This is a genomic window from Ruegeria sp. G2, assembly GCF_056533505.1.
This window is the reverse complement of the sequence record NZ_JBQFON010000014.1, coordinates 54,892-110,772: the sequence shown is the minus strand read 5'-3', so window position 1 is coordinate 110,772 and position 55,881 is coordinate 54,892. Positions and strand designations below refer to the sequence as shown.

The 55,881-nt window shown below is 56.0% G+C and carries 62 protein-coding genes (2 of these 62 cut by a window edge); 37 read left to right on the top strand and 25 right to left on the bottom strand.

What is annotated here, in order from left to right:
• Positions 1-249, bottom strand: partial view of a DUF5928 domain-containing protein gene (locus ACR0DU_RS20310; protein ID WP_480715869.1) — the beginning only. It extends 1,329 nt beyond the left edge of the window; the window shows 249 of its 1,578 coding nt (coding positions 1-249); the start codon lies at positions 247-249; its stop codon lies off the left edge, out of view.
• 139 nt (positions 250-388) lie between these two features.
• Here ACR0DU_RS20310 and ACR0DU_RS20305 point away from each other — a divergent pair, with 139 nt between their 5' ends.
• On the top strand, positions 389-1,207 hold the full coding sequence (locus tag ACR0DU_RS20305; protein WP_010438722.1) for a sulfotransferase family protein: 819 nt from the start codon (positions 389-391) through the stop codon (positions 1,205-1,207).
• Between the two features lie 164 nt (positions 1,208-1,371).
• Here ACR0DU_RS20305 and ilvD read toward each other — a convergent pair whose 3' ends face one another.
• Positions 1,372-3,204, bottom strand: a complete 1,833-nt coding sequence (gene ilvD / locus ACR0DU_RS20300) for a dihydroxy-acid dehydratase (protein ID WP_480877104.1) — start codon at positions 3,202-3,204, stop codon at positions 1,372-1,374.
• Positions 3,205-3,308: 104 nt separating this feature from the next.
• Here ilvD and ACR0DU_RS20295 point away from each other — a divergent pair, with 104 nt between their 5' ends.
• From ACR0DU_RS20295 to ACR0DU_RS20280, 4 genes are all read left to right on the top strand, one after another.
• The gene (locus ACR0DU_RS20295) at positions 3,309-3,866 is read left to right on the top strand and encodes a helix-turn-helix domain-containing protein (protein ID WP_010438727.1); all 558 of its coding nucleotides are present in this window, start codon (positions 3,309-3,311) and stop codon (positions 3,864-3,866) included.
• A gap of 12 nt (positions 3,867-3,878) precedes the next feature.
• Positions 3,879-4,148, top strand: coding sequence for a CBU_0592 family membrane protein (locus ACR0DU_RS20290; RefSeq protein ID WP_010438730.1), 270 nt, complete (start codon positions 3,879-3,881; stop codon positions 4,146-4,148).
• 93 nt (positions 4,149-4,241) lie between these two features.
• Entirely contained in the window at positions 4,242-5,096 is an 855-nt protein-coding gene (gene sseA / locus ACR0DU_RS20285; RefSeq protein WP_480877101.1) for a 3-mercaptopyruvate sulfurtransferase, read from the top strand.
• Positions 5,096-6,280 (top strand): amino acid aminotransferase, encoded by a 1,185-nt coding sequence (locus tag ACR0DU_RS20280; RefSeq protein ID WP_010438736.1) that lies wholly within the window; start codon positions 5,096-5,098, stop codon positions 6,278-6,280. Before sseA ends, ACR0DU_RS20280 begins: the two co-directional genes overlap by 1 nt.
• A gap of 68 nt (positions 6,281-6,348) precedes the next feature.
• Here ACR0DU_RS20280 and ACR0DU_RS20275 read toward each other — a convergent pair whose 3' ends face one another.
• Positions 6,349-7,671, bottom strand: coding sequence for an ammonium transporter (locus tag ACR0DU_RS20275; protein WP_010438738.1), 1,323 nt, complete (start codon positions 7,669-7,671; stop codon positions 6,349-6,351).
• Positions 7,672-7,704: 33 nt separating this feature from the next.
• Positions 7,705-8,043 carry a P-II family nitrogen regulator gene (locus ACR0DU_RS20270; protein WP_010438740.1) on the bottom strand — a complete coding sequence of 113 codons (339 nt, stop codon included), beginning with the start codon at positions 8,041-8,043 and terminating at the stop codon, positions 7,705-7,707.
• Between the two features lie 257 nt (positions 8,044-8,300).
• Here ACR0DU_RS20270 and ACR0DU_RS20265 point away from each other — a divergent pair, with 257 nt between their 5' ends.
• On the top strand, positions 8,301-10,487 hold the full coding sequence (locus ACR0DU_RS20265) for a transglycosylase domain-containing protein (RefSeq protein ID WP_480877097.1): 2,187 nt from the start codon (positions 8,301-8,303) through the stop codon (positions 10,485-10,487).
• A gap of 57 nt (positions 10,488-10,544) precedes the next feature.
• Here ACR0DU_RS20265 and leuB read toward each other — a convergent pair whose 3' ends face one another.
• Positions 10,545-11,648, bottom strand: a complete 1,104-nt coding sequence (gene leuB, locus ACR0DU_RS20260) for a 3-isopropylmalate dehydrogenase (RefSeq protein WP_480877094.1) — start codon at positions 11,646-11,648, stop codon at positions 10,545-10,547.
• A gap of 91 nt (positions 11,649-11,739) precedes the next feature.
• On the opposite strand from leuB, the gene ACR0DU_RS20255 reads away from it, so the two are divergent.
• Positions 11,740-12,267: a redoxin domain-containing protein gene (locus tag ACR0DU_RS20255; RefSeq protein ID WP_480877091.1), complete on the top strand. Its 528-nt coding sequence runs from the start codon at positions 11,740-11,742 to the stop codon at positions 12,265-12,267.
• A 6-nt stretch (positions 12,268-12,273) separates the two neighbouring features.
• On the opposite strand, the gene ACR0DU_RS20250 is transcribed toward ACR0DU_RS20255, so the two are convergent.
• A complete protein-coding gene (locus tag ACR0DU_RS20250; RefSeq protein WP_480877088.1) occupies positions 12,274-13,167 on the bottom strand; it encodes a LysR family transcriptional regulator in 894 nt (297 codons plus the stop codon).
• Positions 13,168-13,250: 83 nt separating this feature from the next.
• Here ACR0DU_RS20250 and ACR0DU_RS20245 point away from each other — a divergent pair, with 83 nt between their 5' ends.
• A complete protein-coding gene (locus ACR0DU_RS20245; RefSeq protein WP_480877086.1) occupies positions 13,251-14,156 on the top strand; it encodes a Rossmann-fold NAD(P)-binding domain-containing protein in 906 nt (301 codons plus the stop codon).
• 10 nt (positions 14,157-14,166) lie between these two features.
• Here the strand turns inward: ACR0DU_RS20245 and ACR0DU_RS20240 are convergent, their stop codons facing one another.
• From ACR0DU_RS20240 to ACR0DU_RS20215, 6 genes are all read right to left on the bottom strand, one after another.
• A complete protein-coding gene (locus ACR0DU_RS20240; RefSeq protein WP_480877083.1) occupies positions 14,167-15,189 on the bottom strand; it encodes an endonuclease/exonuclease/phosphatase family protein in 1,023 nt (340 codons plus the stop codon).
• Positions 15,186-16,016, bottom strand: a complete 831-nt coding sequence (locus ACR0DU_RS20235; protein WP_480877081.1) for a hypothetical protein — start codon at positions 16,014-16,016, stop codon at positions 15,186-15,188. The genes ACR0DU_RS20240 and ACR0DU_RS20235 overlap by 4 nt, the downstream gene beginning before the upstream one ends.
• A 330-nt stretch (positions 16,017-16,346) precedes the next feature.
• On the bottom strand, positions 16,347-16,952 hold the full coding sequence (leuD, locus tag ACR0DU_RS20230) for a 3-isopropylmalate dehydratase small subunit (protein WP_480877078.1): 606 nt from the start codon (positions 16,950-16,952) through the stop codon (positions 16,347-16,349).
• 42 nt (positions 16,953-16,994) lie between these two features.
• Entirely contained in the window at positions 16,995-17,549 is a 555-nt protein-coding gene (locus ACR0DU_RS20225; RefSeq protein ID WP_010438761.1) for an HdeD family acid-resistance protein, read from the bottom strand.
• Positions 17,550-17,587: 38 nt separating this feature from the next.
• On the bottom strand, positions 17,588-18,991 hold the full coding sequence (gene leuC, locus ACR0DU_RS20220) for a 3-isopropylmalate dehydratase large subunit (RefSeq protein ID WP_480877074.1): 1,404 nt from the start codon (positions 18,989-18,991) through the stop codon (positions 17,588-17,590).
• Between the two features lie 43 nt (positions 18,992-19,034).
• The gene (locus ACR0DU_RS20215; RefSeq protein WP_010438763.1) at positions 19,035-19,142 is read right to left on the bottom strand and encodes a hypothetical protein; all 108 of its coding nucleotides are present in this window, start codon (positions 19,140-19,142) and stop codon (positions 19,035-19,037) included.
• 73 nt (positions 19,143-19,215) lie between these two features.
• Between ACR0DU_RS20215 and ACR0DU_RS20210 the strand changes: the two genes are divergently transcribed.
• From ACR0DU_RS20210 to ACR0DU_RS20195, 4 genes are all read left to right on the top strand, one after another.
• Complete coding sequence (locus tag ACR0DU_RS20210; RefSeq protein ID WP_480655903.1) at positions 19,216-20,586, top strand: mechanosensitive ion channel family protein; 1,371 nt, start codon at positions 19,216-19,218, stop codon at positions 20,584-20,586.
• A 165-nt stretch (positions 20,587-20,751) separates the two neighbouring features.
• Positions 20,752-21,111 (top strand): ribosome silencing factor, encoded by a 360-nt coding sequence (gene rsfS, locus ACR0DU_RS20205; protein WP_039541351.1) that lies wholly within the window; start codon positions 20,752-20,754, stop codon positions 21,109-21,111.
• A gap of 44 nt (positions 21,112-21,155) precedes the next feature.
• Complete coding sequence (gene rlmH, locus ACR0DU_RS20200; protein ID WP_480877071.1) at positions 21,156-21,626, top strand: 23S rRNA (pseudouridine(1915)-N(3))-methyltransferase RlmH; 471 nt, start codon at positions 21,156-21,158, stop codon at positions 21,624-21,626.
• 1 nt (position 21,627) lies between these two features.
• On the top strand, positions 21,628-22,113 hold the full coding sequence (locus ACR0DU_RS20195; protein ID WP_480877069.1) for a flavodoxin family protein: 486 nt from the start codon (positions 21,628-21,630) through the stop codon (positions 22,111-22,113).
• Between the two features lie 3 nt (positions 22,114-22,116).
• Here the strand turns inward: ACR0DU_RS20195 and ACR0DU_RS20190 are convergent, their stop codons facing one another.
• Both ACR0DU_RS20190 and ACR0DU_RS20185 read right to left on the bottom strand, forming a co-directional pair.
• Positions 22,117-22,464 (bottom strand): hypothetical protein, encoded by a 348-nt coding sequence (locus tag ACR0DU_RS20190; RefSeq protein WP_480877066.1) that lies wholly within the window; start codon positions 22,462-22,464, stop codon positions 22,117-22,119.
• 35 nt (positions 22,465-22,499) lie between these two features.
• Positions 22,500-23,210 carry a DUF599 domain-containing protein gene (locus ACR0DU_RS20185; RefSeq protein ID WP_170546798.1) on the bottom strand — a complete coding sequence of 237 codons (711 nt, stop codon included), beginning with the start codon at positions 23,208-23,210 and terminating at the stop codon, positions 22,500-22,502.
• An 80-nt stretch (positions 23,211-23,290) separates the two neighbouring features.
• Here ACR0DU_RS20185 and ACR0DU_RS20180 point away from each other — a divergent pair, with 80 nt between their 5' ends.
• The 16 genes from ACR0DU_RS20180 to ACR0DU_RS20105 all read left to right on the top strand — a co-directional run bounded on the left by ACR0DU_RS20180 (position 23,291) and on the right by ACR0DU_RS20105 (position 39,283).
• Positions 23,291-24,730 (top strand): FAD-linked oxidase C-terminal domain-containing protein, encoded by a 1,440-nt coding sequence (locus ACR0DU_RS20180; protein ID WP_480877064.1) that lies wholly within the window; start codon positions 23,291-23,293, stop codon positions 24,728-24,730.
• A 45-nt stretch (positions 24,731-24,775) separates the two neighbouring features.
• Entirely contained in the window at positions 24,776-25,870 is a 1,095-nt protein-coding gene (locus ACR0DU_RS20175) for an FAD-binding protein (RefSeq protein WP_480457646.1), read from the top strand.
• Between the two features lie 3 nt (positions 25,871-25,873).
• A complete protein-coding gene (glcF, locus tag ACR0DU_RS20170) occupies positions 25,874-27,187 on the top strand; it encodes a glycolate oxidase subunit GlcF (RefSeq protein ID WP_480877060.1) in 1,314 nt (437 codons plus the stop codon).
• Positions 27,188-27,304: 117 nt separating this feature from the next.
• Positions 27,305-28,090, top strand: coding sequence for a trypsin-like serine peptidase (locus ACR0DU_RS20165; RefSeq protein ID WP_480457643.1), 786 nt, complete (start codon positions 27,305-27,307; stop codon positions 28,088-28,090).
• A complete protein-coding gene (locus tag ACR0DU_RS20160; protein WP_480877057.1) occupies positions 28,087-28,905 on the top strand; it encodes a trypsin-like serine peptidase in 819 nt (272 codons plus the stop codon). The genes ACR0DU_RS20165 and ACR0DU_RS20160 overlap by 4 nt, the downstream gene beginning before the upstream one ends.
• Positions 28,906-29,026: 121 nt before the next feature.
• Positions 29,027-29,494: an Hsp20 family protein gene (locus ACR0DU_RS20155; protein ID WP_010438794.1), complete on the top strand. Its 468-nt coding sequence runs from the start codon at positions 29,027-29,029 to the stop codon at positions 29,492-29,494.
• Positions 29,495-29,875: 381 nt separating this feature from the next.
• Complete coding sequence (locus ACR0DU_RS20150; RefSeq protein WP_480877054.1) at positions 29,876-31,597, top strand: hypothetical protein; 1,722 nt, start codon at positions 29,876-29,878, stop codon at positions 31,595-31,597.
• Positions 31,598-31,772: 175 nt separating this feature from the next.
• Positions 31,773-32,852, top strand: a complete 1,080-nt coding sequence (locus tag ACR0DU_RS20145; protein ID WP_480877051.1) for a hypothetical protein — start codon at positions 31,773-31,775, stop codon at positions 32,850-32,852.
• Positions 32,853-32,854: 2 nt separating this feature from the next.
• Positions 32,855-33,277, top strand: a complete 423-nt coding sequence (locus ACR0DU_RS20140) for a hypothetical protein (RefSeq protein ID WP_480877048.1) — start codon at positions 32,855-32,857, stop codon at positions 33,275-33,277.
• Entirely contained in the window at positions 33,267-34,388 is a 1,122-nt protein-coding gene (locus tag ACR0DU_RS20135) for a hypothetical protein (protein WP_480877045.1), read from the top strand. The genes ACR0DU_RS20140 and ACR0DU_RS20135 overlap by 11 nt, the downstream gene beginning before the upstream one ends.
• Positions 34,389-34,709, top strand: coding sequence for a hypothetical protein (locus tag ACR0DU_RS20130; protein WP_480877042.1), 321 nt, complete (start codon positions 34,389-34,391; stop codon positions 34,707-34,709). It begins immediately after the preceding gene.
• A gap of 4 nt (positions 34,710-34,713) precedes the next feature.
• A complete protein-coding gene (locus ACR0DU_RS20125; RefSeq protein WP_480877039.1) occupies positions 34,714-36,672 on the top strand; it encodes an AAA family ATPase in 1,959 nt (652 codons plus the stop codon).
• A 6-nt stretch (positions 36,673-36,678) separates the two neighbouring features.
• Positions 36,679-37,026 (top strand): hypothetical protein, encoded by a 348-nt coding sequence (locus ACR0DU_RS20120; RefSeq protein WP_480877036.1) that lies wholly within the window; start codon positions 36,679-36,681, stop codon positions 37,024-37,026.
• Complete coding sequence (locus tag ACR0DU_RS20115; protein ID WP_480877033.1) at positions 37,023-38,360, top strand: DUF6638 family protein; 1,338 nt, start codon at positions 37,023-37,025, stop codon at positions 38,358-38,360. Before ACR0DU_RS20120 ends, ACR0DU_RS20115 begins: the two co-directional genes overlap by 4 nt.
• A 1-nt stretch (position 38,361) precedes the next feature.
• Positions 38,362-38,628 (top strand): hypothetical protein, encoded by a 267-nt coding sequence (locus ACR0DU_RS20110; RefSeq protein ID WP_170473543.1) that lies wholly within the window; start codon positions 38,362-38,364, stop codon positions 38,626-38,628.
• Between the two features lie 10 nt (positions 38,629-38,638).
• Positions 38,639-39,283, top strand: a complete 645-nt coding sequence (locus ACR0DU_RS20105; RefSeq protein ID WP_170775858.1) for a DUF1523 family protein — start codon at positions 38,639-38,641, stop codon at positions 39,281-39,283.
• A gap of 45 nt (positions 39,284-39,328) precedes the next feature.
• Here ACR0DU_RS20105 and ACR0DU_RS20100 read toward each other — a convergent pair whose 3' ends face one another.
• The 6 genes from ACR0DU_RS20100 to ACR0DU_RS20075 form a co-directional block, all read right to left on the bottom strand.
• Positions 39,329-40,423, bottom strand: coding sequence for a flagellar basal body P-ring protein FlgI (locus ACR0DU_RS20100; RefSeq protein WP_480877030.1), 1,095 nt, complete (start codon positions 40,421-40,423; stop codon positions 39,329-39,331).
• On the bottom strand, positions 40,420-41,427 hold the full coding sequence (locus ACR0DU_RS20095; RefSeq protein ID WP_480877027.1) for a flagellin: 1,008 nt from the start codon (positions 41,425-41,427) through the stop codon (positions 40,420-40,422). The genes ACR0DU_RS20100 and ACR0DU_RS20095 overlap by 4 nt, the downstream gene beginning before the upstream one ends.
• A 2-nt stretch (positions 41,428-41,429) precedes the next feature.
• Positions 41,430-42,881: a flagellar hook-associated protein FlgK gene (flgK, locus tag ACR0DU_RS20090; RefSeq protein WP_480715895.1), complete on the bottom strand. Its 1,452-nt coding sequence runs from the start codon at positions 42,879-42,881 to the stop codon at positions 41,430-41,432.
• Positions 42,882-42,914: 33 nt separating this feature from the next.
• Entirely contained in the window at positions 42,915-44,210 is a 1,296-nt protein-coding gene (locus ACR0DU_RS20085) for a flagellar hook protein FlgE (protein WP_480715896.1), read from the bottom strand.
• 98 nt (positions 44,211-44,308) lie between these two features.
• Positions 44,309-45,148: a flagellar motor protein MotB gene (locus tag ACR0DU_RS20080; protein WP_480715897.1), complete on the bottom strand. Its 840-nt coding sequence runs from the start codon at positions 45,146-45,148 to the stop codon at positions 44,309-44,311.
• Positions 45,149-45,231: 83 nt separating this feature from the next.
• Positions 45,232-46,575, bottom strand: coding sequence for a FliI/YscN family ATPase (locus ACR0DU_RS20075; RefSeq protein ID WP_480877023.1), 1,344 nt, complete (start codon positions 46,573-46,575; stop codon positions 45,232-45,234).
• Positions 46,576-46,662: 87 nt separating this feature from the next.
• On the opposite strand from ACR0DU_RS20075, the gene ACR0DU_RS20070 reads away from it, so the two are divergent.
• The 9 genes from ACR0DU_RS20070 (at position 46,663) to ACR0DU_RS20030 (ending at position 51,193) form a co-directional block, all read left to right on the top strand.
• On the top strand, positions 46,663-47,049 hold the full coding sequence (locus tag ACR0DU_RS20070; RefSeq protein ID WP_480877020.1) for a FlgB family protein: 387 nt from the start codon (positions 46,663-46,665) through the stop codon (positions 47,047-47,049).
• 11 nt (positions 47,050-47,060) lie between these two features.
• Positions 47,061-47,447: a flagellar basal body rod protein FlgC gene (gene flgC, locus ACR0DU_RS20065; protein WP_480877017.1), complete on the top strand. Its 387-nt coding sequence runs from the start codon at positions 47,061-47,063 to the stop codon at positions 47,445-47,447.
• 12 nt (positions 47,448-47,459) lie between these two features.
• Positions 47,460-47,750 (top strand): flagellar hook-basal body complex protein FliE, encoded by a 291-nt coding sequence (gene fliE, locus ACR0DU_RS20060; RefSeq protein WP_480715901.1) that lies wholly within the window; start codon positions 47,460-47,462, stop codon positions 47,748-47,750.
• Between the two features lie 3 nt (positions 47,751-47,753).
• Positions 47,754-48,026: a flagellar biosynthetic protein FliQ gene (locus ACR0DU_RS20055; protein ID WP_010442496.1), complete on the top strand. Its 273-nt coding sequence runs from the start codon at positions 47,754-47,756 to the stop codon at positions 48,024-48,026.
• Positions 48,026-48,736 carry a flagellar hook-basal body complex protein gene (locus ACR0DU_RS20050; RefSeq protein WP_480877012.1) on the top strand — a complete coding sequence of 237 codons (711 nt, stop codon included), beginning with the start codon at positions 48,026-48,028 and terminating at the stop codon, positions 48,734-48,736. Before ACR0DU_RS20055 ends, ACR0DU_RS20050 begins: the two co-directional genes overlap by 1 nt.
• A gap of 21 nt (positions 48,737-48,757) precedes the next feature.
• Entirely contained in the window at positions 48,758-49,543 is a 786-nt protein-coding gene (gene flgG / locus ACR0DU_RS20045; RefSeq protein WP_480715903.1) for a flagellar basal-body rod protein FlgG, read from the top strand.
• Positions 49,543-49,956 (top strand): flagellar basal body P-ring formation chaperone FlgA, encoded by a 414-nt coding sequence (flgA, locus tag ACR0DU_RS20040; RefSeq protein WP_260023689.1) that lies wholly within the window; start codon positions 49,543-49,545, stop codon positions 49,954-49,956. The genes flgG and flgA overlap by 1 nt, the downstream gene beginning before the upstream one ends.
• The gene (gene flgH, locus ACR0DU_RS20035; RefSeq protein ID WP_010442500.1) at positions 49,956-50,687 is read left to right on the top strand and encodes a flagellar basal body L-ring protein FlgH; all 732 of its coding nucleotides are present in this window, start codon (positions 49,956-49,958) and stop codon (positions 50,685-50,687) included. The genes flgA and flgH overlap by 1 nt, the downstream gene beginning before the upstream one ends.
• A gap of 146 nt (positions 50,688-50,833) precedes the next feature.
• On the top strand, positions 50,834-51,193 hold the full coding sequence (locus tag ACR0DU_RS20030; protein ID WP_480877007.1) for a flagellar basal body-associated FliL family protein: 360 nt from the start codon (positions 50,834-50,836) through the stop codon (positions 51,191-51,193).
• Positions 51,194-51,247: 54 nt separating this feature from the next.
• On the opposite strand, the gene ACR0DU_RS20025 is transcribed toward ACR0DU_RS20030, so the two are convergent.
• The 5 genes from ACR0DU_RS20025 to ACR0DU_RS20005 all read right to left on the bottom strand — a co-directional run.
• Entirely contained in the window at positions 51,248-51,607 is a 360-nt protein-coding gene (locus tag ACR0DU_RS20025) for a hypothetical protein (protein ID WP_480877004.1), read from the bottom strand.
• Positions 51,607-52,692, bottom strand: a complete 1,086-nt coding sequence (gene flhB / locus ACR0DU_RS20020; RefSeq protein ID WP_480877001.1) for a flagellar type III secretion system protein FlhB — start codon at positions 52,690-52,692, stop codon at positions 51,607-51,609. The genes ACR0DU_RS20025 and flhB overlap by 1 nt, the downstream gene beginning before the upstream one ends.
• Positions 52,689-53,462 (bottom strand): flagellar biosynthetic protein FliR, encoded by a 774-nt coding sequence (locus tag ACR0DU_RS20015; RefSeq protein WP_480876998.1) that lies wholly within the window; start codon positions 53,460-53,462, stop codon positions 52,689-52,691. The genes flhB and ACR0DU_RS20015 overlap by 4 nt, the downstream gene beginning before the upstream one ends.
• A complete protein-coding gene (gene flhA / locus ACR0DU_RS20010) occupies positions 53,459-55,483 on the bottom strand; it encodes a flagellar biosynthesis protein FlhA (protein WP_480877123.1) in 2,025 nt (674 codons plus the stop codon). The genes ACR0DU_RS20015 and flhA overlap by 4 nt, the downstream gene beginning before the upstream one ends.
• 69 nt (positions 55,484-55,552) lie before the next feature.
• On the bottom strand, positions 55,553-55,881 hold the end of the coding sequence (locus tag ACR0DU_RS20005) for a lytic transglycosylase domain-containing protein (RefSeq protein WP_480876996.1). The gene runs 349 nt beyond the window's last position; 329 of the gene's 678 nt are visible here — the last part of the coding sequence; its start codon lies off the right edge, out of view; its stop codon occupies positions 55,553-55,555.

Genomic DNA, 55,881 nt, shown 5'->3' with positions numbered 1-55,881 from the left:
CGACTGAAGCGCATGCAGCGTAGCCTGTACCAGGGACCATTCACCCCATCCGCATTTAATGCGCTTCTTCGAAAAGGTGACATTAGGGTTGTCGCTTAGGGCCTCGCGAATTCGCGCATAATCTGTGTCGCTGGCACGGGCATCAAAATGGATCGCCATGCAATCACCGGCAGCCGTCAGCTGACCGGCCTGCGCGATGATCGCGTCCGGATCTTTGTGACACAGCAAGATAAAGGCAATCTTTGCCATTCTATATTCGTATTTCCCCGTTTCTGCCGTTTGCAACCGTGATACTGAGGATGAGCGATTGAATAAACAGAATATTTTTGGTTCTTTGAGCCAATATGCCGGAGTATCAATACGATAACTGGCTAAGGAGGCACAGCAGATGGGTTTTCCCGGTACATGGATGACCGAAAGTCAGAGCATGGTCTATCGTGTCGTGCCAAAATGTGCTTGCTCGACCATTGGGCAGATCATGTACTTCTCGGATCATGGCCGGTTTTTTGATGGTGATATTCACGACGCCAATGATGGGATGCATAAGTGGGCTTTTAATGCCAGTCAGGACCCAATAGCGCGGAATGTTCAGTCGCATGGGTCATACACTTTTACCTGTGTGCGCAATCCATATACGCGCATCCTAAGTTCGTTTTTCGACAAGATTTGCGGTATTCAGCGGAACGGTAAACGCTATCGCGGAAATCTGGTGCCGACGTTGATTTACAACTACGGGATTGAGGTTGGCGGTGAGGATGGCAAAGGTGAGTTTGACCAAATCGCTAGTTTCCGCAGGTTTCTACTGTTTGCGCGCGATACGATCCGCTGGCGACGCCCGATGGATCCAGACATTCATTGGTCCGCCATGTCCGGTCATGTCTCAACTTTGATCGCTAATGGTGGCCGATATGATCGCATTTTCTGGACCGAGAAATTCAATGATGGAATGCAGGATGTTCTGGATCACCTGGACACAGCGCATAGGGTGACTCTGTCCGAAATTCCACGCTTCAATGAATCTGAAGGCCATGGGCCAAAGCGTGCGCATCCGGTCGAGGACTATTTTGACGACCTGTCCATGCACTTGGTCTATGAAATCTACAAGCAGGATTTCGAGTTGTTCAAATACGATTTCGAGAATCCCGCGAACAAGATGCCAATTGGTGAAATCGATCTGGACGAGATTCACGCAAAACTAGGTGATTGAGCTAAATCAGAAGGCTCCCGCCCATCGTCAACGTCTCTGACAAGACGTCTCCTCTGGTTGGGTCCGGCGCCGCGCATGGCGCGGCGCCGGACCCAAGTCTACAAGGGCTATCGGTGCAGCCGATGCTCCGCTGCGGGCGCGGGAGCACTTCCGTTTGAACTAGGTCAAACCTGGCGAACTGCGCCTTTTGCGGCACTGGTTGCCAGTTTTGCATAGGCTTTGAGGGCGGTTGATACCTTGCGTTTGCGTGGGTTGGCGGGGTGCCAGCCTTTTTCGTCTTGTACCTCGCGCCGGACCGCAAGCTCCTCGTCAGAGACTGCCAAATGAATTGTGCGGTTGGGTATGTCTATTTCGATCTTGTCGCCAGTATGTACAAGACCGATCTCGCCACCTTCAGCGGCTTCTGGTGAGACATGGCCGATCGACAGCCCCGAGGTTCCACCCGAGAAACGCCCATCGGTCAGCAAGGCACAGGCTTTACCCAGACCTTTGGATTTCAGGTAAGAAGTCGGATACAGCATTTCTTGCATGCCCGGACCTCCGCGTGGGCCTTCGTAACGGATAACCACCACGTCCCCCTCTTTGACCTTACCGGTCAGAATATCGTTCACCGCCTGATCCTGGCTTTCGCAAACATAAGCAGAGCCGGTGAATTTCAGGATATTCTCATCAACACCTGCCGTTTTCACGATGCAGCCGTCGCGCGCGATGTTCCCGAACAACACAGCCAGACCGCCATCCTGACTGAACGCGTGTTCTTTCGAGCGGATAACGCCGCCTTCACGATCGGTATCAAGCTCTTTGAACCGGTTTGATTGGCTGAAGGCCTGCGTGGTGCGCACGCCTCCGGGCGCGGCCTTGAACAGATCCTGCGCCTTCGGGTTGTTGGCGATCTTGATATCCCAGTTGGCAATCGCTTCACCCATCGTACCCGAATGCACCGTATGGCAGTGCTCGTGCAACAGACCCGCGCGGCTGAGTTCGCCGAGGATAGAGAAGATGCCACCGGCGCGGTGGACGTCTTCCATATGCACATTTTCGATATTTGGCGCGACCTTGCACAGACAGGGCACCTGGCGGCTGAGCCGATCCATGTCGGACATGGTGAAATGAACTTCGCCCTCATGCGCGATGGCCAGCAGGTGCAGCACGGTATTGGTCGAGCCACCCATTGCGATGTCGAGGCTCATGGCATTTTCAAAGGCATCAAACGTCGCGATTTCACGCGGCAAGAAGCCTTTTTCGTCCAAATCATAGTGCCGCTTGGTAATCTCGACGATGCGGCGACCGGCCTCGAGGAACAGCTCTTTGCGGTCCGCGTGCGTAGCCAATGTCGAACCGTTGCCCGGCAGGGCCAGCCCCAGCGCCTCGGCCAGACAGTTCATCGAGTTTGCGGTGAACATGCCCGAGCACGATCCGCAGGTCGGGCAGGCGTTTTCTTCGATATGCTGGACCTGTTCGTCAGTGAACTTGTCGTCAGCAGCAGCGACCATCGCATCCACAAGGTCGATCTTTTTGGCCTCTAGATCGGCGATGTCGATTTTGCCGGCTTCCATCGGACCACCCGAGACGAAGATCGCCGGGATGTTCAGACGCATGGCCGCCATCAGCATACCGGGTGTGATCTTGTCGCAGTTCGAGATGCAGACCATCGCATCAGCGCAATGGGCGTTAACCATGTATTCGACCGAATCCGCGATCACCTCGCGCGAGGGCAGGGAATACAGCATCCCGTCATGGCCCATGGCGATCCCGTCATCCACCGCGATGGTGTTGAACTCTTTAGCCACGCCGCCTGCGGCCTCAACCTCGCGAGCAACCATCTGGCCCAGATCCTTCAGGTGCACGTGGCCAGGTACAAATTGAGTGAACGAGTTGACGATCGCTATGATTGGCTTGCCAAAATCGTCGTCGCCCATTCCGGTGGCGCGCCATAGGCCACGGGCGCCGGCCATGTTGCGGCCATGGGTGGAGGTTCTGGATCGGTACATTGGCATGATGCTGTTTCCCTATTGCCCAAGCTGCGATATTGGGTGTGTACGTTATAGCGCACGTATCATATGTACGTTATAACGCACAAGGCAAATCGCAAGGCTTGAATATGGAATCAGACGAGTTAACGCTGAAACTAAGGGATGTTCGCGCTGCATCGGGGTTAAGCCTGTCTAAAGTGGCCGAACTGACCGGGGTTAGTAAAGCCATGTTGGGTCAGATCGAGCGCGGCGAATCAAGCCCGACCATCGCGACCTTGTGGAAGATCGCGAAGGGCTTCCAATTGCCGCTGAGCGCTTTGATTGGCACCGCCGCAATGCGCGATACGGCAGATACCGATGTGTTCAGTACCGTGACATTTCCGGGAAGCATCGAGGTTAAGATTGTCTTTCCCTTTGATCCGGCATTGGGAGCCGAGACATTTCATGTTGAGCTGTCCCCGAACCAAAGCCACGAGTCGCCAGCCCATGCGGCGGGGGTGACCGAAGAGGTCTTTGTGCTCAGCGGAGTTTTGGAAATTCTGCGCGCGGACAAATGGATTCCGCTGCAAGCTGGGCAGGGATTGCGCTTCGCTGCTGATTTACCGCATGGATACCGCGCTGGTGATCAGGGGGCGGCGTTCCTGAACATGCACCACTATTCCCAATCGGCCGAAAACCTAGAATAGGATCGAATCCCCGTGACTGCCTTCTTTGACAGCCTGACATTCGTCGATGCGATCGGCTCCTTCGGGGCATTGATCGTGGTTGTAGCTTATTTTGCCACCCAGATGCGCATGATGAATTCGGACGATCTGGCCTTTCCAGTGGTGAACCTGATCGGTTCGGTTCTGATCGTGTTTTCGCTGATGCAGAACTTCAATCTGGCATCGATGCTGATCGAAGGCTTCTGGATAATCATCAGCGTGATCGGGATCATTCAGCACTTTCGCCTGCGTCGGGCGGGTTAAATCCAATGCTACCGAAGCGCTAGCGCTATCCAGCCTTGAACCCGCATCGCGCCGAGTATAGGGAAAACCCAAGCTCGCTTAGGGGAGGCTTTGATGCAGGACGATCCAAAAACCCTCGTTTCTACCGAATGGCTTGCCGCTCATATCAAAGATCCGGATCTACGGATACTGGATGGGTCGTGGTACCTACCGCAGCAAGCTCGCGACGCCAAGGCAGAGTATGACGCGGGCCACATTCCCGGTGCACGTTATTTCGATATTGATGAGATTTCCGATCATCGTTCGGATCTGCCGCACATGGCACCTCCGATCGAGAAATTCATGTCGCGCTTGCGGGCAATGGGAGTGGGTGATGGCCATCAGGTAGTGGTTTATGATGGCGCTGGTCTGATGTCGGCAGCACGGGTCTGGTGGATGTTCCGTCTGATGGGGCAGGAAAACATCGCCGTTCTGGATGGTGGGTTGCCCAAATGGCAGGCCGAAGGTCGAGAGATTGAGGACCTGCCTCCTGTCATTCGCGACCGTCACATGACTGTGCGGGTGCAGAACCATCTGATCCGCGATGTCACGCAGGTTTCTGCGGCTGCCAAACTGCATGATCATGAGATAATCGATGCCCGTTCAGCATCGCGTTTCGCTGGTGCCGAGGCTGAGCCACGCGAAGGGTTGCGTTCGGGCCATATCCCCGGTTCTCGCAATGTACCATTTGGAATGCTGCTGAACAAAAACGGCACGATGAAGTCACCCGAAGACTGTCGTGCAATATTCGAAGCTGCAGGTGTGGACCTGTCGAAACCCGCGATCACATCCTGTGGGTCGGGCGTGACCGCAGCAATCCTCAGCCTTGCGCTTGAGCGCATGGGTAAGAAAGACCACTCGCTTTATGACGGCTCCTGGGCTGAATGGGGTGCCTTCCCGACCCTGCCCGTCGCAACCGGAGAGAACTGATGTTCGAGAACCTCAAACCGCAACCCGCTGACAAGATTCTGGCGCTGATGCAGATGTACCGCGAAGACCCACGTGATCAAAAGATCGATCTGGGTGTCGGTGTGTACAAGAACGCCGAAGGTGTCACACCGGTGATGCGTGCAGTGAAGGCTGCCGAAAAGCGAATTCTCGAAGAGCAAGAAAGCAAGGCTTATACCGGGTTGGCGGGCGATCCGGCTTACGCAGACGCGATGATCGGTTTGATCCTTGGGGACGCAGTGCCACGTGGCAATATTGCTGCCGTGGCGACCCCCGGCGGAACCGGGGCTTGTCGTCAGGCGTTTGAACTAATCCGCATGGCAAATCCGTCGGCCCGTGTCTTCCTGTCGAACCCCACATGGCCAAACCATCCGTCGATCCTGCGTTATCTGGGGATTGAAACCGCCGAATACCGCTATTTTGACAGCGAAACCCGTGGTGTTGATTTCGATGGTATGATCGAAGATCTGAAAACTGCCAATGCGGGCGACGTGGTTCTGCTGCATGGTTGTTGCCACAACCCAACGGGCGCCAACCTGAACATGGTGCAGTGGCAGGAAGTCGTGAACCTGATCAACGAACGCGGTCTCGTGGCGATGATCGACATCGCCTATCAAGGCTTTGGCGATGGTCTTGAGGAAGATGCGCAGGCGACGCGTCTGGTGGCTTCTTCCGTGAAACGCTGCCTCATCGCGGCGTCCTGCTCGAAGAACTTTGGCGTTTATCGTGAACGTACTGGTCTGCTGATGGCGATCAGTGATGATCCAGCTCAGACGGCGTTGAACCAATCCTCTCTGGCGTTTCTGAATCGCCAAAATTACTCTTTCCCACCCGATCATGGCGCGCGCGTTGTGACCACGATCCTGAATGATGAGGCTCTGCGCGCCGATTGGGCCGCCGAGCTGGAAGAAGTTCGCTTGTCGATGCTGGGCCTGCGTCAACAACTGGCGGACGAGTTGCAGCGCCTCAGCGGATCGGATCGGTTCGGGTTTATCGCGCAACACCGAGGAATGTTTTCGCGGCTGGGCGCTGCCCCTGAGCTGGTCGAGAAGCTGCGTGCGGATCATGGTATCTACATGGTTGGTGATAGCCGTCTGAATATTGCGGGATTGAATGCGACGACCGTGCCGATTCTGGCTCAGGCGATCATTGATGTTGGTGTCTGAAGCGCGTCTTTAAAAAATGGAAAACCCGGGCGTGAATGCCCGGGTTTTTGTTTGTATATGGTTGGCTATTAACCTTTGGAGAACTCCGGATAGGCCTCCATACCAAGCTCAGCCATGTCGAGACCGTTGATCTCATCTTCTTCGCTGACGCGGATACCGACAGTGGCTTTCAGTAAGGTCCACAGGATCAGAGCGGCGACAAAGGTGAATACACCGTACGCGATGATGCCGGTCAGCTGCGTGATCAGGCTGGCTTCGCCATAGAAGATCACGGCAATCGTGCCCCAGATACCGGCGAAAAGGTGAACCGGGATAGCGCCCACAACATCGTCGATCTTGAACTTGTCCAGCATCGGAACCGCGAAGACCACGATGATGCCACCTACGGCACCGATCCATAGGGCGCCGAACAGGGTTGGGGCCAGCGGTTCAGCGGTGATCGAAACCAGACCGGCCAGCGCGCCGTTCAGCACCATGGTAAGGTCAGGCTTTTTGTACAGCAGCTGCGTCAGGATCAAGGCAGCAACCGCGCCTGACGCGGCGGCCATGTTGGTGTTGGCAAAGATGCGCGATACGTCCGAGACATCTCCTACGGTGCCCATGGCCAGTTGAGAACCACCGTTGAAACCGAACCAACCCAGCCAAAGGATGAAGGTACCCAAAGTAGCCAGCGCCAGGTTCGAACCGGGCATCGGGTGAACCTTGCCGTCCTTGTACTTGCCAATGCGTGGCCCAAGGATGAGGGCTCCTGCCAGAGCTGCCCAGCCACCGACCGAGTGCACGATGGTCGAACCCGCGAAGTCCGAGAAGCCAGCTTCGGACAACCAGCCACCACCCCACTGCCACGAGCCCGAGATCGGATACATGATGCCGGTCAGGACAACCACGAAGGCAAGGAAAGGCCAAAGCTTGATCCGCTCAGCCACTGCGCCGGATACGATCGAGGCGGTTGCGGCGACAAAGACTAGTTGGAAGAAGAAATCCGACCCGATCGAGGCATAATCGAGTGCTGCAGCATCTGCACCGACGCCCACCGGGTCAAGCACGGTTGTCGAGAAGAAGGGGCCCAACCAACCCGAAATGGTCCAGCCATCACCGGGATACATCAGATTGAATCCGATCAGCCAGTACATGATCGCGGCAATCGAAAACAGTGCGATGTTTTTGGTCATCTGCATCGCGACGTTCTTGGACCGCACCAGCCCGCCTTCGAGCATGGCAAAGCCTGCAGCCATAAAGAACACCAGAAAGCCGCCCATCAGGAACAGCAGCGTGGTGAAGATGTATTGGGTGTGTTGCGCGGGCTCGCCGGTAGCGGCCTCTTGTGCAAGACCCATCTGCGGCAACGCGACAATCGCGGCGGCAGGGATGAGAGATTTCATCAGGTTCATTGTCAGTCCTCGAATAATTGTGAGTGAGCGCGCTTAAAGCGCTTCTTCGTTGGTTTCCCCGGTCCGCACGCGCAGGGCTTGCTCGACATCGAGGACGAAAATCTTGCCATCACCGATCTTGCCGGTCTTGGCGGTGGTGGTGATGGTCTCAATGATCTGGTCGGCCATCGTGGCGGGCACCACGATCTCAAGCTTGATCTTGGGTACGAAATTCACAGCGTATTCTGCGCCGCGATAAATCTCGGTGTGACCCGATTGCGAGCCGAACCCTTTGATCTCAGTCACCATCATGCCGCGCACGCCTGCATTGGTCAGCGCCTCGCGCACCTCCTCAAGCTTGAACGGTTTGATTGTCGCAATGATCAGTTTCACGTCTTTCCCCTCTATTACCCCGGGCGGCCGGGTATTTTGCACCTGCAGAAAAATGCGCATTCGAGGCTCTGAAGGAACGCTCTCACAGGGGAAATGAGGGGGAATAATCAGCAAATTTGCACATTTTTTGCACGAATAGCTTCATATGATGAAAAAATGGGCAAATCAGTGAGGGGAAATACCAGAATTTCACACCTCTACATGGCCGTTCCGGCGGGGTATGGTGCCCCAAAAGTATAACCGGGCAGAGTTTGAGCATGACTGAGTCCAACCGCCGAAAACCGCGACTGGTCGCGGATAAAAGGTACCCGTCCAAAGGTCGAAAACCTGCGGCGACCAAGCGGGCTGCAAAACCAGCTGGTAAGAAGTCGACTGCCCGAAAACCCGCCCCGCGCAAGACGGCCCGGAAGAAAACGCGGCGCAGTTCTGGCGGGAAGGGCGGTGGCATTTTCCACCGTCTGTTCCGCTGGCTCTGGCGTCTGTTCTGGGGCGTCACATGGCGGATTGGTGCGGTGGCTGGCTTGCTGTTGGCGCTGGCCGTCGGTGTCGTTTACACATCGCTACCGGATGTGGATGCCTTGTTAGATGGGCGGGCGAAGGGCTCGGTGACCTTGCTGGACCGTGATGGCAAGGTCTTTGCCTGGCGCGGCGATCAGTTTGGTGGCGTGATCACCGCGGATACAGTTTCGCCGCATCTCAAGAATGCCGTGATCGCGACCGAGGATAAGCGGTTCTACCGACATTTCGGTGTCAGCCCGCGCGGTGTCGCGAGCGCGGTGCGCATCAACCTGAGCGAAGGGCGCGGACCGTTGTCTGGCCATGGTGGCTCGACCATCACACAGCAGACAGCAAAGCTGCTTTGCCTCGGTGTCCCATATGATCCCAGCGCGTGGGAATCAGAGGCCGCTTACGAAGCTGATTGCCGTCAGGGTTCGCTTTGGCGCAAAGCGAAGGAGGCAGTTTACGCAATCGCGATGGAGGTCAAATACTCCAAGGATGAAATTCTGACGATCTATCTGAACCGTGCCTTCCTTGGCGCAGGTGCGCGCGGGTTCGAAGCCGCCAGCCAGCGCTATTTCGGGATTTCGGCTGCCGAAGTGTCGCCGGCCGAGGCCGCAATGTTGGCGGGGCTTCTGGTGGCACCTTCTCGCTATGCGCCCACGAACAACCTGCAACGATCGCAGGACCGGGCACGGTTGGTGGTTGGGCTGATGGAGGCTCAAGGCTATCTGAGCAGCGCGCAGGCAAGCGAAGCACGCAGTCGCCCGGCGCAGTTGTCTGAAGCCGCTGCCGCCCGAGCAGGTGGTTATTTTGCGGATTGGGTCATGGCCAGTGGGCCTGAGTTTTTCACACGTAACACAACCGAGGACGTGGTGATCCGGACCACGCTGGATCAGCGCATTCAAACCTCGGCGGAAGAGGCACTGAAGTTCATCTTCCAAGAAAAAGTGCGCGAAGGGTCCAAGGCACAGGCCGCCATTGTCGTGATGTCTGCCGATGGCGCGGTTCGAGGTATGGTCGGTGGGCGCAAGACCCGTGTATCGGGAGCGTTTAACCGAGCCACGCAGGCTCTGCGTCAGACGGGATCGTCGTTCAAACCGTTTGTCTATGCAACGGCGTTGGAGCTGGGATATTCACCGTTGGATACGGTTATGGACGAACCGACCTGCTGGGATATCGCAGGGTCGGGCCAGTGGTGCCCGAAGAACTATACCCACAAGTTTTATGGTCGGGTGACTCTAGCGGATGCGTTGAAGAATTCATTGAACATCCCGGCGGTCAAAGTGGCAGATATTTCTGGGCTTGATAATGTCCGCACCGTTGCCAGCGGTTTCGGTCTTTCAAGTGATCTGGCCGAAGGGCTTGCGTTGGCGCTGGGCGCATCGGAAAGCACGCTGATCGAGATGACCGGCGCTTATGCCGGTATCCTGAACGGCGGCTCAGCGGTGGAACCCTATGGCCTGACTGAACTGAAGCTGCTGGGTGAGTCTGAACCCGTCATGGTCACGACAACCGGTATCGGTGAACGCGTCATCAACGACAAAGCCGCCAAACAACTGACCTGGATGATGGAGCGTGTGGTCTCGGAAGGTACAGGTGGGCGCGCAAAGCTGCCGGGTTGGCAGGTGGCGGGCAAAACCGGAACGACCCAGGCCGCGCGGGATGCGTGGTTCATCGGGTTCACAGCGGATTACGTGACGGGTGTGTGGATGGGGTATGACGACAATACGCCCCTTTCAGGCGTGACTGGCGGAGGTCTGCCGGCGGAGATCTGGAAAGAGACGATGTTGCGCGTCACCGAAGGAATGACGCCCACGCCATTGCCGATGCTGGCGCCGGACCCACCAGTCAAAACCGCTCAGCCGCAGCAACAGCGCCGTAAGAAACAGACCGGCTTGGATAAGGCGATCAACAATCTGCTGAATAACATTTTCGGAAATTGACATACAAAAAAAGGCAGTGCGCTGCGCACCGCCTTTGATGTCTGAATGATCGTAAGATCAGACGCTTTCGTCCAGCGCTGCCAGAATTGCATCACCCATTTCGCTGGTCGATACCGGCTGAACACCTTCTTCTGCCAGCAGATCGGCCGTGCGAACGCCATCGGCCAGAACCTTTTCGATCGCGGCTTCCAGACGACCTGCTTCGTCGCCCTGATCGAAGCTGTAGCGCAGCGCCATGGCGAAGCTGAGGATACAGGCGATCGGGTTGGCCTTGCCCTGTCCGGTGATATCAGGGGCGGACCCATGTACAGGCTCGTACATCGCCTTGGGGCGACCATTGGCCATTGGTGCGCCCAGCGAGGCAGACGGCAGCATACCCAGCGACCCGGTCAGCATCGCGGCGCAATCGGACAGAACGTCGCCGAACAGGTTGTCGGTGACGATCACGTCAAACTGCTTGGGCGCGCGCACCAGCTGCATCGCACCGTTGTCTGCATACATATGCGACAATTCGACCTCGGGGTACTCTTGGCCCACGCGGGTCACGACTTCGCGCCAAAGGATGCCCGACTCCATCACATTGGCTTTTTCCATCGAGCACAGTTTCTTGTTCCGGCGCATCGCCAGCTCAAAAGCCGAACGCGCGGCGCGTTCGATCTCGGACTCGGTGTAGCGCTGGGTGTTGATGCCAACGCGTTCATTGCCTTCCTCGAAAATGCCGCGCGGCTCGCCGAAATAAACGCCCGAGGTCAGCTCGCGCACGATCATGATGTCGAGGCCGGCTACCACATCCTTCTTCAGCGACGAGAAATCCGCCAGCGCGTCAAAGCATTGAGCGGGGCGCAGGTTAGAATACAAGTCCATTTCTTTGCGCAAACGCAGCAGGCCGCGTTCGGGCTTCAGGCTGAAGTCCAGATCGTCATACTTAGGGCCACCAACAGCACCCAGCAGAACGGCATCGACCTCTTGCGCCTTGGCCATGGTCTCATCCGACAGGGGCTTCCCGTGTGCGTCATAGGCAGCGCCGCCAACCAGATCCTCGCTCACGTCAAATTGAAGACCGCGATTGGCACCGAACCAATCGATGATTTTGCGCACTTCGGTCATAACTTCCGGGCCAATTCCGTCTCCGGGCAGGATGAGGAGCGAGGGGTTGGACATCGACAGTCTCCTTGCGTTTTGTCGCACAGGCCCTAGCGTTTGCGGCGCATCGGGTCAATGAGACGAACCCGTCAAATCACGAGGAAACCACATGCTGACACCCGGAAATCCGGCCCCATCGCTAAAAATCGAAACTGTAGGCCATGGCACCTTTGATCTTGAGCGTGACGCGGGCGAAAACGGAACGCTGGTGATACAGTATCGAGGCCTGCATTGCCCGATCTGCATTCGCCAGATGGGTGAGGTCGAAGCTGCGCTGGATGATTTCGCCGAACTGGGGGTCGAGGTGATCATGATCACCACGGATACCGGCGAACGAGCGGCGGAAACGGTGGAGAAAGCCGGGGTCTCAAAAGTGCGCGTTGGGCACGGCCTGTCCATGGCGGATGCGCGGGATGTCTGGGGTCTGAACATCTCCGTGGCTCGTGAAGGTAGTGCCGAGCCAGCGTTATTCGCCGAACCGGGGCATTTCTATATCAAGCCTGATCAGACCCTCTATTTCGTCTGGCAGCAGACAACGCCTTTTGCGCGACCGCCAATGTCCGACATCGTCGGCGGTTTGAAATTTACCTTGGCCAATAACTATCCCGCGCGTGGCACCTATACCGGCGCGCTGTAGGCGGCTTTACAGCCGCGCCTTCAACCCTTCGGCCAACAGATCCCAGACCCTGCGGATGCGCGGGGTCTGTCGCATCGCCTGAGGGGCGGCCAGCCAGACCGGCAGCACCGGTATCTCGACATCAATGTCCAACACCTCGACCTCTGGGTCAGCCTGCGCAATGCTGAGTTGGCTGAACCCCACCCCGCATCCTGCGCGGATCAGTTGCCAATATGCCGTCTGGTTGTCGCAGCGCGTGGCAAAGCTGTCCCGGCTGGCGGGCCAGCCTTTGTTCCGCATGGCGGTGATGATGTCTTCGTTGGTGTCAAAACCCACAAGGTCGTGCTGCATCAACTCTGTCGGAGTTGCTGGCCGTCCTGCGCGGTCCAGATAGGACCGGGAGGCGCAGAAACATAACGGCACCTCGCCGATATGTTTTGCCACGATGTCGACTTGCTCGGGCCGGTACATGCGTACTGCGATGTCGGCCTCGCGGAACAGCAGGTTCTCGCTGGCATCCGAGGCGACCAGATCAATCTGAATGGCCGGTTCTGCCTGACGAATCGCAGCAATGATCGGGGGCAGCAAATGGTGCGAGACAAAGACTGAGGCGGTGATCCTAACCGAGCCATCCAGCTGCTGCGCCTGCCCGGCTGCGGTCAAACCAAGCGCATTGACCGCGCTATACATCTGCTGCGCCATCGGCAGCACTTGCTGCCCCACCTCGCTGAGCGTCAACCCACGCGCGTGGCGATCAAACAGCGACACGCCCAGTTCTTCTTCCAGCGCATGCACCTGACGACCCAGCGTTGGCTGGCTTCGCCCAAGTTGCTTCGCGGCCGCGGATAATGATCCCGTTTCCGCAACAGCGAGAAAACTTTGGATCAAGGACCAGTCAGTAAGTTGAAGAGAATTTGCCATTCAAAACCGAATACATAATCTGCGGTTTTTGGCAATTTCCAAATACTGATGAATGAATAGATTGGTGTTGAATGGAGGGACCGATGTCACAAACAGCACTTATTCTCGGGGCCAGTGGCCGCTTTGGTCGCAATGCGGCACAGGCTTTTTCCAACGCGGGTTGGGGCGTGCGCCGGTTTGATCGACGCAGCGACAATCTGCACTCTGCGGCACGCGGGGCAGGCGTTATCGTGAACGCATGGAACCCACTGTATCCCGATTGGGCGAAGCAAGTCCCTGAATTGCACCGACAGGTCATAGATGTGGCGTCTGAACATGATTTGACAGTGATTGTGCCCGGTAACGTTTATGTCTTCGGCGCGGATACGCCTGGGCCTTGGTCGAGTGAAACGCCCCATCTTGCACGCAATCCGTTGGGACGCATCCGCATCGAAATGGAAGAGGCGTATCGCGCTTCATCCGTACGGACAATTATGTTGCGCGCAGGTGATTTTATCGACACCACGGCCTCGGGCAACTGGTTCGATCAGATCATGATCAAACATTTGCAGCGTGGTCGCTTTGTGTACCCGGGCAATCCCGACATCCCGCATTCTTGGGCCTACTTGCCCGATCTGACCCGATCCGCCGTGGCCCTGGCAGACATACGCGGCGAGCTGCCGCGATTCTGTGATGTTCCCTTTGCAGGTTACACTCTGACCGGCAATGAAATGGCACAGATGTTGTCACAGATGACTGGGCAAGACATTGCGCTTAAGCAGATGGCGTGGTGGCCGTTGCAGTTGGCCCGCCCCTTCTGGCGTCTAGCCCCACATCTGCTTGAAATGCGCTACCTATGGGATACACCGCATCGTCTGGATGGAAGTTTCTTTAACGAATTGCTGCCGGGATTTTCGCTGACTGAACCGAACGAGGCGCTTAGAAATGCGATCCCAAATCCTAAAGTCTCTGATGCGGCGCAACGAACCGGTGCAGCTTTGCGATCATGACCGCAGGCGCCTATTGGTTGATGAGATCGACCCAAACAAGCCGGTGACGGCTTGCTGCTTCTGCCGAAGCTCGGGCTTCGGTCTCAGGCCAGTAAATACCTGCATCGTGCACGTGCCAATCGGATGAGGGCAATACATAATCCACTCTCATTTCGCCTACCCCTTTCCACAGAACTGTTGCGGCCGATCCGGCAGGGTCCAATGGCACAGGGTCTTGGATCAGAGGGTCGGCAAGAAGATCGTTGATTGCAGCCTTGTGCCCTTCGCCGTTGTGCGGGTCCAGATTGGCATGGCCTGCGATGACGAACCGATCTGAAGGAGTAGGCCCCAATTTACCGTCCAGCAGTAGCGACCAGAATCGAACTTCATCCCGGTTGCGTAACCCGTTGCGATCTTCGGGACCATCAAAGACAGGGGGGCTGGCGTGAAACGTCATCAAATTGATACGACCAACAGGGGTGTCGATCGGGACGACCCAATGTGATGTGGATGACAGCCTTTGAATCGCTTGTGCCTGAGGTGAGGGAAATGGATTTCCGTTTATTTTTGGTAGCCGGGCACCGGGAAGTTCGTTCCAAAGCAACTCGGTATAGGACTGGACCTCTCTGGCTGCGATGGGATAGCGGGATAAGACTGCCAGGCCGCTTTGGCCCGTAAAGCGCCCCCATCCCTGTGCGTCGCCCGGACCACCAGTTTCGCCGTCCCCATCTAAATCTTCAACGGTTTCGAGCCCCGAATTGGGTTGCTCGAAATAGCTGTAGGGATAATTCAAGCCATGGCCTCCAAGCGCATCAACGAGAGCGTCGAGCGCAAGACCGTCAAGATCCCAATCGAGCCCTTGCAGTGCAACGATGTCTGGGCGGGTTGTTACCAACACCTCAATAACCGCCGTAACCTGTGGATCTTCCCGCCGGATGTCGCGCAGTAACAGGCCAGGTCCCTTGCGACTAAGTTCAGTATTGTAACTTGCGATGCGCAACGTCTCTGCATGTGCTGCAAACGGCAGCAGCAACAGAACCAGTAGGCGGATCATGCGATTTGAGTAGACTCGGAAGTTGAGTATGCGCGGCGTTTTTCAACGATCAGGCCGGCAATGCGCAGGGTCGCCATGCCTCGCATGATCATGCTGGCCGGTAGGAAGGCCCATGCGCAAAGGGTCCAGATCAACGTCTGCGGATTGCCAAGCGCTATCGGAGTGATGAATACAGCCATCAGCTTGATCAGGGCAGGGATCAGGAAGGGCAGCAACGCCCCAATTGCGATGTTCAGCCGCCCATCGCGCTGCAATCGGGCAACAACATCTCCACCCTTGGTCGGGTCAAACAAAGGCAGATTGGTCCAAACGTTGAACGCCCCATTTCCTGTTGGCCATCCTCTCAGTTTTACGGCGTAGGCAAAGCTCGCGATAGTGACCAAAGCCGCGACATAGGCGATGCTGGCCGATATACTGACAAGCTCAATAAGTGGTGCGCTGGCGTTTCCGGGAAGCACCAGAACCACGAGCCGAACAGGCGAATAGGGAAAGTCCACCACATTCGCGACCATCAAGCCAATAGAATAGAATACGCCCGTAAGATCCGTGGGGGCATACGCATTCTTACAAATCAGCGTTAAAAAGGTGACCATCGACATCAGGCCAACAAAACGCAACCTGTTTACCGGCGGGGCGTCACGGAATTCGATAAAGCTGGGGAAGGCTGAATTATATTCAGAGAATGTTAGAATAAACGCAAGGATCGCCAGAAAGACGATAATCTCAGTCCCGTTAGACGTCGATGTGGGCAGGTATAACGCGGGGGTTAACACCATCAGTGCCACCAATAATCCACGTATCGCCGCGCCCGTCGTGCGTGCAATCACAATCCGAACCCTTTCCAAACCGGAGCTGTCGATTCTAAGTCGACTTGTCGTCCAACTTGCGCGCGCCACTCGTTCACTGGCGGCTACCTGTTAGGTGCCACCTTGGCTGATAAGCGGTAATTCGCTCAAGTCAGAGTGCAGAAAACACTGAGTTTCGGGCAAAATGATGGCGCAACTGGTGCGGGATTGCATCAATTTCGACGCAAATCCGACGTGTATATCAAAATGATACCTAGATGTAGTAGATTGGGGCGATTTAACCCCAAGAATGCGAACGGGGCCGCGCTTGCGACCCCGTTAAGTTGAGTATCAACAGATTCGTCCCCAGAATCATACCCAGGGACGGGCTTGGCTTGCGTGATCCTCGAACTTGTCGATGTGATGGTCTTTTTCCATCGTCAGACCAATATCGTCCAGACCGTTCAGCAGGCAGTGTTTGCGGTGTGGGTCGATGTCGAATTCGATGACCACGCCATCTGATGTGGTGATCCGCTGATCTTCCAGATGCACGGTCATACGAGCATTCTCGCCCTTATGCGCGTCATCCATCAGAATCGCGTGATGTTCCTCTTCCACCACGATGGGCAGGATGCCGTTCTTGAAGCAGTTGTTGAAGAAGATGTCGGCGAAACTGGTCGAGATCACGACCTTGATGCCGAAATCCTTGATCGCCCAAGGCGCATGTTCACGGGATGAGCCGCAGCCGAAATTGTCACCCGCCACCAGAATCTCGGTTTGGCGATAGGCGGGTTTGTTCAGCACGAACTCTTCGTTCTCGCCGCCGTGGTCGTGATAACGCATCTCGTCAAACAGCACGACGCCAAGGCCGGACCGCTTGATGGTCTTCAGGTGCACTTTGGGAATGATCATATCGGTGTCGATATTGATCAACGGCATTGGGGCGGCCACCCCGTGGACTTTTTCGAACTTTTCCATTTCTACACTCCTGCGGGAGAGGGCCGCGCCCATGCCCCGCGTTTAAGCTTCTTTCGCTTCCGTTGTTTCGTCCTTGGGTGCGTTCTTGACGAAGAACGCCATGAAGACCAATCCGAACCCGTTGAACAGCATCTCGATGCCCAGGAAGATCCCCAGTATGCTCAGCAACGCCTGCGGCTCTTGCCCCACATAGCTCCAGATGATGCCTGCGAGGATGATCGACAAGATGCCCGAGATCATCGTGGGCCAGAAAAACTGTGTTCCCTTCATTTGGAACGACAGGATGATCCGCGCGATGCCGCCTGCCATGAACAGGATCAGCACCACAGTCGCGAGCGTCAGCGTGCCCTGCAGCGGGTGATCCAGAAAGGACCACCCCAGGAACAGCATGACCGCACCCATGATGAGTGACAGGATTTTGTTGCCAGCGCCTTCAACCGTGAAGCCACCAACGATCTGCAATCCGCCTGCGATCAGCAGCAACACACCGGTTACTACTGTTACGGCAACGGACGCCACGACCGGCGCGCCCAATACGAACACACCGAATGCTATGGACAAAAGTCCCAGCAGTAGCCATTTGACCCAATCACTCATGTTAGTCTCTCCATCAAATATCTAGATATGAGAGAGTCTTACATCATTTCACGGACGTCTGTCAGCCGTCCAGTGATTGCCGCTGCGGCAGCCATTGCCGGGCTCAGCAGATGGGTGCGTCCACCACGGCCCTGACGGCCTTCAAAGTTGCGGTTCGAGGTCGCTGCACAACGCTCACCCGGCTGCAGCTGGTCGGGGTTCATCGCCAGACACATTGAGCATCCCGCCAGACGCCATTCGAACCCGGCATCTTTGAAGATTTCGGCCAAACCTTCTTCTTCGGCCTGTGCACGCACCAAACCCGAGCCTGGTACGACCATGGCGCGCATGCCGTCCTTGATCTTCTTGCCTTTCAGGATTTCCGCCGCAGCGCGCAGGTCTTCGATCCGACCGTTGGTGCAAGAGCCGATGAAAACAGTGTCGATTTCAACGTCGCTCAGCTTTTGTCCGGCTTCCAGACCCATGTACTCGATCGAACGGCGGGCCGCGTCGACTTTACCGCCTTCGAAATCTTCGGGATGCGGTACGGATGCAGTGATCGGCAGCACATCCTCGGGGCTGGTGCCCCAAGTGACGACTGGTGCGATATCTTCACCACGCAGCGTGATGACTTTGTCGAAATGCGCGCCCTCGTCGGTATAAAGCGTTTTCCACCAGTCCATCGCGGCTTCCCACTGTGCACCTTTGGGGGCATGCGGGCGGCCTTTGACATATTCAAAGGTGGTTTCATCCGGTGCGATCAGGCCAGCGCGCGCGCCGCCTTCGATCGCCATGTTGCAGACGGTCATACGCCCTTCCATCGACAGATTGCGGATCGCTTCGCCGCAATATTCGATGACATATCCGGTGCCGCCAGCAGTACCAGTCTTGCCAATTACGGCGAGAGTGATGTCTTTGGCGGTTACGCCCGGCTGCAATTTGCCGGTGATCTCGACCTTCATGTTTTTGGATTTCTTCTGGATCAGGGTCTGCGTGGCCAGAACGTGCTCAACCTCAGACGTACCGATACCGTGGGCCAGAGCGCCGAATGCGCCATGAGTCGCCGTGTGACTGTCGCCGCAGACAACGGTCATACCGGGTAGGGTCCAACCCTGTTCCGGGCCAACGATGTGCACGATGCCCTGACGAACATCATTCACCGGGTAGTAGTGAATACCAAAATCCTTGGCGTTCTTGTCCAGTGCCTCGACCTGAATGCGTGATTCCGGGTTTTCGATCCCGTTCACGCGGTCCGGAGTGGTCGGAACGTTGTGGTCCGGCACGGCGATGGTTTTTTCCGGGGCGCGCACTTTGCGGCCCGCCATGCGCAGACCTTCGAACGCCTGTGGGCTGGTCACTTCGTGAACCAGATGGCGGTCGATATACAGCAGGCAGGTGCCATCATCGGCTTCATGCGCGACATGGGCATCCCAGATCTTGTCATAGAGTGTTTTGGGGGACATCGGTCCTCTCCCGTATGTAATGAGAAATAGCTGGCGAGGTGGCTTAGGCGACGGGTAGGCGTGCCAGAACCGTGCGGGCGGCACCAAAGAACCGTTCACGCAACCGCGCGCGATCTTCCAGATTCTGTTCTTGGGCCACATTGAGTCTCATGCGCTCCAGATATAACGGGGTTTGCCGTCAATCAAGGTTCAATCCGGGTAGGGGCTTGCATCCCCTCAAATGGATGGCCAAGCTGACAGGCATGAACCAGGATCTGTTACCAGAAACGCTGTCCGAGCTTTACGGCAATATGACGGCGGCCTTTTCAGAACAGATTGAAAATTTGATCGAGCTGATGGTCACGCCCGGTTGGCGGCAGTATCAATTGGTTATCATCCTGTTCCTATGGGCGTTGGCGTTTCTTCTGAAACTTCTGACGCAAAAAAGATGGGATGTATGGGCGCGCGCGCGTACCGGCTGGCCGAAATGGCGGCTGCGCATTCTGATCCAACTGATGCGGCGTTTGACGCTGGTCTATTTCGTGCTGCTGACTTGGGGGCTCTACTGGGTCATGCAGCAAACAACGTGGCCTTCGCGTAGCTATATCATAGGTGTATTTGCGACGCTGGCAGCGGCTTGGTTGGCCATCGCGCTGGTATCCCGCTTGGTGCGCAACCGGACACTGCGGCAGATTTTCAAATGGTCCATGTGGGTCTATGCAACGCTAATCGCGCTGAATCTGACGGATGATGTCGCCGGCTTTCTGGACGGTGTGGCGCTCTCGATAGGTGATCTCCATATCTCGGCGCTGGGGATCATCAAAGCCGTCCTGCTGATCGGCATTCTACTAACGCTCGCAAGGATCGGGACCCGCGCGGCTGAACGCGGGCTTAAGAGCAATGATGACATCACGCCATCGATGCAGGTGTTACTCGCCAAGGGAATTCAGGTGCTGCTCTATGGTGCGGTGTTCATGGCTGCGATCCGCACGCTTGGCTTTGATCTGACCGGGATTGCGCTGTTGTCGGGCGCGATTGGTGTAGGGATCGGGTTCGGGCTGCAAAAAGTGGTCTCGAACCTGATTTCGGGCATCATCATTCTAATGGACCGATCGATCAAGCCGGGCGATGTGATCTCGCTGGGCGATACGTTCGGTTGGATCAATGCGCTGGGCGCGCGCTATGTCTCGGTTGTCACGCGCGATGGGCGGGAATACCTGATCCCAAACGAGGATTTGATTACCAATCAGGTGGTGAACTGGTCGCATTCGGACAAGTTTGTTCGGCTGGATCTGGAATTCGGAACCAGCTATGGCGACGACCCTCACAAAGTGAGGGCAACGGCGATACGAGCCGTCAAATCGGTTGGTCGAGTACTGAGTGGAGGATCCCATGAACCCGTCTGCCACATCACCGGATTTGGCGACAGCAGCGTGGATTACGTGCTGCGGTTCTGGATTAGTGATCCGACCAAAGGGCTGACGAACATCCGGGGTAATGTTTATCTGGCGTTGTGGGATGCTTTCCAGGCTGAAGACATCTCGCTACCCTTCCCACAACGTGAAGTTCGTCTGCTGCCGGACGACGCAGAGGCGCAACAACTCGCCAAAGAGTGAGCCGATGTCACTGCGTGAAGCAGCCCGTTCATTGAAATGTTGCAATCCCCTTGTTACCTTATTAGTACCCCAGCGCCGGGGATTTGGCGGCGCGTTGCAAAGGAGGACTATGTCCTGTCTCTACATACACAGGCGGGTTTGCCCGCCGATGATGGGGCCAAAGTAATGGCCCACTCTCAGTCAATCAGCGATAAGCTGCTTGAACGTATCCTTTCCTCACTTTCCGATGACAAGGCCGAAGACGTCGTGCAGATCAACCTGCAAGGTAAGTCTTCTGTCGCGGATCACATGGTGATTGCCTCGGGTCGGTCGACCCGTCAGGTCTCGGCCATGGCGGAAAAGCTGACGGATCGCATCAAGCAGGAATTCGGTTTCACCTCGAAGGTCGAAGGCAAGGATGCTGGCGACTGGGTGCTGATCGATACGGGCGACGTGGTCGTTCATATCTTCCGCCCCGAAGTGCGTGAATTCTATCAGCTGGAAAAGATGTGGCTGCCTCAGGGCGGCAGCGCCTCGGCGAATTGAGGCGCCATCCTGGCCCGTATTGAGGGGCCGGAGGCGAGAGAGACATGCGTATCAGCATTGTTGCGGTCGGGCGATTGCGCGCCGGACCGGAGAAGACCCTGCTTGATGATTACCTGACTCGTTTCGACCGAACCGGCCGTGCGTTGGGTCTTGGTCCCGCGCGGGTGATCGAGGTCGAAGACAAGAAAAACGCAGGCATGGGGGCCGAGGCCGCATTGCTGCGGAAAACTCTGCCCAAGGGCGCGGTGATCTGTACGATGGATGAGCGCGGACGGGTGATGTCTTCACCTGATTTTGCAAAAAAGCTGGGTGGATGGCGCGATGCGGGCCAACAGGATCTGGCGCTGATCATCGGCGGAGCGGACGGAATTGACCCTAATCTGCGGGCCGAGGCCGATTTTTCCCTGTCCTTTGGGTCAATGGTCTGGCCTCATATGCTGGTCCGTGTGATGTTGGCCGAGCAACTGTACCGGGCCGCTACCATCCTGTCGGGCGGTCCTTATCACCGGGTCTGACATGGCGCAGCTTTTGATCGTCTACCATTCGCGCACCGGCGGTGCCCGGCAGATGGCCGAAGCCGCAGCAGATGCAGCGCGGGACGAGGCGAACACCATCCTGAAAACCGCCGATCTAGCCGGGCCAGACGACCTGCTGGCCGCCGATGGCTATATCTTCTGCGCACCCGAGAACCTGGCCGCGATTTCGGGTCTGATGAAAGAGTTTTTCGACCGCTGTTATTATCCGGTGCTGGGGAGGATCGAAGGTCGACCCTATGCGCAGATGGTCTGCGCCGGATCAGATGGTGAGAATGCCGCGCGACAGATGGCACGGATCGCAACGGGATGGCGGTTGAAAGAGGTGCAACCGCCCCTGATCATCTGCACTCATGCGCAAACGCCCGAGGCAATCCTCGCTGAGAAGATCATTCCTCAGGAACAACTTGAAAACTGTCGCGATATTGGTGCGGCCCTGGCGGCAGGTCTCAGCCTCGGGGTGTTCTGAAGGTCAGTTCAGATCGACCACTGTCGTGTCTTCGCTCCAACCACCGACATTATCGCGCGCTTGAATTTGCACCTGCGTGGTCCCGTCCGGGATCACCACCCCGCCCAAAGACCGCGTAAAGGGTTGCTCGTCAACATGAGGGTGATGCAGCACGCGCATGCCCAGTTCATTTCCCTGCATATCCAGAACTCGCCAGCCGTCGGCGTAATCATCCCATCCGGTATCGGGATGACGGATCGTGACGTCGAACCGCCAGGAATCACCCTTCGAACGGGCCGAGACCTGTTCGATCGTCGGAGAGTCGGCAAAGGCGGGGCTGGCCAGTAGGGCGCTGAGAATCAAATATCGCATGGGTCCAAACTATGCGCTCGGGTGCGGCATTGCGATCACGACTCTGTGTTTGGTGGCGCTTTCATCATGACGGTTCGCGAATGCGAGGCGAACTCGCGACGATAGAGGACGCCAAATGTAACGGCTGAGCTCAGTATCAATGCCATTGGTCCCAAAATCCAGGCAATGGATGCCAAAGCAAAGTAGGTTGCCCGCAACGCGCGATTGAAACTGCGCGCCGCCGTGATGCAGATGTCGCCTGCCTGAGCGGCACGGGCATAGGCCTGCGGATGATCGGGGTCGTTTGGAACCGCGGCCATCAGGATGGCGCAATATCCAAACAAACGATGCGACCAGACAAATTTCAGAAATGCGTTCGACAGAAAAAGAAGAATAATCAGTATTTTGACTTCCCACACCATTGCGGGCGCACGGCCAATGGCAAGGTCTTCGGCAACTCCGGCCAAGCGCTCGGTATTGCCAAGCAGCGCCAAGCCACCGCCAATTGCAATCATGATCGTTGACGCAAAGAACGTACTGCCCTGACGCATGGCCGAGATCACCTGAGCATCGAACACACGTGGCTGGCGCGTCACCATCTCTCGCATCCAGACCTTGCGGAAATCATCCATCATCAATGATACCGACGGTTTCTGAGAGGAAGGATTCTCGATCCTCCACCCAATTCCCAGCCAAGCTGCAAACAGAAGCAGTACGGCAACGTAGTCTAACGGAGAGAACAGCAATGCGCGGTCGATCCAGGTCATGCCGCGACACTATTGCTGGATTCAGAAACTTGCCAGCCGCTAAAATTGGTAATATAATTTTACCAAATGGAGGGTCAGCGATGGAAATGCCCAAGCCAAATCCGGATGTCATGGCGCGTAAGCAAGCTTTGGTTGCGCGTTTGCAGCAGGTCCTGCCGGAGGATGCCGTCATTCACGATGTGGCCGAAACACGTGCATATGAGTGTGATGCGTTGACCGCTTACAAATGTCCGCCCTTGTTGGCGGTACTGCCGTCGACAACACAGCAGGTTTCCGATGTTTTGCGCATTTGCCACGAACTGAGTGTGCCCGTGGTGCCGCGCGGTGCGGGGACCTCGTTGGCTGGCGGTGCTTTGCCGACAGCGGATTGCGTGATCCTAGGCGTTGCTCGGATGAATGAAGTGTTGGAGGTCGACTACGACAATCGGTTTATCAAGGTGCAGACCGGCCGAACCAATTTGAGTGTGACCGGAGCCGTTGAAGAAGAGGATTTCTTCTACGCCCCTGATCCTTCGTCCCAACTTGCCTGCGCCATCGCCGGGAATATCGCGATGAATTCGGGCGGAGCACATTGTCTGAAATATGGCGTGACGACCAACAACCTGATGGGCGTCACCATGGTGATGATGGATGGCAGTGTGGTCGAAATTGGAGGCGCGTATCTGGATGCTGGTGGGTTGGACCTGCTGGGTGTGATTTGCGGATCCGAAGGGCAGCTGGGCGTGGTGACTGAAGCAACGCTGCGGATCTTGCGCAAACCCGAAGGGGCGCGACCTGTTTTGATGGGGTTCGATGACAACGAAGTTGCGGGCCATTGTGTCTCTGACATTATCAAATCGGGCATTCTACCCGTCGCAATCGAGTTTATGGACCGCCTCTGTATCAGAGCCTGCGAGAATTTCGCCCATGCTGGCTATCCCGATTGTGAGGCGTTGCTGATCGTCGAGGTTGAAGGGTCAGAGGCTGAGATCGACAGCCAGCTTTCGAAGATCATCGAGATTGCCAAACACCACAATCCCGTTGAGCTGCGCGAAAGCCAATCCGCTGATGAAAGCGCGCGTATCTGGCTGGGGCGGAAATCGGCATTTGGTGCGATGGGGCAGATCAACGATTATATGTGTCTTGATGGGACGATCCCGGTCTCATCGCTGCCCTTTGTACTGCGCCGCATCGGAGAGTTGAGCAAGGACTACGGCCTACCTGTTGGCAACGTGTTTCATGCCGGTGACGGGAACATGCACCCATTGATCCTCTTTGACGCCAACAAACCGGGTGATCTTGAGAAATGCGAGGCGTTCGGGGCGGACATCCTGAAGCTTTGCGTCGATGCCGGCGGCTGCCTGACGGGGGAGCATGGGGTTGGCATCGAAAAGCGCGATCTGATGACCCATCAATATGCGGCTCAGGACCTTGAGGCGCAGATGGCTGTGAAAGATGTATTTGATCCTAACTGGCTGCTGAACCCAGCCAAAGTGTTCCCATTGGCGGCGTCAGCGGAGCGTAGGATGGCGGTGGAATAGGGGCTTTGCCCTCACCCTCAAGAAATTTGTGAAAAGATGAACGCAATGAGACCTGAAACCGAGGCTGAACTTGCAGAAACCGTTGCTGGGCTTAACGGACCCGTATGTATTGCGGGCGGTGGTACACGCGGCGTGGTTGGTGCGGAACCGGAGCTGAGTACCGCTGGACTGAGCGGGATTACTCTCTATGAACCCGGAGCGCTGACTCTGGTCGCGCGTGCGGGAACTCCTGTTGCTGAGATTGAGGCGGCTCTGGATGCCGAGGGTCAGCAATTGGCATTCGAGCCAATGGATCACTGCGGTTTGTTGGGCACAACCGGTGAACCGACGATTGGTGGCGTTGTTGCAGCCAACATCTCGGGGTCTCGCAGAATTCAGGCCGGGGCCTGCCGGGATTTCCTGCTGGGCGTCCGTTATGTCGATGGCCTTGGGCAAGTCATCAAAAATGGTGGACGGGTGATGAAAAATGTCACCGGCTACGATTTGGTGAAACTGATGGCCGGGTCATGGGGCACATTGGGAGTTTTGTCAGAAGTCTCGCTGAAGGTTTTGCCCAAGCCAGAGACTCAGGCCACATTGGCTGTCAGTGCCGATGATGTAGGAACCGCAGTTGATCTTATGTCGACTGCCCTGAAATCCCCATACGAAGTGAGCGGCGCGGCGTATGATCCGAAGGATAGACAGGCGTTTTTGAGGATCGAGGGATTTGCCGACTCGGTCGCTTATCGGGCTAGTCGATTGAGCGAAATCCTAGGCAACGAATGCACCGAGTTGGAGGAGTCGCGCAAGCGGTGGGCTGATCTGCGCGATGTGCGTGCGTTCCATGATCTGGAAGGCGATGTCTGGCGCTTGTCGGTGAAACCCGGTGATGCCCTGGTCATTGCGGATCGGATCGAAGCAGGGAGGACCCTGCTTGATTGGGGTGGTGGTTTGATATGGGCGCTGGTGCCAAAGGGCACGGATTTGCGTGCGCGCTTGGGGGCCTTCGAGGGCCATGCGAGCCTTGTACGTGCAGATGCCCATACGATGGACGGATTTGGTCGGTTTCAACCAGAGAACCATCAGGTTAAGGCTCTAACAAGGGCAATTCGGCTGAAATTCGATCCGCGTAGCGTGTTCAATCCGGGTCTTATGGGGTAGACGATGCAGACGACATTTACCGAAAAGCAGCTGCAGGACCCCGCGATTGAGCGGTCCAATGAAATTCTGCGGAACTGCGTTCATTGTGGTTTCTGTACTGCAACGTGCCCCACTTACCAGGTTCTTGGTGATGAGTTGGACAGTCCTCGCGGACGCATCTATCTGATCAAGGATATGTTGGAGAATGAACGTGTCCCGGACGAAAAGACCGTCAAGCATATCGACCGCTGCTTATCTTGCCTCGCCTGTATGACCACTTGTCCCTCGGGTGTGCACTATATGCATCTGGTCGATCACGCGCGGGAATACATCGAAGATAATTACAAACGCCCATTCTCGGATCAGGCACTGCGTTGGATACTGGCCAAAATCTTACCTTATCCTACGCGCTTTCGATGGGCGCTGATTGGTGCAAAGCTGGGCCGCCCGTTCCGGTTATTGATGCCGGATGCGCGACTGAAAGCGATGCTGGATATGGCGCCCAAGCATATTCCACCGGTTAGTCGCAATGATGATCCCCAGAGTTTTGCACCAAAAGGTTCAAGAACCATGCGTGTGGCGTTGATGACAGGGTGCGCGCAAAAAGCGCTGAATACAGACATCAACGATGCCACGATTCGTCTGCTCACCCGCTTGGGATGTGAGGTAGTGGTTGCTGAAGGGGCAGGGTGTTGTGGAGCGTTAACTCATCATATGGGTAAAACGGGCGAAAGCCACGCTTCTGCCGCCACCAACATCCGGGCCTGGACGCGCGAAATGGATGGCGATGGCTTAGATGCGATTGTCATTAATACATCGGGGTGTGGGACTACGGTGAAGGATTATGGCCACATGTTCCGCAACGACCCACTTGCTGCAGATGCCGCGCGGGTGTCGGCGTTGGCGCTGGATATCAGCGAACTGTTGGTTCAGTTGGATTTGCCATTCAGAGACAAAAAAGAACTGGTCGTTGCCTACCATGCAGCATGCTCTTTGCAGCATGGCCAAAAAGTTACTACCCACCCCAAAAGTCTGTTGAAATCTGCTGGATTCACTGTGTTAGAGCCTACTAATAGTCATTTATGCTGCGGCAGCGCCGGAACCTATAACCTTATGCAGCCTGCAATTTCCAGTCAGCTAAAACAGCGCAAGGTGCGCTCGCTTGAGGCCAGAAATCCCGATGTGATCGCAGCAGGAAACATAGGGTGCATGATGCAGATCGGGTCCGGAACCGACACGCCCGTTGTCCATACCGTCGAACTGCTGGATTGGGCCACAGGAGGGCCCAAACCGCGCGCGCTGCACGGTGATACCAGCGGCATACCGCAATTACGTTAGCCAATTGCTGCAAGCGGGCATCAGATCAGAGCGAATCCAGGACGGACCGCATTTGCCCTATTTTCGCCGTACCCACAGCATACGACTGTTGATCGGACCACTTGACCGGAGACCTGTGTGCGCAACTGGATCACGGCTATTACGCTTAGCTTGCTGCCTTTGGCAGGGCAGGCGCAGGATTCAGGGCTTAAAAGCCTTGATACCACTGACGCTGGACGAGAGTGGATGGCGGTTGGCCGGCTGGATATTGATGGAACCGGGTTCTGTACCGGATCGCTCATATCTCCAACGCTGGTTCTGACCGCAGCGCATTGCCTTTTCGACAAAGCGACGAAACAGCGGATTGATCCTGCGCGGATCGAGTTTCTGGCGGGTTGGCGTCTTGGGCATGCGTCGGCATATCGACCGGCACGGCGCACGGTGGTGCATCCGGAATATAAATATGTCGGTGATTTATCGGCGACTCGCGTACGTCACGATATCGCATTGATCGAGCTCTGGCAGCCGATCCGCAACACATCGGTCATACCTTTTGAAACCGGACACCGCCCAACTCGCGGTGAAGAGGTCGGTGTTGTCTCTTACGCCCATGACCGGGCCGAAGCACCGTCTCTGCAAGAGGTCTGTTCAGTCATCGGCCGTCAGGCGGGCATCCTGATCATGTCTTGTGACGTGGATTTCGGAGCGTCCGGAGCGCCGATTTTTTCGTTTGAGGGTGAACGCCCTCGCATCGTTTCAGTCGTAGCCGCCAAAGCTGAAATGCAGGGTCAACGAGTTGCGCTGGGCACCGACTTGAACGAATCTCTGGAATTGTTGCAGGCCGAGCTTTCCCAAGGGCGAGGTATGAACGCGTCTCTGGACAACAACACCAAACATCTTGGAGCAAAATTCGTTAAGCCATGACCCGGTTATTATTCAAAATTATTTTATGTTTTTCAGTTCTTGCAACCACATCTCAGGCCCAGAACGGAAACAAGCGCCGTCTGACGGACCGGGATGATCTGTACGGATGGGAAGCGGTTGGCCGACTAGATTTTGGCGATAAGGGTTTTTGCACGGGTACATTGATTGCTCAGGATATCGTATTGACGGCCGCCCACTGCGCGCTGGACAAGGCGACTGGTAAACCATACGCCCCCGGCGAAGTGACATTTCGCGCCGGGCTAAGCGATGGCGAAGCGCTGGCCGAGCGGAAGGTCATCCAGATCGCCGCGCACCCGGATTTTGTCGCGAACGCCCCTGTATCGGCCCCTCGGGTTCGGGTTGATGTGGCTCTAATGCGGCTGGAAGAGCCGATTCCCTACTCTATTGCTGATCCGTTTGCCCTGCACAGTGGCCGCGTAACCGACAATGAAATCAGCGTCGCATCTTATGGGCGCGGCAGGGAAGACGCGATCCTGCGGCAGCGATCTTGTCACATTCTTCAGCGTGGACAGGGCTTGATCGTCTTTAACTGCGACGTCACATTTGGATCGTCTGGCTCGGCCATTCTGGCAAAGAAGGGGCCGCGCTGGCAGATATTGTCGGTTGCCTCGGCAATTTCCACGAATGGGCGTCAGAGAGTCGGTTACGGTATGGAGTTGTCTGGAATCGTTTCAGAATTGAAGGCGATCCTGCGCCGTGATGCACCCCGGCCAACGGCCACGATCCGCAGATTGCAGCCCGGATCAGACAAATCCAGCTCGGGTGCCAAATTCATCAGCGCCGGCGGGTCTTGAACCCGAACCAACCGCTTCCCATGTGAGTTTTAGCGGATCGCCACGATTGGGGTCCGGGAAACTCACCGCCCGTCCATATCGGAGGGCAAATTCGTAAATCGCTCAATGATGAGGATACGACATGCGTACATTTGACTTTGCACCGCTTCACCGCGCCACTATCGGTTTCGATCAGATCGCAGACATGATGGACAGGGTTCTGACCAACGACGTGGCTCAGCCCAGCTATCCCCCTTACAACATTGAAAAGACCGATGCTGACACCTATCGCATCTCGGTCGCTGTTGCCGGGTTCTCTGAGGCCGATCTGTCGGTTGAAGTAAAAGAAAATTCGTTGGTTGTCTCTGGCAAGAAATCCGCCGAAGACAAGGATCGCAGCTACCTGCACCGTGGCATCGCGACCCGCGCATTCGAGCGACGTTTCGCCCTGGCCGACCACGTTCGCGTCACCGGTGCAAGCCATGAGAACGGCATGCTGAACATCGACCTGAAGCGCGAAGTGCCCGAAGCCCTTAAGCCGCGCCGAATCGAGATCTCTTCGGCAAATGCCATCGAAAAGGATGTGGTTGACGCAAAAGCCGTGAACTGATGCCTTTGATCACGTCGCGATAATCTTCTCCTCTCTGGGTTATCGCAACACACGCCCCGCGTTCCTCCAGACGCGGGGCGTTGTCGTTCCAGAGTAATGACCGAATGGACCGATTTCTGGCAAATTAGCCTATCGCGATTCGAATGCCGAGGTGTGCCGTTTTTGCCAATTTTATCTGGGTACAGAGAACAATGAGTTCCGGTCGCCGACCGAAACAGATATCTATCGTAAATACATCATCCCTGATTTCCTCGGGCTAAATTTTTTGGGCAAGAAGCGTTGAACAGTTATTCTAAGCATCACTTGTCCAAGTTTTCCGTCTCAAATTATTTAATCTGCGCGGCGTGCATTCTAGTCGCAGTGTTCTTTGTCAGATATGGCATGATTGACGCTAGCCTGTATCAAACGCGTGACGATGGTGTCATTACAATGAGTGCAGGGCGAAACCTTGTTGACTTTGGCTTTGTCGGCGTAAGTCCCTCTGGCCCAATTGTCGAAGCATCTTCCAGCCCTGTGCAAATGATTCTATATGCCGCTACCTATGCTATGACCGGCATTAATTACGCATCATTTGCCTTTTTACAAACGCTTGTTGCGACATTGCTATTGGGCGCGGCGATAGCTTTGGCGCTTGGCGTTTCAAGGGCCGAAGGTCTGTTTTCTATTCTGCTATTGTCGCTCGCATTGAGTTTTGTGTATCCATTTTTCCTCTGGCATGGGTCAGGGATGGAAAACGCTTTAACTCATTTCCTAATCGTACTGAGCATCGCAGGGCTTGTTCGGATGATAAGGTGCAAGCGCGTGTCGTTCCTCTGGGCCATTCCCTTGGTCCTAACGTGCTTTGTAAGGCTGGAGCTTCTGCTTACTATAGTGGCTTTATTAGGTTTGTTTTCAGTCTATTGGCAGCGCAAGTTTCATTCATTCGGGGCGCTAAAGTTTTCGTTTTTGGTTGCGGCGCTATGTGTCGTCATTCATGGAATTCGATTTGCCTATTTCGGAGAATTCTTCCCAAATACCGCTGCGGCGCAGGGTATTTCTCCACTTGACCGAGTGCAGGCGCTGTTATCAGGATCCGTTCAACCAATGGTCGAAGGAATGCAGGTATCGGCTTATAACTTTGTGCAAGGTGGCTGGTGGCTAGCCGTTGTTTGCCTACCACTTGTCTTCAGATTGGGGATGGACGCTGCTGATAAATTTCTGATTTCTGCGATATTAGTTGTCTTGTGCGTGGCGCTTATTTCTCCTGTATTCTTGGGCCGTCCTCGGATCGATTGGATGCGCACTTACAGCTATGTCACGGTCGTTTCTCTCCTGCTCCCGACATGGTGTGTTTATCACGCTGTTGCGTCGCGAAGAATTGTTGAACTTCGTACAATTGCTGTAGTTGGCGTTGTTGCTTCGGTCTGGATGTATCGAACGGAGCCTTACTATCTTGGCTGGGCAGTCGATGGTTTTGATCAAGTGCGTCGAGAATTCAATGCGATTGCTCAGAACAACGAAATCCGACGACCGTTGGTATCTAACCCGGATCTTGGTGTGATGTCATGGCACAAGCAGTTCAATATTCTTGATCTTGGAATGCTTGGTAGTCCGGTTATGGCGAACTTGCACAAAAATCCGGGTATTGCCGATTATGTACTAGACTTCACCAAGCCGGATATCGTCGAAAGCCATGGCTTTTGGACGGGACTATACTGTAGGGATCTATTTCAGGATGCCCGCTTCCAAGATCAATATCGATCAGTATCACCTAAGCTCTCAGTCCAAGAAATGTGCGGTGCACGACGGAATGAAAAAGCCATTTGGATAAGAAAATCAATAGAACTCGGTTCTTCCAGCGCAGAAAGGCAGTTCCTGAATCGGCTACAAGATGAGTTTTTGATCGATACGATCAAACAAGAATTAGATCTTTGTGATCCTGAAAAGACTGACTGCAGTTATGTAATGCGAACCGTTTTTCGATTCGTCCCGGAACTGATGGAGCAAAGGCAACTGAATGAAGTTCTTTCTCTTTTTGATGATGATATCGAGCGCGCGTATTTATCGAGTGTCTACGATAATGACGCGACTGACAAAATTACAAATCACTTCTTCATAGATTAAAGAGCAGTTTGGATGCTTCGGGAAATCCATCTTGGCGTTTCGGTTTATGGCATCCCTTCTTTCATTTCATGTCTGAATTTGCCAATCTTCGTGGGGATTTAACACTCAGAGGGATGTAAATCCGTGTAACATCCCTTATCTTATTGGATAGATAAGAAAAAAAGGAATAGGACAGATGTCGAACCAGCAGTTTGAAGCGTTGATTCAGGAAACTCAGGCCAAAGTGCGCGAAAGTCAGTCGCAGATCGAAGGGTTGACTTCGCGGATCGAAGCGACACGGGCCAAGATTGGCACCGCCGAGGCGGATATCGACATCGAAAATGCAACGCTCGAGGATGTGCACGCCCATACCGAGGTGATGAACGCAAACATCGCCGAGCTGATCATGGGTTTGGATGATGTCACCAATGCGTTTTCCAAGGATTTCGATGAGATGCGCTCGAAAACCGGATGGGAGTCGTTTGTTGGCATCTTCGCCAAAGCCAAATCTGAATCGATGCGGCAGGAGCGGATGCGCACCGCCAATATCGATGACAAGCTACAGGACCTGATCGCCAAATCCGACGTGATCGTGAAACTGCTGGAAGGGCAGCTGTCGGTGCTGGAAGAGCAGCGCGTGAAGGTCGAGGATAACCTAACTGTCACGCTGGACGACCGCGAGGCGACAGTGGCCGAACTGGAGGCTTTGCGGGCCGAGATTCAGGGCATGGATCCGACGATAATCACGCTGGAGAACAAGATCAGCGTCGAACAGGATGCCGCCGCGCGGACCCAGTTAGAGACCGAACTGGCCGAGTTGAACAAACAATACAACGCCAAGGTTCAGGAGGAGCAGGTCAAGCTGGCCAAATCCCAGACGCTGGAGCGCTATATCGAAAAGGGCAAAACCTGGGTCGATTCACTGCAAAACCAGGCGGCGACGCAGATGGTGCTGATCAACAAGCTGCAGACAGACACGCAACAGCGCGTGGTGCTGTATGACGCCCTGACCAAATCGCTGAAAACGGCACAACAGCAGGACGTGGCCCACCGCATCAACGAGATCGGCGTGCAGACCGATCAGGAGGCGCAAACCGCCATGGCCGCCATCGGCACCGCGACCAACCAGAAAATGGCCGACATGCTTGAGGCGCACGAGGGCCACATGGTCTTTGCCCGCGACGTGCTGGAGAAAAAGGCCAAGGCAGACGAGCGTTTTGCCCGTCGGTTCGCCTCGATTGTCGAGAAGCATGATAAGAATTTGTATGGGGGTTGAGCTTGGACCGATTGAATACAAGCCGGTCAGAGCAGTTAGGTTGGTCGCCCCTTCGTTGGGCTATTGGTATCTTCGGTGCAGCGCTTGCGATGGCATATATCGGGGGTTGGTACTTTATCTTTGCGCTACCTTTGATTGCAGTATTCGCCATTAGCTTTGCGGTTACGTTTTGGATTACCGGTGGCAACGAAACAGCCATGGGAGTTTCACTAGTATTGCTGTCGCCAATTTCTTTGGCCTTTCTCGTTTGGCAAGTAGCGAGGTTTGTGGGCCCTGCTTATGTTGGCATAATTCAGAAATGTGGAATTGTCTGGCAACGCGCTCACCATTTTTCTCCAGCGGATTTGCTTGGTTCTGTTCGCAAACAGCGCCAGATAGCGTCTGCGGACGTTCATAGACTGTGGGAGAAAGCAATTGGCAGCTGACCCCGCCCGAGACCACGTTGGCCTGACCGACACCTTCGCCTCGCGCCGTTACTTCCGCAAATTCGAGGTGATCACCGTCCACCTTCTGCGCGTGGCCGCGACGATGGAGGCCGAGGGCGCGATCAGCAAGCAAGAGGTGCGGATCGTGTCGCGCTACCTCTCGGGGCTGCTCTACACCTTCCGCGCGCTTTCCATGAAATACCTGCTGGTCGGGCGCGATACGGGGCGGTTCTTTGGCAGCCTCGCCATGGACAAGCGCGACAGCGGGTTTCCGGTTGCGGCCGAGTTGCTGACCATGGCCAATGACGCGCAGCAGGCGCAGGTGCATCTGGCGAACATGCCCTCGGAAGATGACCTGAAAACCGACATGGTCCGAACGATCATCGGTGATCAGGAAATCCCCACCAAGCTGCAATTCGCGCTGTCCCAAAGGCTCTATTACGAGGAATTGTTGAAAGGTCAGTTGTTCTGGGCCCGCAACGATCCCGAATGCCACTGGATCGGGAATGAAGGCGAGCGGCGCAAGTTCATGATCCACTGGGCGGTCTATGACAGTCAGATCAACCTACCAGTCATCTACCTGATGCAGTTGGTGGACAGCGGTAAAACCGCCCTGCCCAAGGACCAGCGCCGCTGGCCTGAAGTGCAGGCGCATCTGATGGCGCAATCTCTGGGCGGGTTGAAACTGGTGACGATTGCCAAAGGCTTCGATCAGGATTTCGACGAATTGCATCCCAAACATATGCGCCGCATTCATGTGGGACCGATGTATTCCTCGGCCTTTACCGAGCAATCCGGCCCTCTGCGGCAGGTGCTCGAGGACGCGCAGGCACCCGAGGGGCAGGACTGGGCGCTGGCGTGGACTACCGAGGAGTTGGAAAGCGAAGAGGTCATCGAAGAACGCGCCGGATGGTTCTCGACCGTCGAACGTGAGGTCTTTGCGCTGGACCCGTTCGGCGGGCAAGGGGCCGAGACCGGGGCGACGCGGACGCAGCGGTCAATCATCCTGCCCCAGCGCCCGTTTCAGGTGTTGGCCGAACGCAACCCGCCGGGTTTTGGCGATGTGCGCAAGTTTGTGGTCAGCAAAACCGGGCAGGTGTTGAGGTATTGAATGACAAAGGCGGTATCAACTCTTGTTTTGTTTCTAACCGTTGCAGCTTGTGGCCTGGACAGCGCCGTCCAACGCAAGTGGTTCTTTGAAAACAGCGAGGTCGGTACTTCCGCTGACGAACTGCGAAAAAAGCTGGATAAGCGCGGCTTCCCATTGGAGTACGCGGAGGCAATTGAATCGCACGGTGGCGCTATTCCAGCAGGTTCTGAGTGCTATCAGATACCCCCGGTAAACTTGGGCGGTTACTATCTTGCCTGCGTTAACGCTGATGAGAGCGGACACGTGAAGAGCCGTATGTTTTTCAACTATACCTATTGGTGAGAAGATGAGTTTGACGTCAGATCAGATGGAATTGCGCGATGACGACATTCGCAAGCACTACCCCGCCGCGACCGCCCTGCTGAACGGGTTCGAGCACGCGCCACGGATTGCAAAGGCTGTTGAAGCCACCGTTGAGCGCTCTCCGGGCGTGTCGACCGGACGGCGGTTTCGCTCCACGACACCGGGGCTGGTGACACGCCGAACTGCGCGGGCGGATGGGGTGCATCTGGTTGAACGGATCGAGGCCTCTGACGATGATGATGCGCTGGTCTCGCCGCCTCAGGCCACAACGCAACAGGCAATCCGCCGTGCAATAGCCATCGCTCTGGCTGTAGCCGAGGCGTATGCGGAGCAGACTCCGCTGGCCGACCTGAAGCGCGCCAACCTTGCCGGAGATCTGCCTGCCGCCCGCAAAACTGAATTCTCGGAATTACTGATCGCCGAAGCGCTGATCACGTCACATGTTCTGGGCAATGCGCTGGCTTACTTGATGTCCTCGCATTTGGGCGAAACCACCGTCGATATCGGTGAGATAGAAGAGGTTCTGACCGACAACGGCCAACTCGCCTTGCATGGCGCGCTGTGGGAATTGGATCAGATCCTGGCCAAACACGCCCCAGACGACGCGCACCTAATCGCGGCGACAAGCGCCTATGCTGAACAGCTAATGGAAAAGGCCGCCCTGCGTGCCCAATCCGCAGGCCATTTGGCCCCGTTCCAGAACGCCGCCTGGCATATCGAGGCTGATGACCTGACGATCCGGGGGTTTGAACCCGCCTCCAAAGCCAAATCCACCACCCTGACCATGACGTTCAAGAAACCGAACGAAGTGGTGGGCAACCATATCGCCAAGTATCAGGCGATGAAGCTGGCCAAGATGGTGATGGCCTATGATTTTGACCGCCGCCTGAACCCGTTTGCCGAGCTCGGCGGGTTCATCTTCACCTTCATGGGCGACGGCAAACCGGGTACCGGCAAGACCACTCTGATCCAGATGATGGCCGGGCTGATCAACGACTATTGCCAAAATGCTGGCTATCCGTTCCGCTATCAGAACCTGAGCACTGACAATATCGACAGCTATCAGGGCAAGTCGGGCCAGAACGCCAAGGCGTTTATCAACACGATCATCGACCCCTCGGTCATCGGCTTTGGCACCATCGACGATATCGACCAGCTTGCGGGTAAACGCGGCGACCGGCAGTCCTCAGCCGGGCAATTGGAAATCACCGCCGTGCTGATGGAGAGCTTTGCAGGCGCCAACACCGTCGTGCGCGGCAACTGCACCTTTGGCATGTTCTCGAACTATCCCGAGAATGTGGACGACGCCCTGCGCCAGCGCGCCGGAGCGCGGTTCCTGGTGGACGGGCCGCAAACGCGTGAGGATTACATCGACATCCTGCACCTGCTGATGGGCCGCAACCACGACATCCCACTGGGCGAACACGACGCCTATGCCGCGCAGGAGATCAAAAAGGCCGTCGCCGCCAGCTTCGAAAGCCACGCCCGCCCGCACGAGGACGCTCTGCTGCAGGTCTATGACCGCGTTTCAGGCGATATCGGTCAGATGGACACGATCGCCAAACTGGGCACCTACCTCAAGGCGATCCAGCAGGCGGATGAGCGTTTTACCGGTCGCGCGATCAAGAACATCACCGACGCGGTCAAGGTCCGCGCGATGGATTTCGAACTGCCCGACGAATGGATGGAAAACCCCGACCTATTCCTGTTTCGGGACTACGATACCAAGAAGGCCATGATCGAGGACCTGCGTCAGCCGATCACGGTGGAGATGGTGATACAAGAGATCAACCGCTACGCCGACAGCGAATTCCGCTATGCCGACAAGAGCGACGAAGTCGCCATCGAGAACGCAGTGCGTGAGATGGGCCGGATGGAAGAGGCCAAGCGGCGGTATCTGGAGGGAAGGGATAATTTTCTGGGTGATAAGGGCGGGGCTTAGAGCAATATGATCGCACTTGCTATTTTCGGTTTAATCGCAGTTGTCACGGTTCTCAGCTCTGGCGCATGCGCACCAATTGCGTGGAATATGGGTAAGAAAGCAAAATTCTTAGAAGTATCCAAAACAACAGGTTTTCTAGTTTCGCTGGTAACCATCGTCTTGTTCGTCTTCTTTGTGAGTTTTTTGGTTTCTTACCTGTTTAACGGATTAAACTGGGTTGTTGGCGGAGAAACCACGATCGGCATGTATGTTGATGCAGCGAAATTTATAGCGCATCGTGCGCTTATCGTTGCAGTTCCTATTGTATGCCTTTGTTTCTATTGGTCGGTACATGATAATGGTGTCAGGCAATGATCCGCCTCATCGAAAAAGGTCTGATGTTCGGCAACCTCGTCCACATCTCCAGCCCGGCTCTGGTCGAGCGGTATAATCGCGCGTTGCGGCATCTGGCGGGCAAGACCACTCAGCTTTCGGATTTCCATGTCGATATCTCAGGCTATTCGCCGGAGGTGGGAATTGAGCTGGAGGACGAGCTCTACCTCAACCCCAACGGGGTCAACCGGCAGTTCATCCTTTTGACGACCGAGCAGAAACGCGCGCCCTTGCTGAACGTCAAATTCTCGACCTCGCGCGATATCCTGCGCGAATTCATCGAGATGAACGAGGTGCAGCTATTTGCCCTGACCGCCACCGATGCGGTGGCCGGAGAGATGGTGAACTCGGTCATCAAACTCACCACGCCGCGCGATCTTCTGAACCTGCGTAAGATCGAGATTGAGGCGGATACCGCAGGCGGCACCCTGCGCAAGGCCGAGCAACTGGCGGGCATGGTCGAGCGGTTCAAGACCGAAGAGGACGCCTGGTTCGACGATGTGCTGATTGCCAGGATGATCGAAACCGCCAAGGAAACTGGCGACGTCACCCGCAACCCCGTCCGCCTGCGTCATACAGCGTTCGAGCAGCGTAATTTCTGGACGGCGCATTTTGGCGGGCTCTACCTGTTCCCGGATATGGATCACCCGGCGGCGATTTGCATGGGCGAAAAGCCTGACGATATGCCGATCAAATACGTCTTTGGCACATCGCAGCGAAACCAGATTGCAAAGTTTCTGGACTACAACGATCTGGTTGAACCGATTGTCAAAGCACGCGGCGTGGATGCTGCTGCGATACTGCAGCAGAAGATGGACTTCTTGACCATTGCCGCCGCTGCGGATGCCGATGTCGATCTGACCGGACTGGACCGCAGAGACATGCGCCGCCTTGCCCGCAACCATGCGGATCGCCTGCCCGAAGCGTATCACGGCCTTGCGCAACTGCTGCGCTGGGCGACGGATGGAGGCCGTTGGCCGCGGATCACCTCGGACCATGCGGCCTATTTCTATACGCTCCGCGCAGCGAACACGCCAAACCGCGATCTGGTGAATATGCTGCTGGCGGAACTAGCTCCGCTGGATCCGCGCCAGCTGTTCATCTGCCACAAGGAGCTGTTCTATAAGACCTACTCGAACTGGCCCGAGGCCAAGAAAGCCTATGTTGCCGATTTCCTTGCGCGCGAGTATCAGGTGGACAAGGCTGGTGCCCGTGCGGCCTTGTTTGGCCATGAGCCGGACATGAGCGGTAACGACCGGAGCAGCGAAACGGTCATCGCACGGGTTGGCCCCTGGGGCGCGGTTGGGAGGGATTGAGATGTTCGGAGCAATGCGCCTGTTCCTGATCCTGCTGGTTGTCCAGACGATCGCCTATTTCGCGCTGTCCTTTTATTCGCGCAGCGTCAGGCGGCAAAAGCTGGAAACCTGGTGGGACGCGAAAGGCAAAACTGGCAACAAAGAAGCGTTTGTTGCGCGTGGTTTGCACGTCTACGACAATTCGTTCCGGCGCAAATTGATTTTGGGTGTCTATATTGTGCCTTGGGTGGCGATTGGCGCGCTGATCTACATCGTGAATTACATGTGAGGGTTAAGGCATGGCCTATGTAAAATGGGCGTTCATCATCATCTTCTGGGGCACGATTGCCGTGATCCTGCAGTATTCTCTGCCGCAGCACGATGTTGTGCGGATCGTCAACACCTATGAGGAACGTCAGGACCTGACGGATTGGACCCGAATATTCTGGTCTGAACCCGAGGATCAATCCACGAGCCTGTCAAACCGCGATGTGCAGTTCATTCAGGCGGTGCGCGCCAACGGAAAGCCCATTGTCTATCGCAACGAAGACACCGGCTGGGGCTGGCCGCCCTATTTCAAGTTCGACACGGCGAACCTTTATACCGAGGCTAACGACGCGAAATCGACCAAGGAAAACCCCGATTGGGTGGTCGTAACGCATTACGGCTGGCGCAATGAGTTCATGTCGATCTTTCCTAACGCGATCTTCATTCGCCATGTCGATGGACCTGATGTGCGCATCATACCCTGGTTCAATATCATCTTTCTGACGATATTCGCGGCATTGGTATGGGCTATCTGGGTCCGGTGGCGCCGTTTCCGGCAAAAGAAGATCGATCCGGTTTTGGAAAACATGGAAGATGGTCTTTACGCCGCCGGTGATGCGATTGATGAAAAACGCAAAGGATTACGCCGCTGGCTGGATAGTTGGAAATCCAAGTAAGTCGAAATCAGAGAGGTTCTTTGTTGATAGCATTTGCGATACTGCTCATCTGACGATGAACTCAGCATGAAGCGCACCGGCAGCTTTGATGGTTTTCAAAATATCGATCATGTTGCGTGGCGATACGCCCAAGGCATTCAACCCGGCAACCACTTCGGAAAGAGTGGTTGCTTCGGGAATTTCCGCCAGTCCAGTTCCTTCTTCTTCCTCGATTCCAGCAAAAGTACGCGGAACGACGACTGTTTCTCCACGCGCAAAAGGATTGGGTTGAACGGCAATAGGGGCTTCCTCGACGGTGAGGGTCAAGTTGCCCTGCGACACCGCTACGCGCGAAATCCTGACATCTCGACCCATTACGATTGTACCCGATCTCTGATCGACGACAACACGGGCCTTGCTTTCGGGTTCGACTAAAATGTTCTCGATCCGACCGATTGCGTGGGCGGTAGAAACTGCGCGCGTTGCATCGATGCTTAGTTCCACAGTGCCGGAGTCGCGCATGAGTGCAACAGCCCGGTTAAATTCGGTGTTTATCGCGGCTTCGATACGGCTGGCGGTCGTGAAATCCGGCTCCCTCAAAGCCAGCCTGAGTTGCGTGAGGTCGGAAAGGGTAAAGTCGATCTCGCGCTCAACACGCGCTCCGGAGGGGATGACTCCCGATGTCGGAACGCCGCTTACAACCGAAGCTGCGTCACCCTCAACCGCAGCACCACCAGCCAATACTGTTCCCTGGGCCACCGCATAGATCTGACCGTCTGCCGCGTTCAGGGGTGTCATGATCAGCGTACCTCCAAGAAGTCCTTTGGAATCTCCAATCGCAGAGACGGTTACATCAATCTGACCACCGACACGCGCGAAGGGCGGAAGGGTGGCTGTAACCAATACGGCGGCGACGTTCTTCGGGCGAAAATCCTCGCCGTTCACGTTCACACCCAACCTTTCGAGAATGTTGGACATGATTTCTTCGGTAAACGGAGAGTTACGCAAGCCGTCTCCGGTACCGTTCAGACCGACAACAAGGCCATAACCCACCAGGTCGTTGCCGCGCACGCCGTCAAAATCAACCAGATCTTTTAGACGGATAGCACCGGCGTTTGCGATACAAGGCAAGACTATCAACAGGAATGCGAGAGTTTTCATCTGAGGAAGTTCACGAGCGAAAGGTTGGCATTGCGGACGGTCACGGAATAAAGACTTTCCAGCTGGAACTGCACAGTTTGCAGCCGTGCCGCGGTTTCGTAAGGATCTGCTGAGATCAATTCACTACGTGCGTACTCGGCGCTTGTTTTTGCAGCTGCGATGCGAGTGCCGGCCTGCTCAATGCGTGCTTCGGCGGCGCCAACCTGGGCGCGCAGGTTTACCGTCGCGTCCTGAGTGTTAGCCAATTCAACGCCGAGCTCTGTGAATAGCGCGGTACGCAGACCTGGAGACCATGCCAGCGCGTCATCTGTGGCCAGTGCTGCAACAGCGACGTCGCGTAGCGCAGACTTTAGCGCGGGATCGGTAGCGGTGATTGGAAGAGAGACCCTTTCGTTCTCGGATATTTGCATCGGATCCAGGGTGTCGGCGCCACCCTGATAAATAACCGCGTCAAACCCCGTTGGGTCGTTGAACCAGTCTTCGGCGGCTCGGCGGATGTCCGATGCGGTTGGGAGGCCTGACAACTCTGCTTGCAGTGCCCCCAGCAAAGTTTCAGCTGACAGTAACGGAGAGATATCGGTTGAGGTCCCGGAATACAGGCTGCGCCCACCGGCCCTTGTGTTCAGCGCTGAGATCATTGTGTCGAGTTCGTTGCGGGCCTGAACCGAGGCTTGCTCATGTGTCACGGTCTGATTTGCAGTACCAAATGACAGCAGCGATGCAGATATCTCGGCCACCGATCCGCTGAACGTTGTCAGGCTCAATTGCATTGCGTCCGTGAATAGTCGCGCCTCCGCCGTGGCGATTGAATATGCGTCCAACCGCTCGAGACTGCGATCCAGATCCAGCAGGTGCGCGTAGTCGCCGCCCAGGTGGCCTGAAATATCTTGCACCTTGCCTGTAGACATCTCATAGGACAGAGTTTCAATTTGCGATTTGATTTCGGTGCTGCGGGTCCTGAGGGTCAACCCCCGAGCCAGATCACCGATAGAGTTCAACGCCATGTTTATAGCCTCAACAAGGTATCCATCAATTCATCAACAACCGTAACAACGCGGGCGTTGGCGGCGTAGGTCTGCTCGATCTGCATCAAACGCTGCAGTTCGGCATCGCTGTCAACGCCTTGCTCTGCGACGATTTTCTGCATCTCTAATTGGGCGTTTGCTGCAAAGATGCTGCGTTGGTCCGCTGCATGTGCGTTTGTACCGGCTTTTGAGAGCAATGCTTCGGTAATTTCAGCAGCACGCATCGACCCAGTCCCGAAGCTGGCACTGGGAATCGGGCGTGCGTCTGACAAAATGACACCGAAGGCGTGCAACTGGCTTGCATCTCCAGGGGCACCGGGTGTCAAGGCACCCAATCCTGCGCGCAGTTTCCAGCTGTCGCCTCCGGCATCCGGATCGACGACGACATTTAAGGAGATGCGCGAAGCAAGCCCGGTTTCCCTAATTGCGTCAAAGCGATTGCCATCATCGGTGAATAGTCCGGGATCGGCGGCTGTTGCAGTTGGGTCAAGCCCGGCTGTTTCGAACCGCTCAATCAAGTCGCGGGCCACAGCGTCGAGGTCAGCTTGTGCTTCGACGGCAAGTTCATCCCTAACCGCGAACTGCGCCATCAGCGCGCCGCCCTTGATTTGCGCGAAATCGCCGCTGAGCCGAATGGGGCGCCCATTGACTTCGAGCCCGGACAGCAATCCGCTTGCTACGGTCATATGTGGCATCGTATCGCCGGTGGTCGTGAACGAGAGCTGGGCGGAGGTTTCTTCCAAAAGGATCAGCCCGCCCTCCGCGTAGAGTGAAACCTGATCATTCTCACGCGCGACCACATTGACTGGAACCAGTTCATTGACCTGATCGATCAAAATTTGACGTTGGTCGAGAAGGGCGCCGATGTCTCCGCCCGAGTTACGGATCGCAGGAATCCGAGCATTCAGTTTCTCGATGTCTTTCAGTGTCTGATTCAGAGTATCAACCTGCTTACCAATCGTGCGATCAGCATTTGATCGCATATGCTGCAATCCATCGGACGCTGAGTTGAGCGCAGAACTAAAATCGCGAGCAGCGCGCGCGGTTTGATCCAGGCGTTGCGCCGAGTCCGGCAAGCTGGCTGCGGTAATCAGGCTGCTTTCGAATTGTGCGAGCCGAGCTGCGATCGAAGCGGCGTCATCTGCGGACCCAACCAGATTTTCATAGTTTGAATGAAACTGAGATATGGTCTTGGCGGCTGCGAACTCCGCATCTGTCTCGCGCTGGTTAGCGATCAGAACCGGATCATGATGGCGCGTGATCCCGACCACACGAACGCCGTTTCCCGAAATTGGACTGGTCGCCAGTTCAAGGGATCTGCGTGCATAACCTGGCGTCAGCGCGTTTGCGATGTTACCAGAGACAACCGCCGCCCCTCGGCTTGCCGCGCTTAACCCTCCCAGAGCGTTGTTCAGTGCTGTCGACATGTTCATCGGGCGCGTCCTCTTTGTTTCTTAATAACTGGATCAGCGTTTGATATTGGTTGTTTCCTGCAGCATCTCATCCACGGTCTGGATGACCTTGGCGCTAGACGAATAGGCACGTTGGGTCTGGATCATCGACGTCAGTTCGGTGGCAACATCGGTTGTCGATTCCTCGCGCGCGAAGGACACAAGATCGCCCGTCGGACCTTCACCCGCGTTCCATAAGAAGAAGGTGCCACTGTCACGTGAGGGGGCGTAAGTCTGACTGTCCAAAGCGGTCAGCCCGTTTGGATTGGGCACATCTGCCAACGGAATCTGGAACATCCGGCGACTGACCCCGGTGTCATAGAATGCGTAGACATAGCCATTCTCGTCGACCTGTACGCTTGTCATTGTGCCCACAGCCGAGCCGTCGCGTGTGATCGAAACCGGTGCAAATGTGTCCGAGAGCTGCGTGATTCCGTCCGCATCTCCGATCTGGCCGATATTAATCTCCATTGGACCGCCAGCCACATTGACGACGACACTTCCGGTTGCCGGGTCATAAGCCCCACCAGACACTGCGGTGACGCTGGCCAACGTCCCTCCGGCTGTGCGGCTATCGGTAAAGGTCAGTGTATATTCTCCGATGACAGCGCCGCCCGAGGCTGAATCGCGCAATGTCATGGTCCATTCGTTGCTGCTGCCGGTTGCGGGAACGGTTGGCACCAACTCGATATCGACGCTTTCGGATTTGCCCAGATTGTCAAAATATTCGACTGACAGAGGTTGCGTATCCCCCGGAGCCCCGGCGTCGGTTGCGGTTGCAGGCAGGTTCATCCGTAGATTCATTGATGTTGTGGGGGCGCCGGACAGTTGATTGACGCTCAGCTGAATGGGTTCCAGCGCTGCGGGCGTATCCCTCGGGACGCTAGGGATCGAACCATCTGGATTGGCGCGCCAGCCGAGAAGGACAAGACCGGATTGTGTGACCAGATACCCTTCTTCATTGGTGCGGAACGAGCCCGTCGTGGTCAGCAGCATCTCATTCGAGCCCGCCGCGATTTGCGAGCTGGGTCGAACCGGTAGCATACCTCTGCCGCGCACGGCCAAATCGGTTGAGTTGTTGGTAGTAACCAACGATCCGCGCTGATCGATCAGACGCTGGCTTGTGGTTCGGACACCGCCTGCCGAATAGCTGCCACCTTGGCCCGAGGTGACCATGGAGTGAAAGTCGGTCTCAACCCTTTTGTAGCCAAATGTCGACGAGTTGGCGATGTTGTCAGAGATCGTGGCCAGCCTGTTTGCGTTGGCCTTCAACGCTGCCACACCGGCATTCAGCGAAGAGGAAATGGTCATCGGCACGCCCTTTTGTTGCGTCATTGGTTGATGCAACACGTACCCTACTGGCCCTTAACAGCGCGCTAACAGCTAAAATGCGGTCTATCCTCTACCTCTCAGGGATTGCGCAGAAATATGATCTCGACCCGATCATTGCGGACCGCCATTGGGTTATTGACCGACAGTTCCCGGTCGGCATGCCCGGTCACACGGTCGAGCCGCGTTGGTTGGACCCCCTTGTTTTGCAGCAATTGACGGGTGCTTTGTGCACGTTCGGTTGAAAGATCCCAGACCGGATTATGCGCCACTACGACCGGTGCAGACCGCACATGACCTTCGACCGCGATTGCGTTTGTCACCAGATCAGAAGACCGTGCCACCAGCAGTGCCAGCGCGCGCATCATTTGCGTCGGCTTACCCGTACCCGATTCGAATAACGGTTGTTCATCTGTTGCGAACAGCTCGACCACCAGCCCTTCGTCGGTAACACGGGTTACGATATGCTTGAGCATCTTGTCAGACACGAGACTTTCGCCAGCGCGCCCGAGCAGTTGAGCCTCAAGCGACGAAAAATCTTCGAACGCGCCCTCATCACCGCTTTGGACGTCTACACCGGTTGAGCCGCGCGCCTGTTTCGCTTCGGTGGGGTGCCGATTGCTCGCACCAGAGCCATCCATCACCATGGTTTTTTCTGAGAACATGTTATCGCCGCCAAATGCACCATCGCCTCCGCCAGAAACCGGATTGACCGGGATCGTGGGCGAGAAATAGTCTGCCAGCCCTTTGCGTTGTGTCTCGGTTGTTGCATTCAGCAGCCACATCAACATGAAGAACGCCATCATGGCCGTGACAAAGTCGGCATACGCAACTTTCCACGCACCACCGTGGTGGCCATCGCCACCCGATACACGTTTCCTCTTGATGATGATTGGCGCCGCATTGGATTGCGCACCCATCTCCACCACCTTCTATTCACCCGTCTACCGGGGTAACAGCGCAGGTCTTAAGGTGGGCTTAACACTTAAAACTGTTCGGAATTCTATCCCCGTTGAACTGGATTCGCCACCGCGCGCCGCAAGATCAGGGACAGCCGATTAAAGCTATTATTGATCCCATCTGGCTCAGCTTTGGCAAAGAAATCGTCCAACTCTTCATGCACCCGAATCGCGCGGTCCAGCAATGGATCAGCTCCTTCGGCATAGAGGCCTGCTTTGATCATGACCTCGGACTGCTCATAGCTTCCAACCAGTTTCCGGGTTTCCGCAATCATTTCGTTTTCTTCGGAAGTGGCAGCGCGGGGCAGGCTGCGCGAAACCGACCGGTTGAGGTCGATCGCAGGAAATCGCCCCCGCTCTGCGATCTCACGGTTCAGCACGATATGCCCGTCCAGCACGCCGCGCAGAATATCAGCGATGGGCTCGTCCATGTCCGATCCGGCCACCAGCACACTGAAGACAGCTGTGATATCTCCTTGTTCGGCAGTTCCAGGGCCTGCCCGTTCGCAAAGATTTGCGATCAACGGGGTAACCGACGGCGGGAAGCCCCGTAACGACGGTGCCTCACCCATGGCGACGGCAATTTCTCGGTGTGCTTCCGCAAAGCGCGTGACCGAATCGGCCAGAAACAGGACGTTCATCCCCTGATCCCGCAGATGTTCCGCCACAGACATGGCCGACCACGCGCAGCGTCTGCGGGCAAGAGCAGATTGGTCCGAGGTGGCCGCCACAACAACCGATCGCTTCATGCCGTCCGCACCTAGGGCGGTCTCGACAAACTCGTTCACCTCGCGCCCGCGTTCCCCCACCAGAGCAACGACAACGGCATCAGCCTGCATCGAGCGGGCGAGGTTGGCCAGCAACGTAGATTTGCCAACACCTGACCCGGCGAACAGACCGATCCGCTGGCCTTGAACAATGGGCAGCATAGTATTCAGAATCGCCAACCCGGTTTCCATACGCGTACCCAGAGGTTTGCGCGAAACGGCAGAGGGCGGGGCCTGCATCAGATCGCGCTCGTGCACGCCCGCCAGCAACGGTTTGCCGTCCAGGGGCTTACCGAACGGATCAACTACACGCCCCAGCCAATGCTGTCCGGGGGCGAATGCGGGCATCTGCTCCAATAGCACCGGGTCACCCAGGCTCACCCCGTCAGGCGCGGCGCCAGGAAGCATCTGAATCTGATCTGATCCGACACGCAGAACCTCACCTTGCAGCTCTGAACCACTGCGCCTGCGCAGGATCAGGTGATCGCCGATTCGAGCCCGATTAGCCAAACCGCTGATTTCGATCACGCCGTGGGCAACACCAGCAACGCGCCCAACGTGCTGCACTGCTGACATTCTGTCGAATTGACATTTCAGGTGCATCGGATCGAGTTCGGACATCACGGGTCCTCCAATTTGCTTCTGAAAACGGTTTCTAAAGGAATCGGGGTTAAGCCTTGATTGAAATTGATCGAGGGAGAAGCCCCGATGTTCTCTGACCTGAACGTCTTTAAAACAGCGTACGCAATGGCAACCCATGCCGGGCAACGGCAAGCTGTCATCTCGCGCAACATGGCCAACGCCGATACGCCGGGATACAAACCCCGCGATATCGAGGCCTTTCAGACAACATTTGAAAACACGGGCCGGGAGGTGGCGATGACGGCAACCCGTGCCGGCCATTTGCACGGAGATCCGCACCAACAGCCCTGGGCCGAGTATACGGCCACCGAAACAGGCGACCCAAACGGCAACGGTGTTTCACTGGAAGAAGAAATGCTGAAAGCCGTCGAGGTCAAACGACAGCATGATCGTGCCTTGGCGATCTACAAATCTTCAATCGGCGTACTGCGCACCAGCTTGGGCCGGGCGTAAGGGGGATCAGGATGAGCGACTTTTCCCATTCCCTGAGTGCGTCGGCGAGCGCCCTGCGGGCGCAAGCTGCACGGCTGCGTCACGTCTCTGAAAACATTTCGAACGCGGATACGCCGGGTTATCGGCGCAAAACAGTCCCGTTTGAGACGGTCGAGAGTAATGGCAAAGAAATGGTGCGGACCGGGCGGGTCAAACTCGATCGCCGCGATCTAACCCAAATCTACGATCCCAGCCATCCAATGGCGGATGCAACCGGCTACTACCGCGGCTCCAACGTCGATTTGATGATCGAGATCGCCGACGCCCGTGAGGCGCAACGCAGCTACGAAGCCAATCTCAAGATGTTCGATCAAACCCGGCAGATGTCGTCGAGTTTGATGGACCTTCTCCGTAAATAAAGGAAACCCAGAATGGATATCCGCTCAGTTACAGCCGCGCAGAACTATGCTGGCGCGCGTCCCGCAACGCAGGCCGATCCCGATCATCAAGGAGCCGCACAAGGCTTGCGCGCCACGTTTCAGGATTTTGCCGCAACGCTGAAACACAGCGAGCAGGTGGCGCAATCTTCGATGGTAGGGCAGGCCGATCCGCACGCTTTGGTTCAGGCATTGGCACAAACCGAACTTGCGGTGGAAACGGCTGTGATCGTTCGAAACAAAGTCGTTGAAGCCTATCAGGAAATCCTGCGGATGCCGGTCTGAACTATGCTGAGCGAAGGTCTGTTCTACGATATTGTCCGTCAGGCGCTCTGGGTTGCGGTCATCACGTCGGTTCCGATTTTGGCCGTGGCGCTGATTTCGGGCCTTACCGTGGGTCTGTTCCAAGCGCTGACCTCGGTGCAGGAGATGACGCTGACCTTCGTGCCCAAACTGATCGCCATCGTCGTCGTTTTTTGGATGTCGATGGGGTTCATGACCCAGACCCTTGTCACCTTCTTCATCGGGACGCTGATCCCGCTTATCGCCGGAGGCCGCTGATGGACACCGCCTATGTCACACTATCCCGCCAATCTGGCCTAATGAACGAGATGCGGTTGGTCGCCAACAACATCGCCAATGCCAACACGACCGGTTATCGCCAGCAAGGATTGGTGTTTTCAGAGTTTGTTCGGGATTTGCCAGGCCATCCTTCGCTGTCGCTCAGCCGCGCCCAGGTGCGAAACACCTCGTTGCAACAAGGCGTTCTGACCGAAACGGGTGGCTCGTTTGATTTCGCCGTCGAAGGCGATGGGTTCTTCATGATCGAAACACCAGCGGGAAATCGTCTGACCCGGGCAGGCAGTTTCTCTCCAGGCGTCGAGGGCGACTTGCTAACAATGGATGGATATCGCGTTTTGGATAGCAATGGCGCGCCGGTCTTTGTTCCGCCGGATACCGCAACGATCGATGTTGGCAGCGACGGTACTCTAAGTGCCAACGGACAACTGTTGGGTCAGATCGGGGTCTATAATGTTGCGAACCCAGAAAATCTGGTGCGCGAGGGTAAAACACATTTTCGACCCGCTGGGCAGATTGATCTGGTCGATGAACCGATTGTGCTGCACCGCTTTCTCGAAGGCTCAAACGTCAATGCCATCGGTCAAGTCACACGAATGATCGAGGTTCAACGGGCGTATGAACTTGGGCAGAGCTTTCTCGAGGCCGAGGACGAACGCGTTCGTGGGGCGCTCAAAGCGCTGATGCGCTGATCACCTGAAGGAGAAATTCAAATGCGTGCTTTGAAAATAGCGGCAACAGGCATGACCGCACAGCAAATGCGGGTCGAGACGATCTCGAACAACCTCGCGAACATGAATACAACGGGCTACAACACGCGTCGGGCCGAGTTTGCCGACTTACATTATCAACAGATGGCGCGTGCCGGTGCCGTGAATGCCTCTGACGGGACGGTTCTTCCGACGGGAATCCAACTGGGGTTGGGCGTACGGCCTGCCGCGGTCACGGTGCAGTTGGAACAAGGCGGGCTTTCGGCAACCGGCAGTGATCTGGATGTCGCAATCGAGGGGCGCGGTTATCTTGAGGTGACATTGCCCAATGGCCAGTCTGCCTTTACCCGTGACGGCAGTCTGAAACGATCAGCCGAGGGGCTGATTGTAACATCCGACGGGTTCGCAGTCGCCCCAGAAGTCACCATTCCAGACGATGCCAGATCGATCTCGATCAACGCCGCAGGCGAGGTCTATGCCTATTTTGACGATACCGCTGAGGGCCAGTTGTTGGGAGAATTTACACTGGCCAGCTTTTCGAACGCCAAAGGTCTTGAGGCCGTAGGCAGTAATCTTTTCAAGGAGACTGAAGCCTCGGGCGCTCCGGTTGTCGGGACGCCGGGCGAGGACGGGCTGGGAACCCTGCGGCAGGGCTATCTTGAGGACAGTTCGGTCGACGCGGTGCGTGAAGTTACGGAGCTGATCGAAGCCCAGCGCGGTTACGAGATGAACGCCAAGGTTATTTCCGCCGTCGATCAGATGATGGGCGCAACCACGCAGGTGCGGTGATGCGGTTTCTGATCCTGATCCTGTGTCTGACGCCATACGCAAGCATGGCCGAGATTGTCGTACCGATCCGGACGATCCGCGCCAAAGAGGTGATCGTTGCATCTGATCTGGAGATCAAAGCTATCGAGGTCAAAGGAGCGGTTCGCAACACTGAGATGTTGGTCGGTCAGGAGGCACGTGTTGCGCTTTATCCCGGACGTCCAATTCGCCCCGGTGATATCGGCCCGCCTGCCGTCGTGGACCGAAACGATCTGGTCACGCTGGTTTTCGATCACGTCGCGCTGTCAATCACCGCTGAAGGTCGTGCCTTGGGTCGGGGTGCAGTCGGAGAGCGCATTCGCGTTATGAACCTGGCGTCCCGCACCACTGTAGAGGGCGTTATCCGCCCGGATGGTCAAATCGAGGTCAATTAATGCCAAGCCTTTCTAAATCCCTGTTGTTTGTCGTTCTAAGTGTCTCGGCCTGCGGCCGTCTGGACCATCTGGGTAAACCGCCGAGCCTAACGCCAAACACTGAATCGCCCGAGCATGTCGCGATGCTGTGGCCGGGGCTTCCCTTGCATAGCCAGCCGCGGCGCACGGTCGACCAATCCTCGTTGTGGAGCGGTGGACAGCATTCGCTGCTGGGGGATCAGCGGGCAATGAAAAAGGGTGACATTCTGACCGTCGTGATCGAATTGGATGAAAAGGCGGAGATATCCAACGATACCAACCGCTCACGCGCCGGATCGGAAAGCCTTGCCGTCCCCGATCTGTTTGGGTTGCCCCAGCGCGCGGGCGAACGGCTGCCAGAAGGGGCGTCACTTGATGAGGCTGTGTCGATTGACTCGGCTTCCGTCAGCAAAGGCAAGGGGTCGGTCAAACGCAAAGAAAAGCTGACCTTGCGGGTGGCGGCAACAGTTACCGACGTACTCCCTAACGGGGTGCTCTCGATCTCGGGCTCGCAGGAACTGCGGGTGAATTTTGAACTTCGTGAACTGCTGGTATCGGGCTATGTCCGCCCCGAAGATATCTCGCGCCAGAATGAAATCACTTATGACAAAATCGCTTCTGCGCGTGTCTCTTATGGTGGCCGGGGTCAGATTACGGATGTGCAGCAGCCACGCTATGGCCAGCAAATCCTGGACACTTTGTTGCCGTTCTGAGGGTTAGGTTTATGGGGAAACTGTTGCCAATTGTTTTTCTGGTGGTGGGCTTGGCCATGGGCATCGGGGCAAGGATGGCATTCGCGCCCGCAGAGAAAATTACTGATAATGCTGAGGTTGAAAATAAAACCAAAAAGGGAAGGGATATGAAATCCGAACCCGGAAAAGATGATGCGCCAGCAACTCATGAGTATCTGAAACTCACCAAACAATTCGTGGTCCCTGTAGTTGCCGAGGACGAGATTTCAGCATTGGTCACCATGTCTCTTAGCCTTGAAGTGCGTCCCGGGATGGCCGAGGCGTTTTACGAGATCGAGCCCAAATTGAGAGACCGTTTCCTGCAGGTCCTTTTTGATCACGCCAATACTGGCGGCTTCGACGGGGCCTTTACACACTCTGACAACCTTGCTGCATTGCGTACGGCATTGTTGGAAGTGGCTAAAAAGGATCTGGGGCAGGATGTATCGCAGGTTCTGATTATGAGCGTTAGCCGTCAGGATACCTAAACAGCATTGCTTGGAGACTGTCCAAGCTCCCCCTTGCCGATACACTGTTTTGAGTTAGCGCCGCCTGTGCTCTTGCAGCCGATGTGTCAGCTCTGCGACGGCCTGCTTTCGCCCAAACGCGTCGCGCAAGCTGTCTATCGCAGCAAGTTTTTGCGAACGTAGTTTTGCTAACTCGATATTCAGATCTCGTCGTGTGGATTCTTCCCAACTGTGCCAAACGAGGTCCGCTCCGGTAATCTGATAGCCCTTGGTCAGTGAGTTCTCAGACTTCACTTCGACCGATTGAGCCTGAAGGAGGGACAATTGCCGAAGTACCTTGGCCTCATGTTGCAGCAAAGGGCCAAGCTTTTGGTGTTCTCGCTGAAATACCGCTTCGGCCACACTCGATAGACTTTCTATGTGATCTCGTTTCATCAGACCTGGCCCTTTGCCTTTTTGCGCATGGATTCGGCAAACCGAATAGCTGCAGCGACCGGGCGATAATATTCTTCGGTAATCTCCTGTCCGATCTGGACCGTGGCGTGTATCGCCCTCGCAGTCGGCGGGTCAGAGTGAATAGGCACGCCTGCCGCCCCGGCGGTTGAGCGAATGGTCGCAGCGATTTCGTCAACACCTTTTGCAACGCAGACCGGTGCGCTGCCGGTCGCGCGAGACCACTTCAAAGCAACGGCAAAATGGGTCGGGTTGACGATCACAACATCGGCTTTGGGAACCTTTGCCATCATCTGATTGGTTGCAATGTCCTGTGCGCGCTGGCGCCGTTGTTGTTTGATATGCGGATCACCTTCGGAATCTTTGGTCTCGTCCTGGATTTCCTTGCGCGACATTCTGTTTTTGCGCAGGTGTTCTGCATGCTGCCACAGATAATCGACAACACCGATCGCCAATGCAATCGTGATGACGATGAACAGAAAACGTGTGAGCAAACTTATCATCAATAAGATTGAGGATCGTGCGGGCGTCGCGCTCGCTGTTAGAATCTCAGGCAAATTGGCGCGTAAAAACAGGGCTACGCAAGTGCCGTAGATCAACAATTTCACAAAGCTTTTGGCAAATTCGAAAAGGCCACCCCGGCCAAATTTGTTCTTTGCATTTGAAATGATCGAAATCCGTGAAATGCGTGGTTTCAATTTGTCTGGAGCAAAAATTAGTGCGCGCTGTGCAATGAGGCTGAGCAATACTGCGGCAGCTGGCAAAACGAACAACACTGCGATCGGGGATAGTGTCGATTTCAAAATACCGGCGACTGTGGAGGTGGCTGGACCGACGGTCACCAAACCTGCGAATTGGTCTGACTGGTCGATCAGCACTAATAACAGATTACCAAGTTGTTCAGCCATATACGGGCCTGCGACCAATAGTGCGGCAAGCAAACCAGCATATGCGGCGACCACCGACAGGTCATTGGATTTTGCGATTTCACCCTTTTTGCGGGCTTTTTCAAGCTTTTGTGGTGTGGCCTCAAATGACTTGTCGCTGTCGTCCTCTGATGCGCTCATCGCAGACCTCGCAGCGGGTTTTGAAGAAAGTCGAACAACGTGTCAGACCAGGTTGACAGGATAAATGGGACCCCTGCGAACAGTAGGAACAAGCCCGCGAATGTAATTGCCGGTGCACCAACAAACGCGACCATGAGTTGCGGCATTGCCCGGTTGATCACACCGAGGGTGAGGTTGTAGATCAGCGATGCAACGACAAATGGCATTGCCAACGCGAAAGCCAACCCAAAGCTGCGCGCAATTTGTATGATGCCCCAAGGTGAAAAGTCGGGTGCCGCTGGCAGGACCCCCATGGGGAATAGCATGTAACTGTTAATCATGAATTGTGCGGCGCGTATATGCAGGCCCAGCAACATTGCCAGCGCCAACCCGGCCAATGTCAGCAGATAACCCATGGCCGGGACGGGCTCGGTAGCTGCGCCGCCCAGAATCTGCGACAGTGACGTAGCTTGCGCCGCAATCGACCCAGCTGTTTGCAGGGCAAGCACAAACAAGCGCAACCCGATGCCGAGCATAAGGCCAATCAGGATTTCAATGCCGATCAATCCTGCCATGTTGGGCAAATCCGGGACTATTTCCGCGGAAGGGATCGCAGGTACGATAATCAGCGTGAATACGACCGCGACCCCAAGTTTTACCCGCGTCGGAATACTGCGCTCACCGAATGCGGGTAACAGTGAAACCATGGCAGATACGCGAAGAAACACGGCGAACAGATGCCACAGGTTTTGCCCAACAAGCGGCAAAAGTTCTGCCGGGGCTGAACTCACGCGGGTACCGTTCCAACCAAGGCCGGCCGCGCCTCCAGCCCGATTTCTTCAAAAGACAGAACAGGGTTTGCAACGCCGCGTGCTTGCATGATGGTTCTCAGTAGTCGGCGGCGCCGGGTCGAGGTGACAACAGCTGGGAACAACCCGTGGTCGGCAGATTGTGCAACGCTATTGACGACCCCATCAGCGAGCTTGTTGAACAGATTTGGTGGCAGTGCCACATCCAACCCGGCATTTGGGGCGTCGATCTGGTAGGTGGCGAAAGTGTCCTCCCACTCGGGCGCTAGCTGGATCAATGGGATCGATCCGTCCTCGCGCTTCATGTCAGAGACCAACTGAAAACCCAACCGCTGTCTAACCAATTCGCAAATCCCTGCGGGCTGAGTTGTGGTCAGGCGCGCTTCGGCCACGCTTTCAAGGATCAGTGCCAAGTTGCGGATCGAGACCCGCTCATCAAGCAACAGCCGCAGGACTGCATGCAGTGTGTCGATTGGCACTTTGTCGGGGATCAGTTCGTCCAGCAGCTTGCGGTTGGCCTCTGCCCGAGTCGGATCGCTGAGCCGCGTCATCTCGGACAACAGGCGGCGTAGGGATTTCAGGGTCAGCAAGCGTGAGAAATTCTGTTTGATGATCTCAAGCAGATGGGTCGCAAGGATTTCCGGGGGGGTGACGATTGTGGCCCCATTGAGTGCTGCGACCTCCTGATCTTTGGGTAATATCCAGCGTGCAGGAGCCCCATAAACGGGTTCAGTCACGTCCGTGCCGTCGGGTAGAAAATCGTGCCCTTCTTGCACCAGAGCAAGCACAAGTTCAGAGTTTAGAACACCACGAGCCTGTTCGACCCCCTGCACTTTGATCACATAGGTGCCCGTCGGCAGGTCCGCGCGGTCGGTCAGACGTATCTCGGGCAGGATCAGGCCAAAGCTCGATGCGACATAGGTCCGCATATTGGCGATCCGTGCATCAAGGCCGGTACCAGGATTCAACACCATGCTGACCAGGTCGGGTGCGAATTCAAGATGTACATCATCAAGGTCCAGGATGTCTCCGATGGCTTGCGAGACCGGTGTGTCAGCATCGACCACTTGCGGTTCGGTCTCGGCTTCTTCGCTTCGTTTCCGGATACCGGAGTATGCGGCATAGCCTAGAACCCCCGCCCCCAAAATAAAGGGCAGAAACGGTAAGCCGGGAACCAACGCAAACAGAGCCATCAGAACTGCAACCGTCCCCAACGCTGCCGGGTGGCGTCCAAGCTGCGAGAATATCGCGTTGTCAGTCGCGCCTTGCGTACCGCCGCGCGCCAGCAGCAAAGCCGAGGCGATCGATATGATCACCGCTGGAATCTGCGAGACCAACCCATCGCCAACAGTCAGGATGGCATAGGTCTCAAAGGCCGATGTGACTGGCATCCCATGCACGATAACACCCATGACCAGCCCCATCACGAGGTTAAGCAGCGTGATCAGCAGCCCGGCGATGGCGTCACCTTTGACGAATTTTGACGCCCCGTCGAGCGAGCCGAAAAAGGTGGTTTCCTGTTGTTCGCGTTCACGCCGTTCTTTGGCTTGCTGGTGGTCGATAGCTCCGGCGGACATGTCGCTGTCGATGGCAAGCTGTTTGCCGGGCATTCCGTCCAGTGCGAACCGAGCGCCGACTTCGGCCATGCGCGCCGCACCCTTGGTAATGACCATGAAGTTCACGATCAGAAGCACGCCAAACACCACCAGCCCCAAAAATATGCTGCCGCTCATGACGAATTGGGCAAAGCCCTCGATCACGTCGCCAGCCGCATTGGTGCCAGTATGCCCCTGCCCAATAATCAGCTTGGTCGAGGACACGTTCAGCGACAAACGCAGCATCAGTGAGGCCAGCAGGATCGTCGGGAAGGATGAAAAATCCAGAGGCCGTTCGATGAACAGGGTCAGGGTGAAGATTAGGATCGCCAGAGCAAATGAGGCGGCCAACCCCACATCCAGCACCCAGGCGGGCATTGGCAGGATCATCATGACGATGACCGCCATCAACGCTAATGCCAGCAGAATGGTCGGAGAGAACAAGGTGCGGGGATCGATACGGGGCACGGCCTGCTCCTAGTTAAACGTAATGAAGGCGGTGCCAGTGGTGGTATCGGGCACCAGAGACCCCAGCGCTTTCTGTTCGGCCGGATGTGCGCTCAAGGGTATGAGCGGAGCTGCCGCAGCTGTGAATGGATCGCGTCGACTGACTAGGGGCGATCCGTTCAATTGCGCCAATACAGTCTGAAAGCGGTCTGAATACGCCGCTGCGCGCTGGTGGGTCCGCGAATGGTAGGCCCCGGCAGCGGCAGGCCATGATCCAAGCTCCGCATAGAGCTGGGACAGAAATCGAGCTGCGTAAGCGGCGTTTTCGTCCGGATCGAACATTGCATCGATCGAGCGAA

Excerpts from the sequence above, each read along its gene's own strand:
- flgK (WP_480715895.1), bottom strand. The coding sequence starts at position 42,881 with ATGAACATGTCGACAGCACTGAACAACGCTCTGGGAGGGTTAAGCGCG.
- ACR0DU_RS20130 (WP_480877042.1), top strand. The coding sequence starts at position 34,389 with ATGACAAAGGCGGTATCAACTCTTGTTTTGTTTCTAACCGTTGCAGCT.
- ACR0DU_RS20085 (WP_480715896.1), bottom strand. The coding sequence starts at position 44,210 with ATGACCATTTCCTCTTCGCTGAATGCCGGTGTGGCAGCGTTGAAGGCC.
- ACR0DU_RS20050 (WP_480877012.1), top strand. The coding sequence starts at position 48,026 with ATGGACACCGCCTATGTCACACTATCCCGCCAATCTGGCCTAATGAAC.
- flgA (WP_260023689.1), top strand. The coding sequence starts at position 49,543 with ATGCGGTTTCTGATCCTGATCCTGTGTCTGACGCCATACGCAAGCATG.
- ACR0DU_RS20105 (WP_170775858.1), top strand. The coding sequence starts at position 38,639 with ATGGCCTATGTAAAATGGGCGTTCATCATCATCTTCTGGGGCACGATT.
- leuB (WP_480877094.1), bottom strand. The coding sequence starts at position 11,648 with ATGTCCAACCCCTCGCTCCTCATCCTGCCCGGAGACGGAATTGGCCCG.
- ACR0DU_RS20190 (WP_480877066.1), bottom strand. The coding sequence starts at position 22,464 with ATGCGATATTTGATTCTCAGCGCCCTACTGGCCAGCCCCGCCTTTGCC.
- ACR0DU_RS20145 (WP_480877051.1), top strand. The coding sequence starts at position 31,773 with ATGTCGAACCAGCAGTTTGAAGCGTTGATTCAGGAAACTCAGGCCAAA.
- ACR0DU_RS20185 (WP_170546798.1), bottom strand. The coding sequence starts at position 23,210 with ATGACCTGGATCGACCGCGCATTGCTGTTCTCTCCGTTAGACTACGTT.
- ACR0DU_RS20255 (WP_480877091.1), top strand. The coding sequence starts at position 11,740 with ATGCTGACACCCGGAAATCCGGCCCCATCGCTAAAAATCGAAACTGTA.
- glcF (WP_480877060.1), top strand. The coding sequence starts at position 25,874 with ATGCAGACGACATTTACCGAAAAGCAGCTGCAGGACCCCGCGATTGAG.
- ACR0DU_RS20115 (WP_480877033.1), top strand. The coding sequence starts at position 37,023 with ATGATCCGCCTCATCGAAAAAGGTCTGATGTTCGGCAACCTCGTCCAC.
- ACR0DU_RS20055 (WP_010442496.1), top strand. The coding sequence starts at position 47,754 with ATGCTGAGCGAAGGTCTGTTCTACGATATTGTCCGTCAGGCGCTCTGG.
- ACR0DU_RS20075 (WP_480877023.1), bottom strand. The coding sequence starts at position 46,575 with ATGTCCGAACTCGATCCGATGCACCTGAAATGTCAATTCGACAGAATG.
- ACR0DU_RS20295 (WP_010438727.1), top strand. The coding sequence starts at position 3,309 with ATGGAATCAGACGAGTTAACGCTGAAACTAAGGGATGTTCGCGCTGCA.
- rsfS (WP_039541351.1), top strand. The coding sequence starts at position 20,752 with ATGGCCCACTCTCAGTCAATCAGCGATAAGCTGCTTGAACGTATCCTT.
- ACR0DU_RS20160 (WP_480877057.1), top strand. The coding sequence starts at position 28,087 with ATGACCCGGTTATTATTCAAAATTATTTTATGTTTTTCAGTTCTTGCA.
- ACR0DU_RS20210 (WP_480655903.1), top strand. The coding sequence starts at position 19,216 with ATGGCCAAGCTGACAGGCATGAACCAGGATCTGTTACCAGAAACGCTG.
- ACR0DU_RS20225 (WP_010438761.1), bottom strand. The coding sequence starts at position 17,549 with ATGAGTGATTGGGTCAAATGGCTACTGCTGGGACTTTTGTCCATAGCA.
- ACR0DU_RS20070 (WP_480877020.1), top strand. The coding sequence starts at position 46,663 with ATGTTCTCTGACCTGAACGTCTTTAAAACAGCGTACGCAATGGCAACC.
- ACR0DU_RS20250 (WP_480877088.1), bottom strand. The coding sequence starts at position 13,167 with ATGGCAAATTCTCTTCAACTTACTGACTGGTCCTTGATCCAAAGTTTT.
- ACR0DU_RS20265 (WP_480877097.1), top strand. The coding sequence starts at position 8,301 with ATGACTGAGTCCAACCGCCGAAAACCGCGACTGGTCGCGGATAAAAGG.
- sseA (WP_480877101.1), top strand. The coding sequence starts at position 4,242 with ATGCAGGACGATCCAAAAACCCTCGTTTCTACCGAATGGCTTGCCGCT.
- flgH (WP_010442500.1), top strand. The coding sequence starts at position 49,956 with ATGCCAAGCCTTTCTAAATCCCTGTTGTTTGTCGTTCTAAGTGTCTCG.
- ACR0DU_RS20080 (WP_480715897.1), bottom strand. The coding sequence starts at position 45,148 with ATGGGTGCGCAATCCAATGCGGCGCCAATCATCATCAAGAGGAAACGT.
- ACR0DU_RS20175 (WP_480457646.1), top strand. The coding sequence starts at position 24,776 with ATGAGACCTGAAACCGAGGCTGAACTTGCAGAAACCGTTGCTGGGCTT.
- ACR0DU_RS20155 (WP_010438794.1), top strand. The coding sequence starts at position 29,027 with ATGCGTACATTTGACTTTGCACCGCTTCACCGCGCCACTATCGGTTTC.
- leuC (WP_480877074.1), bottom strand. The coding sequence starts at position 18,991 with ATGTCCCCCAAAACACTCTATGACAAGATCTGGGATGCCCATGTCGCG.
- ACR0DU_RS20305 (WP_010438722.1), top strand. The coding sequence starts at position 389 with ATGGGTTTTCCCGGTACATGGATGACCGAAAGTCAGAGCATGGTCTAT.
- ACR0DU_RS20280 (WP_010438736.1), top strand. The coding sequence starts at position 5,096 with ATGTTCGAGAACCTCAAACCGCAACCCGCTGACAAGATTCTGGCGCTG.
- ACR0DU_RS20150 (WP_480877054.1), top strand. The coding sequence starts at position 29,876 with ATGATTGACGCTAGCCTGTATCAAACGCGTGACGATGGTGTCATTACA.
- ilvD (WP_480877104.1), bottom strand. The coding sequence starts at position 3,204 with ATGCCAATGTACCGATCCAGAACCTCCACCCATGGCCGCAACATGGCC.
- flgC (WP_480877017.1), top strand. The coding sequence starts at position 47,061 with ATGAGCGACTTTTCCCATTCCCTGAGTGCGTCGGCGAGCGCCCTGCGG.
- ACR0DU_RS20215 (WP_010438763.1), bottom strand. The coding sequence starts at position 19,142 with ATGAGACTCAATGTGGCCCAAGAACAGAATCTGGAAGATCGCGCGCGG.
- ACR0DU_RS20120 (WP_480877036.1), top strand. The coding sequence starts at position 36,679 with ATGATCGCACTTGCTATTTTCGGTTTAATCGCAGTTGTCACGGTTCTC.
- flhB (WP_480877001.1), bottom strand. The coding sequence starts at position 52,692 with ATGAGCGCATCAGAGGACGACAGCGACAAGTCATTTGAGGCCACACCA.
- ACR0DU_RS20195 (WP_480877069.1), top strand. The coding sequence starts at position 21,628 with ATGGCGCAGCTTTTGATCGTCTACCATTCGCGCACCGGCGGTGCCCGG.
- ACR0DU_RS20110 (WP_170473543.1), top strand. The coding sequence starts at position 38,362 with ATGTTCGGAGCAATGCGCCTGTTCCTGATCCTGCTGGTTGTCCAGACG.
- ACR0DU_RS20180 (WP_480877064.1), top strand. The coding sequence starts at position 23,291 with ATGGAAATGCCCAAGCCAAATCCGGATGTCATGGCGCGTAAGCAAGCT.
- ACR0DU_RS20275 (WP_010438738.1), bottom strand. The coding sequence starts at position 7,671 with ATGAACCTGATGAAATCTCTCATCCCTGCCGCCGCGATTGTCGCGTTG.
- leuD (WP_480877078.1), bottom strand. The coding sequence starts at position 16,952 with ATGGAAAAGTTCGAAAAAGTCCACGGGGTGGCCGCCCCAATGCCGTTG.
- ACR0DU_RS20030 (WP_480877007.1), top strand. The coding sequence starts at position 50,834 with ATGAAATCCGAACCCGGAAAAGATGATGCGCCAGCAACTCATGAGTAT.
- flgG (WP_480715903.1), top strand. The coding sequence starts at position 48,758 with ATGCGTGCTTTGAAAATAGCGGCAACAGGCATGACCGCACAGCAAATG.
- rlmH (WP_480877071.1), top strand. The coding sequence starts at position 21,156 with ATGCGTATCAGCATTGTTGCGGTCGGGCGATTGCGCGCCGGACCGGAG.
- ACR0DU_RS20125 (WP_480877039.1), top strand. The coding sequence starts at position 34,714 with ATGAGTTTGACGTCAGATCAGATGGAATTGCGCGATGACGACATTCGC.
- ACR0DU_RS20025 (WP_480877004.1), bottom strand. The coding sequence starts at position 51,607 with ATGAAACGAGATCACATAGAAAGTCTATCGAGTGTGGCCGAAGCGGTA.
- ACR0DU_RS20240 (WP_480877083.1), bottom strand. The coding sequence starts at position 15,189 with ATGATCCGCCTACTGGTTCTGTTGCTGCTGCCGTTTGCAGCACATGCA.
- ACR0DU_RS20095 (WP_480877027.1), bottom strand. The coding sequence starts at position 41,427 with ATGGCGTTGAACTCTATCGGTGATCTGGCTCGGGGGTTGACCCTCAGG.
- fliE (WP_480715901.1), top strand. The coding sequence starts at position 47,460 with ATGGATATCCGCTCAGTTACAGCCGCGCAGAACTATGCTGGCGCGCGT.
- ACR0DU_RS20245 (WP_480877086.1), top strand. The coding sequence starts at position 13,251 with ATGTCACAAACAGCACTTATTCTCGGGGCCAGTGGCCGCTTTGGTCGC.
- flhA (WP_480877123.1), bottom strand. The coding sequence starts at position 55,483 with ATGGCGGTCATCGTCATGATGATCCTGCCAATGCCCGCCTGGGTGCTG.
- ACR0DU_RS20100 (WP_480877030.1), bottom strand. The coding sequence starts at position 40,423 with ATGAAAACTCTCGCATTCCTGTTGATAGTCTTGCCTTGTATCGCAAAC.